This window comes from Streptomyces sp. NPDC030798, assembly GCF_055572275.1.
In genome coordinates this window covers 479118-532278 of sequence record NZ_JBVIDR010000004.1, presented here as the reverse complement: position 1 = coordinate 532278, position 53161 = coordinate 479118, and the positions used below count along the sequence as shown (strand labels likewise).

Genomic DNA, 53161 nt, shown 5'->3' with positions numbered 1-53161 from the left:
CCCGCCACAACCCCGACGGCAACCTCGAATACATCGGCCGCACCGACCACCAAATCAAAATCCGCGGCTTCCGCATCGAACCCGGCGAAATCGAAGCGACACTGACCAACCACCCCGACATCGCCCAAGCAGCCGTCGTCGTCCAGCGTGATCAGCCCGACAACACGCGCCTGATCGCCTACGTCGTCGCCGACACCGACGCGCCGAAGAGCGCGGAGGAGGAGGAGACCCAGATCGGCGAGTGGCAGGATCTGTACAACTCCCTCTACTCCGAGCCCGCTTCGGTGTTCGGTGAGGACTTTTCCGGATGGAACAGCAGTTACGACGGTGCGCCGATCCCGCTGCCGGAGATGCGTGAGTGGCGTGAGGCGACGGTCGAACGGATCCGGGGGCTGAGGCCCCGCCGCGTGCTCGAGATCGGTGTGGGCACCGGTCTGGTCCTCGCCGGGCTGGCGCGCGAGTGCGAGGAGTACTGGGGCACCGACTTCTCCCCCACCGTCATCGCGGAACTCCAGCGCCACGTCGACGCCGATCCCGAACTCGCCCGGCGGGTGACGCTGCGGGTGCAGGCCGCCCACGAGCACGGGGAGCTGTCGGAGGGGCACTTCGACACGGTCGTCCTCAACTCGGTGGTGCAGTACTTCCCGAACGCGCGCTACCTGGAGCAGGTGATCGAGCAGGCCTTCCGGCTGCTGGCTCCGGGCGGGGCCCTGTTCATCGGTGACGTCCGCAACCCGAGGCTGCTGCGCACCTTCACCAGCGCCGTCCAGACCGCACGAGCCGAGGACCCGCACGACACCGCCGCCATCCGCCGCGCCGTCGAGCAGAGCCTCGTCCTGGAAAAAGAACTCCTCGTCGACCCCGAGTACTTCACCGCCCTCACCCACCACCTCCCCGACCTCGCCGGCACCGACCTCCAACTCAAACGCGGCACCGCCCACAACGAACTCACCCGCTACCGCTACGACGCCACCCTCTACAAAACCGGCATCACCCCACACCCCCTCACCGACGCCCCCACCCGACCCTGGGCCGGGGACCGGGACGCGCTGGCCGAGGAGCTGCGGGTCGATCGGCCCGGCCGGCTGCGGGTGACCGGGGTGCCCAACGCGCGGATCGCGGGGGACCTCGCGGTGCAGCGGGCGCTCGACAGCGGGACGGCCGCGGTCGCCGGGCGCGCGTCCGGTGTCGACCTGGAGGACCTTCGCCGCCTGGGCGAGGAGCACGGTTACTGGACCGCCGTGAGCTGGAGCCCGCACGATCCGGCCGCCGTCGAGGTCACCTACCTGCGGCGCGATCTGCTGGGCGACGGCGTGCCGGTGGGCTCGTACCTGCCGTCGGGCGCCGCCGGTCCCGGTACGCCGCTGTCGGCGTGGACCACCAGCCCGGCCATCCGCCGGGACACCGGCGCCCTGGTCACCGCCCTGCGCGAGCACGTCCGGCGCCAGTTGCCCGAGTACATGCGTCCCGCGGCCATCGTTCCGCTGGACCGGCTCCCGCTCACCGCCAACGGCAAGCTCGACCGTGCGGCGCTGCCGGACTTCGCTCCGGAGCGCGCCGATGTCGGCCGGGCGCCGGCCACACCGCAGGAGCAGGTCGTGTGCGAGCTGTTCGCCGAGGTGCTGGGCCGGCCGGTGGTCGGTGTGGACGAGGACTTCTTCGAGCTGGGCGGGCACTCGCTGCTGGCCACGCGGCTGATGGCCCGGCTGCGGGCGTCCTTCGGTGTCGAGCTGGGGCTGCGGAGCCTGTTCGAGGCGCCGACCCCGGCCGGGATCAGTGCGCGGCTCGACGTGGACGACGCCGACGGCTCGTACGAGGTGGTGCTGCCGCTGCGGACCGGGGGTGAGCGGCCTCCGCTGTTCTGCATCCATCCGGGCGGCGGCCTGAGCTGGTCGTACAGCGCGCTGCTGAAGCATCTCGGTCCGCAGTATCCGCTGTACGGGATCCAGGCGCGCAGCCTGGCGCGGGCGGAGCCGCGGCCGGGCAGTGTCGAGGAGATGGCGGTGGACTACGCCGATCAGATCCAGTCGGTGCAGCCGCACGGGCCGTACCACTTGGCCGGCTGGTCGTTCGGCGGTCTGTGCGCGCACGCGCTGGCGGCGGAGTTCCAGCGGCGTGGCGAGCCGGTCGCGCTGGTCGCGGTGCTCGACGTGATCCCGGACTGGCAGGGTCTGACGCATGCCGATGTGCCCGCCCCCGACGACCGGGTGATGCTGCTGTACCACGTCGGTCTCGTCGACGACGGCAGTCACCGGTACGACGACGGGGAGCTGACCTTCGCCCAGGCGCGGGAGATCCTGCGCCGTCAGGGCAGCGTGCTGGCCAACCTGGAGGAGGACCGGCTCGCGACGATCACCGAGATCTCGGCGAACAACACCCATCTGACCATCGACTACCGGCCCGGCCCCATCGACGGGGACCTGCTGCTGATCGCCTGCTCCGAGCAGCAGGACCCGCCGGTCGAGGCCGCCGCCTGGCAGCCGTACGTACGGGGCACCGTCGAGTCGCATGTGGTGCCCGGTGACCACGGGTCCATGCTGACCCGGCCGGACACCCTGGCCGGGATCGGCCGGATCCTGTCGGCCAAGCTGCAGGAGCTCCACGGCGACCAGTGACGTGCGGAGACCGCCCACAAGGCACCCACCGTCCGCTTTCTTGCGGGACCTACACCCCGAGGACTGACAAACGATGCTGACCGACGTGCTCTCCGTCGACCTGGCCAAGGCTCTGGCGGCCGTGGACGGCTGGCTGAGCGACTACATCCGTCAACCGCACGGCGAGCTGGGACGCCCCGGCCCGGTGTGCCCGTTCGTCGAGCCGGCCCAGCGCGCCGACGCGCTGGAGATACGGGTCAGGCTGGTGGGCCCCACCCCGAGCCAGACCCTCATCGACGAGATCGTCCGCTGTGCCCTGGACGAGTTCAGCGAGGTCGACTGGAAGGCCGGCAATCCGAATCTGCGCTCGCTGCTGCTCGTCCTGCCGGACCTGCCGCCCGAGCACCTGCACTTCCTGGACGCGGCGCACGCCGCGCTGAAGCCGGAGAGCGTGCGCCGGGGGCTGATGATCGCGCAGTTCCACGAGAAGTGCCGGGAGAAGGCCGCCCGCAACCCGGCGTTCGAGGTGAGTTACTCCCCCGTGCCGATGATGGCGGTGCGGTCCATGGCGATCCACGACGTGCTGTTCCTGACGGAGCGGCGGGAGTGGTTCGAGGAGTACGCCAAGCGCTTCGGGTCGCGCTATCGCAGTTCCGGCCACGGCATCGACCCGCTGCTGACCGAGCTGTACGAGCGGGCGCGCGCCGTCCATGGGTCGGGGAGCTGAGCGGATGCCCGACGGGACCTGCCCTGGGGGCGGGCGATGAGCGGGGAGGCCGTGTACCGGGGGATGGATCAGGCCACGCTCGACCGGCAGTACTCGCCCAGTTCCCGCGTGCCGAGCCTCGACGCCTATGTCCGCGACTACGAGCGGCTGAGCGCGGCCGCCCGCCGGGACCACGCGGTGCGGACCGCTCTGGCCTACGGCCCGCACCCGGCCGAGCTGCTGGACTACTTCCCCGGTTCGGGCGCGGGGTCCGCTCCGCTGCTGGTGTTCGTGCACGGCGGGAACTGGCAGGCGCTGGGCCGGGCCGAATCGGCTTTCTCGGTACCGGCGTTGCTGGCGGCGGGGGCGGCGGTCGCGGTGCTGGAGTACGGGCTGGCGCCGCAGGTCGGGCTGGACGCGATGGCGGGCATGGTGCGCCGGGGCGTGGACTGGCTGCTGCGGCACGCGGACGGGCTGGGCTTCGACGCGCGGCGGCTGCACCTGTGCGGCACCTCGGCCGGTGCTCATCTTTCCGCGATGGCGCTGCTGCCCGACCCGTCGGACGGGCCCGACGTGTCCGGGCGGATCGCCGGGGCGGTGCTGCTGAGCGGCATGTACGACCTGGAGCCGGTCCGGCTGTCGTACGTCAACGAGGCGCTGCGGCTGGACGCGTCGGGCGCGCGCCGCAACAGCCCGCTGCACCTGCTGCCGGACCGGCTGCCCGGCACGGTCGTCGCGCGGGGCGGCAACGAGACCGAGGAGTACGTCCGCCAGCACGAGCGGATGGTGGCGGCGCTGCGCCCCCGGGCCGCGGTCACGGAGGTCGTCGCGGAGCGGCGCGACCACTTCGACCTCCCTTACGACCTGGGGGTGCCCGGCACCGGGCTGGGCGACGCGGTGCTGGCGCAGATGGGACTGGGAGGAACGACCGCATGACCACCGAACAGACCGCCCAGGACGCCGGGCGGGGCCTTGGGTGTCCGCTGTCCGCGGGCGTCCCGCCCGGGACCACGCCGTACGCGTCCTATGCGCGGATGGACGAGTTGCTGGCGCTGCAGCATCCGCTGAGCCGGGCCGACACCGAGCCGGGTTTCATCATCATGAGCCAGGTGAAGGAGCTGCTGTTCAAGCTGCTGCACACGGAACTCGGCACAGCCCGCGACCAGTTGGACGGCGACCGGCTCGGCGAGGCGCTGTGGACACTGCGCCGTGCCGCGCGGGTGCAGCAGGTGCTGCTGGTCAGCTGGGAGACGTTCTCGGTGCTGTCGCCCGTGGAGTTCGCCGAGTTCCGGGACGTCCTCGGAGCGGCCTCGGGGTTCCAGTCGGCCGGCTACCGGCGGCTGGAGTTCCTGCTCGGCAACAAGAATCCGGCGATGGCCGAGCCGCACCGGAACACGGCCGGCCACGACGCCGTGGTGCGCCAGTTGCACGAGCCGAGCCTGTACGACGCGGCGCTCGCGCTGCTGGTGCGGCGCGGACTGCTCACGGCGGCGGACGACTCCGGGGGCCGGGACGCCACGCGGCCGTACCGGAGCGGCCCGGAGGTCGAGGCGGCGTGGCGGGCGGTCTACCTGGACCCGGCCCGCCATCACGACCTGCATCTGCTCGCCGAGGCGTTGATGGACACCGCCGATCAGTTCGCCCGCTGGCGCTACACGCATCTGGTGACGGTGCAGCGGATGCTCGGCGCCAAGCCGGGCACGGGCGGCACCGAGGGCGTGGCCTGGCTGGCCCGGATCAGCGAGCACCGATTCTTCCCGGAGCTGTGGTCCGTGCGTTCGACGCTCTGACCTGCCGACGACTTGAGAGAAGGAGAGCCCATGGAGGGCGGGATCCCGCGCGCGGCGGCCGAGGAACTGGACGCGGCCGATCCGCTGGCCGCGTTCCGGGAGCGGTTCGTCGTCGACGATCCGGACCTGATCTATCTGGACGGCAACTCGCTGGGCCGGCTGCCCGCCGCCACCCCCGACCGGCTGCGCGAGGTGGTCGAGGAGGGCTGGGGCCGGGGACTGGTGCGGTCGTGGCAGGGCTGGATCGACTGGGGTGCCCGGCTCGGCGACCGCCTCGCGGAGCATGTGCTGGGTGCCCGGCCGGGCGAGGTGGTGATCTCGGACTCGACGTCGGTCAACCTGTACAAGCTGGCCGGGGCCGCCCTGGACGCGGCGCCGGGGCGTGGCACGGTCCTGGTGGACGCCGAGGACTTCCCGACCAACCGGTACGTCGTGCAGGGTCTGGCCGACGGGCGGGGGCTGCGGCTGCGCCGGCTCCCCTCCGCTCTGGACGGCGGGCTCGACCTCGGGGTGCTGCGCGACGCCCTGGACCGGGACGTCGCGCTGGTGGTGCTGTCGCTGGTGTCGTACCGCAGCGGTGCGCTGCTGGACATGGCGCGGGTGAACGAGCTGGCCCGGGCGGTGGGCGCCCGGGTGCTGTGGGACCTGTCGCACGCGGCCGGTGCCGTCCCCGTCGAGCTCGCGGCGACCGGCGCGGAGCTGGCCGTGGGCTGTACGTACAAGTACCTGAACGGGGGCCCGGGTTCGCCCGCGTTCCTCTATGTGCGCCGGGATCTGCAGGCCGGGCTGCGGCAGCCGGTGTGGGGCTGGTTCGGGCAGAGCGAGCAGTTCCTCATGGGGCCGGACTACGACCCGGTGCCGGGCATCGAGCGCTTCCTGGTGAGTACGCCTGCGTTGCTGTCGCTGGCGGCGATCGATCCGGCGCTCGACCTGGTCGAGGAGGCCGGCGTGGCGCGGATCCGGGCGAAGGGGCTGCTGCTGGGCCGGCTGGCCGACGAGCTGGCCGACGCCTGGCTGGCCCCGCTGGGTTTCAGGGCCGCCTCGCCCCGTCCCGTGGAGTTGCGCGGCTCCCATGTGTCGCTGTACCACCCCGACGCCTGGCGGATCTGCCAGACGCTGGCCGCGGACGCGAAGGTCGTCTGCGACTACCGGGTCCCGGACCGGCTGCGGATCGGTCCGTCCCCGCTCTACACCCGGTTCACCGAGGTCTGGGACGCGCTGGCCCGCATCCGCGACACGGTGGCCGGCGGCGCCCACGTCTCCCGGCCCGCCGGCCTGGCCCGGGTGACCTGACCGCCGGGCCGCCCTCGTGACCTTTCACCGCCCCACCCGACCCCCGCGATACGGAGTGCTCATGGCAGACGCGTCCCCGCTCACCACCGACGGACTGGTCCGGATCCTGTTCGGCTCCTCGGCCTTCCAGATGCTCAACGCGGGCCGCAACCTCGGCCTGTTCGCCCTGCTGCACCGGCGGCCCGGGCTGACCCCGCAGGAGGTCGGGCGGGAACTCGGCCTGGCCGAGCGTCCGGTGCAGATCCTGCTCCTGGGCACCACCGCCCTCGGGCTGACGTACCGCCAGGACGACGGCTGTCACAATGCCGAGGTGCTCGACGGGCTGTTCAGTGACGGAACGTGGGAGATCATCGAGGATCTGATCGAGTACGAGGAGCGGATCGTCCGCCCCGCCGAGGTCGACTTCACCGAGTCCTTGCGCCAGAACACCAACGTCGGCCTGCGACGGATCAAGGGGACGGGTCCTGACCTGTACCACCGGCTGTCCGCGGACCCGGAGCTCGAGCAGCTCTTCTACCGCTGCATGCGGTCCTGGTCCCGGCTGTCCAACCCGGTCCTGGTGGAGAAGGCCGACCTGACCGGGGTGCGCCGGGTGCTCGACGTGGGCGGTGGCGACGGGGTCAACGCCATCGCGCTCGCCCGGGCGAACCCCGGCGTGGAGTTCACGGTGCTGGACCTGCCGGGCACCGTCGAGATCGCCCGCCGCCGGATCGCCGAGAACGGCCTGGCCGACCGGATCTCGGTGCGGGCCGCCGACATCTTCGCCGACGCCTATCCGCCGGGGCACGACTGCGTGCTGTTCGCCAACCAGTTGGTGATCTGGTCGCCGGAGGAGAACGTGCGGCTGCTGCGCAGGGCCCACGCGGCGCTGCCGGACGGCGGGCGGGTGCTGGTGTTCAACGCCATGTCCGACGACAGCGGCGACGGCCCGCTGTACGCGGCGCTCGACAACGTGTACTTCGCGACGCTGCCCGCCGCGAGCAGCACCATCTACCGGTGGGGTCAGTACGAGGAGTGGTTCGCCGCGGCCGGCTTCGTGAAGTCCGAGCGGCTGCCGGGCGGACGGTGGACGCCGCACGGCGTGATCAGCGCGGTCAAGTGACGCCCCAGCGAGAAGCGGAGCCGGCCATGTCCCTCACGTCCCCCGACGCCCGTCCGACCGGCACCGGCGCCGCGTGCCCCGCCGGTCCGCACGACCCGCACGACCCGCACATGATGGACCCGGATCTGCTGGCGGACCCCTTCGCCGGCTACGGGCGGCTGCGCGAACAGGGACCGGTGGTGCGCGGCAGATTCGTCGACGGCACTCCGGTGTGGTTCGTGACCCGGTACGACGACGTCCGCGCGGTGCTGCGTGACCCTCGGTTCGTCAACACCCCCTCCCACGTGCCCGGTCAGGGCGGCGCGGATCCGCGCGAGGGCATGATGGAGCTCCTCCAGGTGCCCGAGCATCTGCGGGTCTATCTGCTCGGTTCGATTCTGGACAGCGACCCGCCGGACCATCCCAGGCTGCGCCGTCTGGTGACCCGGGCGTTCGCGGCGCGCCGGATCCTGGCGCTGCGGCCCGGCATCGAGCGGACCGCGGAGCGGCTGCTGGCCGGGCTGCCGGGACGGGAGGAGGACGGCGCCGTCGATCTGCTGGAGCACTTCGCCTATCCGCTGTCGATCAGGGTGATCTGCGAGCTCGTCGGCATCCCGGCGGCCGATCTCGACCAGTGGCGGGAGTGGGGTGGCGACCTGGTGTCGATGCGCCCGGAGCGGCTGCGGCACTCCTTCCCGGTGATGATCGAGTACTGCCACAAGCTGGTCGCACAGCGGCGCGCCGCGCCGCGGGACGATCTGCTGAGCGAGCTGATCCGGGCGCAGGACCACGACGGCGGGCGGCTCAGCGACACCGAGACGGTCACCATGGTGCTCACCCTGGTGCTGGCCGGCCACGAGACGAGCGCGCACCTGATCGGCAACGGCACCGCCGCCCTGCTCACCCACCCCGACCAGCTCGCGCTGCTGCGCGGGGACCCGGGGCTGCTGCCGCGCGCGGTGCACGAGCTGATGCGCTGGTGCGGGTCGGTGCAGGTGGCGCGGCTGCGGTACGCCACCGAGGACCTGCGGCTCGCGGGTGTGCCCGTCGCCCGCGGTGACGCGGTCCAACCGGTGCTGGTGTCGGCCAACTTCGACCCCCGGCACTACCCGGACCCGGACCGGCTGGACGTCACGCGCCATCAGGAGGGGCAGGCGGAGAACCACGTCGGTTTCGGCCATGGCATCCACTACTGCCTGGGCGCGACCCTGGCCCGCCAGGAGGCCGAGGTGGCGTTCGGCGGGCTGCTGGCGCGCTACCCGGACCTGGCCCTCGCGGGTGATCCGGAGCTGGACCGGGCCCGGCTTCCGGGCAGTTGGCGGCTGAACGCGCTGCGGCTGCGGCTGCGGCCGTGAGGGTCCCGGCACAGCACTGAGGGCCCCACGGTGTCCGCCGTGGGGCCCTCAGCCCTGGGGGGTGGCCGGCTGCCGGGCCGGTCAGCCGTCGGTGACGGCGATGGCCTGGACGGGACAGGACAGCGCGGCCTGGGTGGCCTGCCGCCGGGTCGCCGCCTCGGCCGCTCCGGGCATCAGCGTGGAGTAGCCGTCGTCGTCCTGGGTGAACACGTCGGGTGCGGTCAGGGCGCACTGCCCCGAGCCGATACAGGTGCGGTGGTCGATACGGATCTGCATGGAAGGGCCCTCTTCGGTGCTCGGCGGTCGGACCGTCAGGGGCCGAGTTCGCGGGCTGCGGCACGGTCGAGGGTGAGCAGTATCCACTCCTCGAAGTCCCGGTCGCCCTTCGACGCGGCCTCGCGCCAGCGCTCGACGCGGTCGCTGGGAACGCTGATCCGGGGCAGGCCGGCGCGCGCGGGCGGCGCGGTCCGGTTCCCCCTGCGGCTCTCCCGCAGGTGGAGTCTGAGCTCGTTCCTGGACCAGCCGTGCCGCTCGGCCCGGTCGAGCCAGGTGTCGGCCTCGGTGGGGGGCAGGGAGGCGACCTCGGCGTGATGGCCGAAGCTCAGGGTCTCACGCCGGCGCCAGAGCTCGAAGTGCCGGGCCACCCACGCGTAGTTGCGCAGGGTCTGGTAGTCGAGGCCGGCGGCCCGCACGCCGGTCTGGTAGCGGTCGGCGTAGCGCTCCTGGCCGTAGACGAGCCAGTCGCCCAGGCACCAGGCGGAGGAGTCGGCGATCTGGAAGATGTGCAGTCCGGCCTTCTCCCACCGGTCGTACGGGAGGGTGGCCGGGAGCTTGAGGCCGACGCGGGTGGTCATGATCCGGTCCTGGCCGGCCGTCCGGCGGGGGAGCGCCCCGTCCCCCGCCCTGCGGCCGACCGGTAATTGACGGTTTTGCTGGTCGTGCTTGGCGATTTGCTGCAACGGCTTTCTCCTGGGATTGAGGCACTGACGCATCTCGCACCAGTCGTCGCTGCTTGAGTCATCAAGCTGGCAAGCTGCTAAAAACCGTAGATCACGGCCACAGATGCCGTCAATGAACACTTCCGGCCGGGGTGTGAACGATTGCGGCGGAAACCTTTTCCATCGATACGACTCCCTGTCAGGTTGCTTTCGCCGGCCGGTCGGGTACCGGCTTCACCGCGGCCTCGACGCCGTCGAGGATCACCTCGAGCCCGACCCGGAACGCCTCCGCCGCCTCGCGCTCCATGTACGACTCCGCGCCGCCCGCGTCCTTCTCGGCATCGGCGACGGCGGTGGGGGTCGCCCGCGACTCCAGCTCCGCGAGCGCGGGGAAGCGCTCGGCGAAGTCGGGCGCCACCTCGGTGAGCAGAGCGGACCGCTCCGCCCACCACTCCTCGTCGGACACCCCGGTCTCCGGCGCCGCCTGCCGGTGTTCCGCGGCGACCCGGGCCATGCCCCGGACGAACTGGAACAGCACGGCGATCACGCGCCGCAGCCGCAGCGGGTCCAGGCCGACGCCGCCGAGGATCCGCACCACCGTCTCGAGCTGGGCGTATTCGCCCGGCCCGAGCACGGGCCGGGCCTGGGAGACCTGCAGCACCCAGGGGTGGCGCAGATAGAACGCCCAGACGTCGTCGGCCCAGGCCGTGATCGCCGGGCGCCACCCGGCGTCCGTGTCGTAGTCGGTGGGCAGTTCGGCCAGCACCCGGTCGTGCATGAGGTCGACCAGTTCGCTCTTGCTCGGCACGTAGGTGTAGAGCGCCATGGCGGTGCGCCGCAGCCGCGCCCCGACCGCCCGCATGGACAGGGCCGCCATGCCCTGCTCGTCGGCCACCTCGACCCCCGCGTCGACGATCGTGTCGACGTCGAGTCCGGGCTTGGGCCCGGGGCCGGTCCTGATGTCCGGGGAATCGGCCGACCGCCAGAGCAGAGCCATGGAGCGGCGGGCGTCGCCCTGTCCGGCAAAAACAACCACCTTGCATCTCCTTACTACATAAAGTAACCTCACCCGAGGCATCTCTTTACGGTGTAAAGATACCAGGTGGAAACCGGCCCACCCCCCCGGGATGCCGACGTTCTCGGAAGGTTTTCCATGGCAGAGCTCCCTGTCTCGTTCCTCCAGGTCATCGACGTCACGCAGGTCACCCCCCGGATGGCCCGCGTGACGTTCGAGGCCGACCGTCTCGACGACTCCGTCGGCCGCAGCCCCGACCAGCAGCTGAAGCTCTGCTTCCCCCGGCCCGGCCAGCAGGAGCCCGTCCTGCCCGAGCAGTCCGACGACGCGACGAGCTGGTACCAGGCGTTTTTGGCCATTCCGGAGGAGGAGCGGCCGTGGATGCGCAGCTTCACCCTCCGCCGGCGCCTCCCCGGAACCAGCACCGTCGAGATCGACTTCGTCCTGCACGGCGACACCGGCCCCGCCACCCGCTGGGCCGGCTCCGCCAAGCCCGGCGACCGGATCGGCATGGTCGGCCCGTCGGCGGTCTACGCCCGGCCCGTCTCCCTGACGGATTCGATCAACGGCGCCGACTGGCTGCTGCTGGTCGGCGACGAGACGGCGCTGCCCGCCATCGGCACCCTGCTGGAGGCCCTGCCGGAGGGGACCCGCGCGGTGGCCTACCTGGAGATCGCCGACGGCGCCGAACAGCAGACCTTCGAGACGGCCGGCGACGTCACCCTGCACTGGCTGTACCGCGACGGCGTCCCGGCCGGCCGCAGCGACGTGCTGGCCGACGCCGTCCGCGCGGCCGAGTTCCCCGAGGGGCGCCCCTTCGTCTGGCTGGCCGGCGAGTCGGGCACGGTGCGGGCGCTGCGCCGGCACCTGGTGGACGAACGCGGGCTGGACAAGAAGTCGATCGACTTCAGCGGCTACTGGCGGTTCAAGCTGACCCAGGACGACGCCCCGACCGCCGAGGACATGGCCGAGGCGCAGGAGCGGCTCGCCGAGTACCAGGCCGCCGCCGACGACCACTCCTGACGAACCGCGGCCGGAGTCCGCCACCCGTCCGGGCGCCACCGTGACCCGGCCGGACAGCGGCCGGCACGAGAGAGGGATCCCATGATCACAGTGCGAGGTCTCGCCCGCCGGTTCACCCTGCGGGGGCGCACCGTCGACGCCGTGAAGGGTGTCGACATCGACGTGGCGGCCGGGGAACTGGTCGGGTTCCTCGGCCCCAACGGGGCGGGGAAGACCACCACGTTACGCATGCTGACCACCCTGCTGCGCCCCACCGGCGGAACCGGCACCGTGGCCGGCTGCGATCTGCTGAACGACCCTCAGGGCGTCCGGCGCCGGATCGGCTACGTCGCCCAGGGCGGCTCCACCTGGCCGGAGTCCAGGGTGGCGGAGGAGATCGAACTGCAGGCCCGGCTGTACGGCCTGTCCCGGGCCGAGGCGCGGCGGCGCGGCGCGGCGCTGGCGGAGCGGCTCGACCTGGCCGGCCTGGACCAGCGTCCCGCCAAGACCCTCTCCGGCGGCCAGCGCCGCCGGCTGGACATCGCGCTCGGGCTGGTCCACGAGCCGGCGCTGGTCTTCCTGGACGAACCCACCACCGGCCTGGACCCGCAGAGCCGGGCCAATCTGTGGGAGCACGTGCGCCGGATGCGCGCCGAGCAGAACATGACCGTCTTCCTCACCACCCACTACCTCGACGAGGCCGACGCCCTGTGCGACCGGATCCTCGTCACCGACCACGGCACGATCGTCGCCGAGGGCACCCCGGACGAGCTCAAGGCCCGGGTCGCCGGTGACGCGGTCACCGTCGAGGTCGCCGCGGGCCGGGCCGCCGAGGCGGCCGGCCTGGCCGAACGGCTGTCCGGCGCGCACGAGGTGACCGTCACCGCCGACACCGTGCGCTTCCGGGTGCCGCGCGGCGACGCGGCCCTGCCGGAGCTGCTGCGCACTCTCGACGGGAACGGGATCGCCATGGCCTCCGTCAAGGTCAACCGGCCCACCCTGGACGACGTGTTCCTCGGCCTGACCGGGCGCTCCCTGCGCGACGGCGAGGCCGCGCCCGAGGCGAGGGAGGCCGTCCGTGCTGCGTGACACCCGGCTGATCTTCCTGCGGGACATGAGGCTGTCGCTGCGCAATCCGACCTGGCTGATCATCGGGATCATGCAGCCGCTGCTGTATCTGTTCCTCTTCGGCCCGCTCATGGTGACCGTGGTCGACCACACCCCCGGCTTCCCGCCCGGCGACGCCTGGGAGGTGCTCACCCCGGCCCTCATCGTGCAGACGGCGCTGTTCAGCGGCTCCTTCGCCGGCGTGGGGCTGCTCACCGAGTACCGGGTCGGCGTGGTCGACCGCTTCCGCGGCACCCCGGCCAGCCGGTCGGCGCTGCTGTTCGGCAAGGTCCTCGCGCAGGCCGTGCAGGCCACCGCGCAGTCCGCGCTGATCGTGCTGGTGACCCTGCTGGTCTTCGGCCTCGACGCCCCGGTGACCGGCATGCTGCTCAGCCTGGTGATCGCCGCGGTCCTGGCCATCACGCTGTCCTCGGGGTCGTACGCGCTGGCGATGGTCCTCAAGAGCGAGGCCGCGTTCCCCTCGCTGATGAACGCCGTGCTGCTGCCGCTCCTCCTGCTGTCCGGCGTGCTGCTGCCGGTCACCCGGGAGCTGGCCCCCGGCTGGCTCTACCAGCTGGCCCGGATCAACCCGCTGACCCATGTGGTCGACGCCGAACGCGCCGCGTTCCGGGGGGACATGAGCGCGACGGGGCTGCTGACCGGCTCCCTCGTACTGTTGCTCATGGCCGGGCTCGCCCTGCTGTGGGGCACCCGGACCTTCCAGAAGGAGAACGCCTGACGGCGCCGCAGCGCCGTCCCACCGGACCGGGCTCCCCCTCGTCCCCCGGAGGGGGAGCCCACCCGTCTGTGCCGGTGCCCCCGATGCGAGGAGAGGGATGACCACGCATCCCGGGGCTCCGGCTCAGCGTTCGCGGACCACCCGGCCGTCGACGACCTCAGGTCCACCTGCGCCTCGGTGATCTCGGGCGGGTCGAGGAGGCCGGCCCGCGGCCCCCGCAGCTCCGGCGATCCGCAATATCCGGCAGACCCGGGAGATCCACGGCCCCGGGCCGCCCCGGTGCCGCCTGCGGCTCCCTACAATTCGGCTCCGAACGAGCAGACGTCCCGCCGCGTCCAGACGAAGGAGCCGCCATGCCCGGCCATCGATCGATCACCGAAGCCGAGAAGCTCGCCGCGGCGAAGCTGGGCGGCTTCCCGGTCCGCCGGGACCAGATGGCGGCCGTGGCGAACATCTACCGGGCCGCCGCCGCGGTGCGCCAGCACCTGGAGAACTCCGTGCTGCGCGAGTCCGACCTGACCTGGACGGCTTTCGTCGTGCTCTGGGTGGTCTGGGTGTGGGGCGAGTCGGAGACCCGGCACGTGGCGGAGGAGGCGGGCATCTCCAAGGGCACCCTGACCGGCGTCGCGCGCACCCTGGAGAACCGGGGCCTGCTGCGCCGCGCGGGCCATCCGAGCGACGGGCGGCTGGTGCTGCTCAGCCTCACCGACGAGGGCGAGGAATTCATGCAGCGGGTGTTCCCGGCGTTCAACGACGAGGAGGCCTTCGTCACCGCCCGGCTCACCGACGCCGAGTGCCGCAGCCTCGCCGAGGCGCTGCGCAGCGTCGTGCTCCAGGTCGAGGAGCACGGCGAGGATCGGCGGCAGAACCTGCTGAACGGCGCCGAGCCCGCACCCCGCCGCAGCGGCCGCCGCGCCCGGAACTGACCCCCGCCCCCAAGCAGTGGCGTCGGGCGCGTGACGGACAGGGAAAGAAGGGCCGCCGGCCGGTCAGGGGACGCGAAAGGCGAGGCCGGGCTGCGCCTGCCGCGCGAGGCGTCCGTGTCCGGCCGGCGTCCGGCCGCCGACGGCGGCGCGCACGCCACCCTGTCCGGTGCGGGGGCGACCCGGCGTCCGCGGCCGCCGCGTCATGGCGCGCGCAGGGGGTTGGGCAGGGGCAGGTAGCGGGCGGCGGCGCCGTCCGCGCCGGTCCAGCGCAGGAGGAGGTTCGTCTTGCCGGGGAGGGTGGGCGAGGCGAGGAGCGCGGGGATCTCCGGGAGCGGGTGGCGGGCCAGTTCGCGACGGGCCGCGGGCCAGGGGTCGAGGCCGGGGTGGTGCTCGGCGAGGGCGCCGGCGATCTCGGTGAGGTGGTTGACGACCAGGCAGTACACCAGTCGCTCCCAGCCGGCGGCGCGGGTGACGTCCCCGAGCAGCTTGGCGCCCTCGGCGTCGCGGAACAGCGCCTGGACGGGCGTACCGGCCGGGTCCACGGCCACCAGGGTGTTCTGCAGATGGGCCTCGAGGACCAGCCCCTGGTCGTGGAAGGCGGTGAGGGCGGGCGGGACGACCTGCCGCAGGTACGCCTCCCACCACCCCTCCGGGTCGGCCGCGGCGGCCGCCGGGCTGCCCTCGAAGCCCTCGGCGAGCCCGGCGGCGAGCAGCGGGGTCGCGCCGGGCAGGAGGTGGCCGCGCAGCCCGTCCCGGACGAGGACGGCGAGTTCCTCGAAGGCGAAGGCGGCGGTGCGGTAGCCGCGGTCGCTCAGCCAGGCCGCGGGCGGGCCCAGCGCGGCGAAGGCACGGCCGGCGGCGGTGTCGGTGCGGCGCAGCCGGAGCAGGTCGTGGCGCCACAGCCGGCGGATGTCGTTGGTGATGCGGACGTCCAGGCTGAACTTCAGGAACAGGTCGCGCCGGGGTTCGTAGAGGGTGCGGACGGCCGCCGTGGGCCAGGCGTCGAAGGCGGTGGTGCCGAGCCGGAGGAGGCGGCCGTCGGCGAAGGCGGGGGCGAGCTCACGGGCGACGAGACCGAGCTGCCAGGGGTGGGCGGGCAGCAGCCGGTAGCCGGGCGGGGCGGTCGCGAGGGCGTCGAGCGCGCGGGTGTCGCCCTCCTCGGCGACCTGGTCCTCGCGGACACCGAGCAGCACCAGCGGGAAGTGCGCGTGGGCCTCCGGGGCATAGGGCAGCCAGGAGGCGACCGGGCCGCCGCCGCGGGCCTTCGGGGCCGGATGGTGGGGGTGGCCGGTGATCAGGGACTGCTCGGAGCGCAGATAGGGGTCCGCGGGCGGGGTCGCCCGGGCGCGGGCGGTGAGCAGCGCGGCGACCGCGTCCCGGCTGTCGGTCATCTCGGTGGGCAGGTCGCCGCCGGGCAGCCCGGTGTGCCGGCGCAGTTCCTCGGCGACCAGTTTGACCAGCTCCGGGTGGTCGAGGCGGTGCCAGACGCCGGCGGTGCGCAGCTCGGGTTCGGCAGGGCGCCGGCCGGGGCGCACGCGCAGCAGGCGGCCGGTGCCGGGCAGCCGGTAGACCCTGCGCTCGCCGGAATCGGGGAGTGGCTCGGCCACCTCGCGCAGCAGGCAGTTGAGGAGGGGGGCGGCCGCGTACGCGTCGGCGCGCTGTCCGACGGCGTCGGCGGGAGGCTTGAGGTCCACGCGATCCATTCGTCCTTCGTCAGTCCTTCGTCAACGGGACCGAACGCGATCAGTATGTCTGTCGTCAGGTGTGTCGTCGCCGTCCGATCCGGTCTGCCGATCCGGTTCGTCGTCGTCGAGGACCGTGTCGTGACGTGGCCGACCAGCCGTCCGGATCCGAGGAGCCGACCGTGTCCCACTCCCCCACCGCCGAGGCCGAGCTCGCCGAGGAGCTGGCCGCCGTACGGCCGGGACTGCTGCCCCGGTACCGGGCGGAGCTGCCGGGCGCCCGCGCGGCGGTGCTGACCCGGCTGTGGCGGGCGTTCGTCCATGAGCCGCTGCCGTGGGTGACCGGCAGGGTCCGGGGGTCGTACGGCGTCGCCCTGCGGCTGGCCGACGGCAGGACGCTGCACGGCCCGCACGCGGACCCGTACGCGACCGGCGCCCAGGTCACCGCCGTCCGTCTGGACCGCGAGCGCCACGACGATCCGGCGCGCCTGATGACCGACCTGGCGGTGCCGCACGCGGCGGGCTTCGCGGCCGAACTCGACCACAGCACGGCGTCGTTGGCGCTGTCCCGGGCCGGCGCGGATCACCCGAAGGAGTGGCCCGGGCGGGACTGGGAGTGGGAGCAGCGGGTGGTGGACGGGCACCCGTTCCACCCCGGCTGCCGTGCGCGCCCCGGTTTCTCGGTCGCCGACCAGCTCGCGTACGGTCCGGAGCACCGGCCGGTGGTGGAGCTGGGCACGGTCGCGGTACCGGCCGGGGAGTGCCTGGTGTCCGGTCGGTGGCCGGAGGAACTCAGCGCGCCGGGCCGGCTGCGGGTGCCGGTGCACCCCTGGCAGGCGGCCCACGTGCTCAAGCGGTCGTACGACCCGTGGCGGCGGGCGCACCCGCTGATGTCCCTGCGCACCCTGGCCCTGCCCGGCGGCCCGCATGTGAAGACGGCGCTGAGCGCCCGGCTGACCTCGTCGGTGCGGGACATCTCGGTGTACTCCATCGAGGCATCGGCGGCGCTCACGTCCCTCGCCGTGGACCTGGCCGCGCGCACGGACGGCCTGCTGCACGTGACCCGCACCCTGGGCGCGGTCACCGCCCACTCGCCCGACCTGGCCGCGCTGCTGCGGGAGTCGCCCGAGGTGTACGCGGGTCCGGGCGAGCGGGTGCTGCCGGTGGCCGCGCTGGCCGGCACCGGCCTGCCGGACTCGCCCGGCTGGCTCACCGCGTTCGCCAGGCTGGCCCTGACGGTCGGGCTGCGCCTGCTGGACCTGGGGGTGGCGCTGGAGGCCCATGGCCAGAACCTGCTGGTGATCCTGGCCGCCGACGGCACGCCGTGCCGCCTCGTCTACCGCGACCTGGCGGACGTCCGGATCAGCCCCGCGCGTCTGGCCCGGCACGGCATCACGGCGCGGGGCCTGACGGGACGTCTGGTCACGGACGACCCGACCGCCCTGCGACGCAAGCTGTTCGGCTCCCTGGTGGCGGGCGCACTCGCCGGTACGGCGGGCTCGGGGCCGGCGCTGGGCGCGGCGCTGTCGGCCGCGCTGGCGGACCTGCCCCGCACCGCCGACCTCGTGGCGCTGCGCGAAGGCCCGGTGCCCGCCAAGGCGTTGACGCTGATGCGGCTGTCCCCGGACATCCCCGGCGACCAGTGGACCGCGCTGCCCAACCCGCTCGTTTTGGAACCCGGCGCCGTAGATCAATAGGATCCGCCGATGATCAGAAGACAACGGCTGGCGGCGGGCGTCTGTGCCCTGCTCGCCGCCCTGGCAGCCGGGATCGCGTTCCCCGGCGGAGCTGTCGCCGACGAGACGGAGCAGGCGGCTCCCAAGGTCGAGCTCGTGCTGGACGTCAGCGGTTCCATGCGCACACGGGACATCGACGGCGGCTCCCGGATGGCCGCGGCGAAGCAGGCGTTCAACGAGGTGCTCGACGCCACCCCGGAGGAGGTGCGGCTCGGCATCCGCACCCTCGGCGCCAACTACCGCGGCAACGACCGCAAGGAGGGCTGCAAGGACACCGCGCAGCTGTACCCGGTCGGCCCGCTGAACCGGACGGAGGCGAAGACCGCGGTGGCGACGCTGGCCCCGACCGGCTGGACGCCGATCGGTCCCGCGCTGCTGAAGGCGGCGGACGACCTGAAGGGCGGCGACGGCACCCGCCGCATCGTCCTGATCAGCGACGGCGAGGACACCTGCCAGCCGCTCGACCCGTGCGAGGTGGCCCGCGAGATAGCCGCCCAGGGCATCGGGCTGACCATCGACACCCTCGGCCTGGTGCCCGACGCCAAGACCCGCGAGCAGCTCAGCTGTATCGCGGACGCGACCGGAGGCACCTACACCGACGTCCGGCACAAGGAGGAACTGTCGGACCGCGTCGGCCAGTTGGTGGACCGGGCCGCCGATCCGGTGGTGACGCCGGTGGCCACCGAGGGCGCGACGGAATGCGCGAAGGCGCCGTCCCTGAAGTCCGGGCTGTACACCGACCGTGCGGAGTTCGGCCGGCAGCGCTGGTACAAGGTGGACGTCGACCCCGGCCAGGAGCTGCGCGCCTCGGTGTCCGTGGCGGACGACCGGGCCGTGCACCCCGACTACGGAGTGCTGCTGCGGGCGGTGACCGTGCACGGCCGGGAGATCGTGCGCGGCGAGGCGGCGGGCACCGGCCGTACGGACGTGATCTCCACGGGCCTGCGCTACCCGCGGCCGGAGAGCGACGACGAGAACGCCCCCGCCGAGACGGTGTGTCTGCAGGTCACCAACTCCTTCTCGGCCGCGGCCGGCGTCAAGACGACACCTGGTCTGCCGCTGGAGCTGACGGTCGACGTCGTGGACGGCCCGGACCGGGCGAGCGACGTGGCCTCCTTCGGCCTCGGGCGCGGCTGGTGGCTGCTGGGCGCGCTGGTGCTGACCGGCTTCCTGGCCGGTCTGGTGTGGGGCTGGCTGTCGCGCTGGCGGGTCGCGGTCTGGAGGACGAACTGATGCGTGTCACACGAGTGTTGAGCACCGCCCTGCTGGCGCTCGGCCTGGCCGCCGGGCCGGCGGCCGCCGACTCCTCCCCCTCCCCGAGCGCCTCGTCCGACGGCGGGGCGCCCACTCAGGCGGGCACCTCCTTCCGTACGGCGACGGAGATCGAGCAGGGGCAGGAGGCCACCGCGTCCGGCTCCACCGGGGACTACCTGTACTGGTCGTTCCCGGCCGACGCCGGACAGCGCCCGACCGTCAGGGCGACGGTGAAGCTGCCGCAGACGCACGGCGCGCAGACCTGGCAGATCGACGTGTACGACGGTCTGCGGCGCCGCCAGTCCTGCCAGTACGGCGCGGCCACCCGCACCGCCGAGCAGGGGACGTCCACCGTCGAGCTGGCCTGTGTGCTGCGCACCGTGCGCGCCTGGTCGGAGCCGTGGGCCAACGATCCGCTGCCGGGCACGTACTACGTCCGGCTCACGGTGGTGGACCTCGCCTCCTCCGGCCTCGGCCTGCCGGTGAGCGCCGAGCTGCGCGTCGACTCCAAGGACATCGGCGGCGCGGCGGCCGTGGACGGCTCGCTGGCGAAGCCGCTCGTGCCCGGGATCGCGGCCAAGTCGGAGGCGGAGAAGGACGGTTCGGACACGAAGTCGGCGGTGCTGTCGAGCATCGAGCCGGACGACGGCTGGTCCTCCGGCTGGTGGTCCGACCGGTGGGTGTGGACCGCGATCGGTGGTGTGCTGGCGGCGCTGGCGGGGATCGGTGGATACGCGCTGACGCGCGGCTCGGGGCGGCCGTCCCGGGTACCGCCGAACGTCTGACGACATCACGCACCCAAAAGGCCCGCCCGCGGGGCGGGCCTTCTGCTGTCTCAGCCCTCCCGGAGGGCCTTGGCGAGGGTGCCCCCGCCGGTCACGGTGACCCGTCCGGCGCGGACGGCGTCCGGCAGGCCGGTCTCGCCCCGGGCGAGGGCCGCGCACGTCTCGGCGTCCATGACGAGCCGCGCGTCGGCCTCGCGGGGCGCGGGACCGTCGCCGTACACCGGTCCGTCCTCCGCGCCGACGTACAGGTGGAAGTCCCCTTCGTCCAGCTGGACTTCGACGAGCCCTTCGCCCTCCAGGCCCCGCAGCACGGGCAGCGCGAACCAGTGGGCGCGCACGGCGTCGGTGGGCCGCCGCTCCTCCAGGTCCCCCTCGCCCCACCGCCCGAGCGCCTGCAGTACGGGCAGCAACCCACGTCCGCGGGGAGTGAGTTCGTAGACGTAGGCGGCGCCGGGGGGCGGCAGCCGGCGGCGGGTGGCGAGGCCGTCGCGTTCCATGTCCTTCAGCCGTGAGGCGAGTACGTCCGTGCTCACGCCCGGCAGGTCCGCGTGCAGGTCCGTGTAGCGGCGCGGGCCGGCCAGCAACTCCCGGACGATCAGCAGGGTCCAGCGGTCCCCGACGGCATCGAGCGCGCGGGCGACGGAGCAGTACTGGTCGTAGCTTCGGCGAGGTGACATGCGACGCAGTCTAGACGGGTTGTTGGACTTTCCAAGCTCCCACTTGGTAAAACCAAGCAACACGAGTTTCCGGAGGGGCGCATGGAGTTCCGGCAGTCGAACAAGCTCAGCGAGGTCTGTTACGAGATCCGCGGCCCGGTGATCGAGCACGCCAACGCGCTGGAGGAGGCGGGCCACAGCGTGCTGCGCCTGAACACCGGCAACCCCGCGCTGTTCGGCTTCGAGGCGCCGGAGGAGATCCTCCAGGACATGATCCGGATGCTGCCGCGGGCGCACGGCTACACGGACTCGCGCGGCATCCTCTCCGCCCGGCGTGCGGTCGCCCAGCGCTACCAGACGCTGGGCCTGGAGGTCGGGGTCGACGACGTCTTCCTCGGCAACGGCGTCTCGGAGCTGGTCTCCATGGCCGTACAGGCGCTGGTCGAGGACGGCGACGAAATCCTCATCCCCGCCCCGGACTTCCCGCTCTGGACAGCCGTGACGACACTGGCGGGCGGCAAGGCGGTGCACTACCTGTGCGACGAACAGGCCGACTGGACCCCGGACCTGGCCGACCTGGCGTCGAAGATCACGGACCGCACCAAGGCGGTGGTGATCATCAACCCGAACAACCCCACGGGCGCCGTCTACCCGAAGGAGGTCCTGGAGGGCATCCTCGACCTCGCCCGCCGGCACGGCCTGATGGTCTTCGCCGACGAGATCTACGACCAGATCCTCTACGACGACGCCGTTCACCACTCGACCGCCGCGCTCGCCCCCGACCTGGTCGTGCTCACCTTCTGCGGCCTGTCCAAGACCTACCGCGTGGCGGGCTTCCGCTCGGGCTGGCTGGTGGTGACGGGGCCGAAGCAGCACGCGAAGGACTACCTGGAGGGCCTGACCATGCTGGCCTCCATGCGGCTGTGCGCCAACGCGCCCGCCCAGTACGCCATCCAGGCCGCGCTCGGCGGGCGCCAGTCCATCAGCGACCTGACCAGCCCCGGCGGCCGGCTGCACGAGCAGCGCAACGTGGCCTGGGAGCGGCTGAACGAGATCCCCGGCGTCTCCTGCGTGAAGCCCAAGGGCGCCCTGTACGCCTTCCCGCGCCTCGACCCCAAGGTGCACAAGATCCACGACGACGAGAAGTTCGTCCTGGACCTCCTTCTCCGCGAGAAGATCCAGGTCGTCCAGGGAACCGGCTTCAACTGGCCCAGCCCCGACCACTTCCGCATCCTCACCCTGCCCCACGCGGACGACCTGGAAGCGGCGATCGGCCGCATCGGCCGCTTCCTGAGCGGATACCGTCAGTAGCGGGCTCGCAGACCGGAGGAGTCCGGCGGGGCGCGCGGGGCCGACCCGGCCCGACCCGTTTCGCGGACTCCGCCCGGCGGCCGAGCCCATCGGGGATCATGAGGCATGCCTCCGGACGACTGGCACCTCACCGAAGACGTCGACTGCTTCCTCGACCGCGCCGGGGACTTCCTGCGCTCGCGCCCCGCCCTGCACACCACACCGCTGTCCGTGACCGAGAAACTGCGCACGCTCGGGGCGGACGCGTACGGCGGCCTGTTCCCCGTCCTCGGCCGGCTGGAGCGGGCGGGCGAGGTGCAGGCCACCTACTACCGCTTCCCGTCCCGCGGAGTGAACGTCACCCCGCTCACTCCCGAGCAGGCCGACGGCCTCGCCGCCCACCTGCTCGCCCTCGGGCGCCCTCTTCCCTCCCTCACCGCGGACCACAGCACCGCCACCGCCTTCGCCGAGGCCTGGCAGCGGCGCACCGGCGCGACGCCGACGCCCCGCGTCCGGCTCCACCTGTACCGGCTCGGCACGCTCACCCCGCCGCAGCCGGTACCGGAGGGGCGGGGCCGGGTCGTGGGCGAGCAGGACCACGAGCACCTCATGCGCTGGTGCCGTGAGTTCGCCGCGGACGTCGGCGAGGCCGTCACCATCGACGCCGCCACCTGGGCCGGCACCCGCTTCGCCGAGAAGCGCTACACGTTCTGGGAGACCCCGGACGGCACGCCCGTCTCCATGGCGGGGGTGAACCCGACGGTCGGCGGCCAGGCCCGGGTCGACCCCGTCTACACCCCGGCCCACCTCCGCGGCCGCGGCTACGCCGGCGCCGTGACGGTCGAGGTGACCCGGGCCGCGCTGGCCGCGGGCGCCCAGGAGGTCGTGCTGTACACGAACGCGGCCAACCCCACCAGCAACGCCCTCTACCAGCGTCTCGGATACCGCCGGATCACCGACTTCGTCGTGTACGACTTCGCGTACCCCGGGGCGGAAGCCGGTGCCGGTCAGGAACACGCCGGGTCCGGCTGAGCGCACAGCGCGCGGTTCGGCTTCCGGCTACCGGAGCGGGCCGCCTGCGTCGCGTACGCTGCCGGTCACTGACGTACCCGGCAGGAAGGGAACGGCGGACGTGGGTGATCTCCTTCTCGTCCGGCACGGGGAGACCGAGTGGTCGCGGTCCGGGCGGCACACCGGGTGGACGGACGTGCCGCTCACCGAGCACGGGCGGGAGGAGGCGCGGCGGCTGGTTCCACTGATCCGGTCGTACCGCATCGGCGCCGCCTTCGTCAGCCCTCTGCAGCGGGCCCGGGAGACCGCGGAGCTGATCGGGGTCCGCGAGGCCCGGATCGACGCCGACCTGCGCGAGTGGGACTACGGCGGGTACGAGGGCGTGACCACGGTGGAGATCCAGCGCACCCGGCCCGGCTGGTTCCTGTTCGACGACGGGGTGGCGCCGGGTCCCCCGGAGCATCCCGGGGAGAGCGTGGCGGAGGTCGGTGCGCGGGCCGACCGGATGCTCGGCAAGGTGGACGCGGCGCTCGCCCGCACGGAGGGCGTCGTGGTCCTGGTCGCCCACGGCCACTTCCTGCGCGTCCTCACCGCCCGCCGACTCGGCCTGCCCCCGTCGGCCGGCGCCCTCTTCCAACTGACCACCGGCACCCTCTGCCACCTCGGCACAGAACACGAACGCCCGGTGGTGGCGGGGTGGAACTTGCGGGCGGAGGGTTAGGGGCGGCGAGTCTCGGGGGCGGGACCGCCTCGGCAGTCCGGGCAGGGGCCTGCGGAGGAGGAAGCGGCCTCGTGTCGTGCTGGTCGTGGGGCGTTGTCAGAGGTGGGTCGTAGTCTTCGAACGGGCCGCCCGTCCGGTGGTTCCGGGGAAGGTACGACGTCGGAGGGAGCATGCCGTGACCCGACCGCCCAGTGCCGCGCAGCGGCGTGTCATCGACGGTGCCGATCCGGTCACCGGGCGGTTGCGCGGGACGGAGGCGCAGCTCGCCGCGCTGGTGAAGCGGGGGCTCGCCTTCCGGCACCCGCGGCCGCCGCACGCCCACTTCCTCACGCCGGCGGGGCATCGCATACGCGAGGCCGCGCCGGAGGCCGACCCGGAGGAGCCGGCGTCGGACGCCGGGGTGTTCACCGCCCGGGTCGGTGGGGAGGAGGGGGTGCCCGCCTCCGGCCCCGCGCGGCTGCGGGAGGTGCACAACGCCTGGCAGGGGCTGCTGGAGCTGCGCCGGATGACCAACCCGGGCGGTGCCACCGACCGCCCGTGCGGCTGGGAGCGCACGCATCTGGTCCGGGCCGCCGCGCTCGCCCTGGAGGCGGCCGGGCACCGGCCGCAGGGCCCGGAGGGGGACGGGTACCGGGTGCGTGCCACCCCGCAGCCGGAGGCGGTCGCCGTGTACGGACCGGACGGGCAGACCCTGCGGGCGTGCGCGGCCACGCTGGAGCGGGCGGGCTGGCAGGCCGGGGAGTACACGGAGCCGCGGACGCGCATCCGCTATCTGCTCGCTTCGCCGCGCCGCGCGTGAACGCCGTGTCAGGATCGGGGGATCAGTGCGTCGTACACGAGAAGGGGAAGTCGTGAGTGAACCGTTTTCCGTGCGCGTGACCGTCCGCGGATACGAGACCGATGTGCAGGGCCACCTCAACCAGGCGGTGTACCTGAACTACGCGGAGCACGCCCGCTGGTCGCTGCTCCAGGCCGCCGGGGTGAGCCAGGCGCGGCTCGTCGGCCGGGGCGTGGGGCCGGTGGCGCTGGAGACGACGATCCGCTACCACCGCGAGCTGCTCGCCGGTGACGAGGTCGACGTGACCTGCGAGTTCGAGTGGGGCGTCGGCAAGACGTTCCGGATCCGGCAGGAGATACGCAAGACCGACGGCACCCTCGCGGCCGAGGTCGTCGCGGTGGGCGGCATGCTGGACCTCGAGAAGCGCAGGCTGGTCACCGAGCCCCAGGAGGTGTTCCGGGAACTGTCGACGGACCTGGCCCTGTTCGGCCTGTAGCCGGCGCCCGGCCGCCCCGGTCCCGGCCCGAATTCGGGTGCGCGCGGCGGCGACTGCTGCCATGCTCCGGTCCCATGTCACGACGTGTCCGGCCCAGCCGCTGCATCTCCGTCGACGTCGAGGCCGACGGCCCCATCCCCGGGCCCTACTCGATGCTGAGCATCGGCGCCGCCGTGGCCGGCACCCAGGACGCCCACGGCTTCACCCCGGCGGACCCGGAGGAGCTGACGTTCTACCGCGAACTGCGTCCCATCTCCGAGGAGTTCGTGCCGGAGGCGCTGGCGGTCAGCGGTCTGGACCGTGACCGACTGAAGACCGACGGCGCCGAACCACCCGTGGCGCTCGCCGAGTTCAGCGCCTGGGTCCGCGAGGTGAGTGCGGGTGCCCAGCCGGTGATGTGCGGCTACCCGGCGTCGTACGACTGGACGTTCCTGTACTGGTACCTGATCCGCTTCACCGGGGAGAGCCCCTTCGGGCACTCGGGCTGCCTGGACATGAAGACGTTGTACGCCACCAAGGCCGGGCTGCCGTTGCGGGCGGTGGCCAAGGGCACGATGCCGAGGCATCTGCTGTCCCGGCGCCGGCATACGCACCACGCGCTGGACGACGCCGTCGAGCAGGCCGAGCTGCTGGCCAACCTCATGGTGTGGCCCGGTCCCGGTGGGTCGGAACCGGGAGTTGGTTGAAGCCGTAGTAGAGGGCGAGCAGGCCGTGGGCGGCCAGGGTCAGGGGGGCGGAGACGAAGGCCAGGCCGACGGTCAAGGGATAGCCGAGGGTGCCCAGGGCGAACCGGGCGCGGGTGGACCGGGCGGCCGTGACGTCCACGCGGGCGTCGAAGAGGTGGCCGGTGCGGGTGAGGTGCCACCACAGGCCCTGGAAGGCGAGCGCCATCGCGACCATCACCAGGCTGTACACGGCGGCGGCCGCGTGCGAGGCCCGGTCCCCCTCGCGCAGATACTCGGCGAGCAGCGCCGTCGGCCAGGGCACGGCGGCGACCACCATCAGCACCAGCAGGTTGAGGAACATCAGCGTCCGGTCGACCCGGGCGACGAAGCTGAACAGCTGATGGTGGTTGACCCACATGATGCCGATGACGAGAAAGCTCACGACGTACGCGGCGTACGACGGCCACTGCTCGCCCAGTGCCCGCCACAGGTCGCCCGTCCCGCCGACCGGGGGCACCTTGATGTCCAGGACGAGCAGGGTGATGGCGATGGCGAACACCCCGTCGCTGAAGGCCTCCACACGGCCGGACTCGTTCATGCGGCCAAGACTGCCGCATGCGGCGGGGCGGGGTGGGCGGTTGCCTCACCCGCCCCGCCCCGGGCGGGTCAGTGCACGGGGGCCAGTTCCTCGCCCGGTTCCATCGGGTGGGTGACGTCCGCGGCCTCGCCGCCCCGGCCGAGGTGGTTGAAGACCAGGTTCAGCAGGACCGCCGTGACGCAGCCGGTGGAGATGCCGGAGTCCAGGACGATCTTCGCGGTGTCGGGGAAGGCGTGGTAGAACCCCGGCGCCGTGATCGGGATGATGCCGACGGCTAGGGAGACGGCCACGATCAGCACGTTGTTGTCCTTCTCCAGGCCGGCCCGGACCAGCGTCTGCACGCCGCTCGCGGCGACCGAGCCGAACAGGACGACACCGGCGCCGCCGAGAACGGGCCGCGGTACGACGGCGATGAGCGAGGCTGCCATCGGGCACAGGCCCATCAGCACCAGGAAGCCGCCGCCGGCGGCGACGACGAACCGGCTGCGGATCCTGGTCATCGCGACCAGGCCGATGTTCTGCGCGAAGGCGCTGCACATGAAGCCGTTGAAGAGGGGGCTGAGGGCCGAGCCGAGGGTGTCGGCGCGCAGGCCGGCCGCGATGGTCCGCTCGTCCGAGGGGCGTTCGACGACCTCGCCGAGCGCCAGCATGTCGGCGGTCGACTCGGTCATCGACACCACCATCACCACGCACATCGACAGGATCGCGGCGAGGTGGAACTGCGGGGCGCCGAAGTGGAACGGGGCCGGGAAGCCCACCACGTCCGCCCGGGTGACCGCGCCGAAGTCGGTGACGCCGAACGGGATCGCGACGACCGTGCCCGCGACCAGGCCGAGCAGCACCGCGATCTGCTTGGTGAAGCCCCGGGTGAACCGGCGCAGGAGCAGCACGAGCAGCAGGGTGACGCCCGCGAGGCCGAGGTTGGTCGGCGAGCCGTAGTCGTGCGCGGCGGGGTTCGGGCCCTGGGCCCAGTTGAAGGCGACCGGGAGGAGGGAGACGCCGATCAGGGTGATGACCGTACCCGTGACGACGGGCGGGAAGAAGCGGATCGCCTTGCAGAAGACGGGGGCGAACAGGAAACCGAGGAGGCCCGCGACGATCACGGCGCCGAAGATGACCGGCAGCGCGTCCGACCTGTCCTTGGTGGAGGCGACGATCGCGGTCATCGGGGCGACCCCGGCGAAGGTGACGCCGTTGACGAAGGGCAGCCGGGCGCCGATCTTCCAGATGCCGAGGGTCTGCAGGAAGGTGGCGAGGCCGGCCGTGAACAGACAGGCGCCCGTGAGGAAGGTGAGGTCGGTGCCGGACAGGCCTACGGCCGCGCCGACGATCAGGGGCGGGGCGACGACGCCCGCGTACATGGCGGCCACGTGCTGCAGGCCGCTGGTCGCCATCTTCAGTGCGGGGAGTTTCTCGTCCACGGGGTGGACCGGCTGCTCGTCGGCATCGACGGGGTGGGCGGGCACGGCGGCTCCTCCGGTCGGTGGGACACGTCGGCTCTGACGTGGTTTCAGGGAGGTGGTGCGCGAGGGGCATGGGACGGTGACCGTCCGGGGCGCGCGCCTTGACGCGCGCCCCGGAGACGGCCGCCGCAAACCCTGTTCGGGTCCACGGCCACCGGCCGGGAGCCGTCCCTCCCGGCCGGAGTTCTCGGGCCGCTCAGCCCTGCGCGGCGATCCGCGCCAGACGCTGGGCCTGATCCCGCGTGGAGCGGGCGATCGCGTCCTCGTCGACGGTGAGCAGACGGCCGTCCTCGACGATCTGCCGGCCGTCCACGAAGGAGGCGGTGACGGGGGCGGCCGCGCCGAAGACCAGCGCGGTCACCGGGTCGGCGATGGAGGCGTGGGCGAGGGTGTCCAGCTTCCACAGCACCAGGTCGGCCAGCTTGCCCGCCTCCAGCGAGCCGGTCTCGGCCGCCCGGCCGAGCACCTGGGCGCCGCCGTAGGTGCCGAGCCGCAGCGCCTGCCGGGCGTTCAGCGCGGCCTCCCGGTGCGCGCCGAGCCGGTTGATCAGCAGGGCGTTGCGCAGCTCGGTGTGGAGTTCGCCGGACTCGTTGGAGGCGGTGCCGTCGACGCCGAGGCCCACGGGCACGCCGGCGGCGAGCATGTCCGGCACCCGCGCGATGCCCGCCGCCAGCCGGGCGTTGGACGAGGGACAGTGCGCGACACCGGTCTTCGTACGGGCGAAGGCGGCGATGTCGGAGTCGTTCATGTGGACGCAGTGCGCCATCCACACGTCCTCGCCCAGCCAGCCGGTGGACTCGAAGTAGTCGGTCGGGCCCATGCCGAACAGCTCGTGGCAGAACTTCTCCTCCTCCACGGTCTCCGAGCCGTGGGTGTGCAGCCGTACGCCGAGACGGCGGGCCAGCTCGGCGCCCTCGCGCAGGAGTTCGGTGGAGACGGAGAACGGGGAGCAGGGGGCGACGGCGACCTGGGTCATCGCGTCGAAGGAGGCGTCGTGGTGCTCCTTGACGGTGGCCTCGGTGGCGGCGAGGGCGCCCTCGAGGGTCTCGACGGCGAAGTCCGGGGGCAGGCCGCCGTCCTTCTCGCTGCGGTCCATGGAGCCGCGGGCCAGGGTGAAGCGGACGCCCGTCTCTCGGGCGGCGCGGATGATCGCGCCGGAGAGGTCGCCGGAGCCCTGCGGGTAGACGTAGTGGTGGTCCATGGCGGTGGTGACGCCGCCGCGGGCCATCATGGCGAGCGAGCCCTGGGCCGCCGCGTACACCATCGGCTCGTCGATGCGCGCCCAGGTCGGGTAGAGCGCGACGAGCCAGTTGAAGAGGTTGTGGTCGGTGGCCAGGCCCCGGGTGATCCACTGGTAGAAGTGGTGGTGGGTGTTGATCAGACCGGGGGTCACGAGGTGCCCGGTGGCGTCGATGCGGCGTACGACGTTGTCCAGGCCCTCGGGGGCCTTGCCCGCGCCGACCGCCTCGATCCGGTTGCCGGCGAGCACCACGTGTCCGGAGGCGTACTCGGTGCCGTCGGCGTCGACCGTCGCGATCGCACCGTTCTCGATGACGATGCGCTGGGCTGCTGCCATGATTCGTCCTTTTCGCTCAGTGGACTGAAATGATCGGGCACGGCAGGACCCTGGGAGTTGAGTGCCGTGACCGGGGGATCGGGTGTCCCGGATGCTTCCCCGGTCACGGGTGCCGAGAGAGGGTGGTCAGAGGTTGGTCAGGTCCACCGGGATGCGCGGCTCGCAGCCGTCCCGGAGGATGGTCGCCTCGATCAGGCCGTAGGGCCGGTCGGCGGCGAAGTACACCTCGTTGTCGTTCTTGAGCCCGAAGGGCTCCAGGTCGACCAGGAAGTGGTGCTTGTTCGGCAGCGAGAAGCGGACCTCGTCGATCTCGCTGCGGTTGTTGATGATGCGCGAGCCCATCTGGTACAGCGTCTGCTGCAGGGAGAGGGAGTAGGTCTCGGCGAAGGCCTGGAGCATGTGCTTCTTGACCTGCTCGTAGGACTTCTCCCAGTGCGGCGCCTTCTGCTCGTCGTCGGTCCAGTTGAACCGCCAGCGGGCGGAGACCGAGGTGGCCAGGATGCGGTCGTAGGCCTCCTTCAGGGTCGTGTACTTGTCCTTGAGGTAGCCCCAGAACTCGGAGTTGGTCGAGTTCATCACCGTCAGGTCCTTCAGGCCCGAGATCACCTCCCAGGAGGAACCGTCGTAGGTGATCTGGGTCAGGCGGGTCTCCTGGCCCTTGCGGACGAAGGAGTGCTTGACCTCGTCGGCGCCGATGAACCTGGAGTTGGCGTCGGAGGTCTCGATGCGCTCCCAGGCGTACTCCTCGATGCGGATCCGGGCGCGGTGGATCGGCTCCTGGGAGGTGACGAAGTGGCGGGCGAGGTGGATGCCGAACTGCTCGGCGGACTCGATGCCGTGCTCCTTGGCGAACGCGAACACCGTGTTCTTGGTGGTGTCGGTCGGCAGGACGTGTGCGTTGGAGCCGGAGTAGTGGACCTCGTCCATGTCGCCGCTCAGCGCGACGGAGACGTTGAGGTCCTTGATGTGGTGGGTGGCGCCGTCCCGCGTGATCTTGACGACTCGGTTCTCGGCCTTGCCGTACTGGTTCTGTCCCAGGATGGTGGGCATCTTTAGCTAGCTCCCTCGGTAAACGGAGTAGCCGAACGGGTTGAGCAGCAGCGGTACGTGGTAGTGCTCGCCCGGCACGACGGCGAACGTGATCGCCACCTCCGGGAAGAACACGCCGGGTCCGCTGTCCCGATTCGCGGGGGCGTCCTGCTGCGCATCGGCTTGCTTCTTGGCGGATCTCTCTTCGAAGTACGGCTCCACCGCGAAGTCGAGCCGTACGTGGGTGGTCCCCTCCGGCAGGGCCGGCAGGTCCTTGCACCGGCCGTCGGCGTCGGTCGCGGAGCCGCCGAGCGCCTGCCAGTCCGCTGTGCGCCCGCTGCGGGCGGAGAGCTGGACGGCGACGCCCTCGGCGGGGCGGCCGGCGGAGGTGTCCAGGATGTGCGTGGACACGGAGGCGGTGGTGCTGGTGCTCATGGGTCAGGCGTCCTCTTCGACGAGTCGGGCCAGGCGGATGCGGTTGATCCTGCCCAGCTCGGTGCGGACGATCTCCCGCTCCTGCTCCGGCGCGTTGCCGATCCGCTCCTTGAGCGCGTCGCGCATCTGCTCGCCGGTCCGGCCGGTGGCGCAGATCAGGAACACATGGCCGAACTTCTCCTGGTAGGCCAGGTTCAGTTCGAGCATCTCGGCCTTGAGCTCCTCGGAGGCGCCGGCCATGCCGCGCTGCTCGCGGGCGGAGGTCGGGTCGCCCGGCTTGGGGCGGCCGATGGGCGGATGGCCGGCCATGGCCTCGGCCAGGTCGGCCGCGGTCAGCTCCGCCATGGCGGCGTCACTGGCGGCGAAGAGGTCGTCGGCGGTGGCGTAGGGGCGGGCGGCGATCAGGCGCCGGGCCCACTCGGTGGAGGCGCACGCCTCGTGGAGGGCGGCACGGGCCGCCCGCTCCTCCAGGTCGTTGAACCGGGTCAGGCCCGGGGGCGTGGAAGTCGACGTCACGGGAGCCTCCGTGGCCGCCGGGGCGGCCGTCGTGCTGAACGGGCTGCCGCTAGCTAACGCCCCCGGAAACGCCACGTCAACACTTTGTTGAAAATTCCGCGTAACAAGCCGAGGCGGCGGTCAGCTGCCCTTCTCCCGGTTCAGGTAGTTGTAGACCGTGAAGCGGCTGACGCCGAGCGCACTCGCCACGGTCTCCACGCCGTGTCGCACGGCGAAGGCGCCCCGCGCCTCCAGAGTGCGTACGACCTCCTGCTTGGCCTTGCGGTCCAGGTCGGCCAGCGGCCGGCCCTGACGGCGCTCCATGGCGGCGAGGATGTGGTCGAGGGAGTCCGCGAGCTGGGGCAGGCGGACGGCGACGACGTCGACGCCCTGCCAGGCGAGGACGACGTCCTCGGGGCCGGCCTCGTCGGGCGGGAGCATCTCCCCGCCCATGGCGTCGACCAGCGGTTTCACCGCCGTGATGAAGGGCTCGTCCGCGGTCACCTACCACCCTCCCCGCTCACGTCGTCGATCACGTTGACCTGGAGCGAGATCCGGGTGGCGCCGGCCTCCAGGGACTTGCGCAGCAGCGCGTCCAGGGCGGTGAGGACGCTGTCCGCGCCCCCCTCGGCCGTGTTGCCGAACGGCCCGACGTCCACGGTGTCCAGCTCGGCCGCCTCGATGACCTCGCGGGCCACCACGGCGTGCGCGGGCGCCTTGTCGAGGTCGAACGGTTCGGTCGTGAACTCCACTCTCAATCGCACGCGCTCAACCTAACGCGCCGCACGGATTTTGGGGCCGGTCCACCGGCTCCGCCTGCGGACCCCCCTTGACAAGCCCCGACACCCGACGGCAGTCTTCCATTACGCAGAAACAAACTTCCGTAATACGGAATCTCGACCCACGGAAGGGAGCGCGGCCCGAATGCCAGGTTTTGCATGGAGCACAGCCGCAGACCAGCGCTTCAACGTCAACCTGTCGATCCTCTTCACGGAACTCCCGCTCCTGGAACGCCCCGCGGCCGCCGCCGCGGCCGGCTTCACCGCGGTCGAGCTGTGGTGGCCCTGGATCGACTCCCCCACCCCCGAGCAGTCCGAGCTCGACGCCCTGAGGAAGGCGATCGAGGACGCGGATGTACAGCTCACGGGTCTGAACTTCTACGCCGGACAACTGCCGGGCCCGGACCGCGGCGCCCTGTCGGTCCCGGGCGAGGAGTCGGAGAAGTTCCGCGCCAACATCGACGTGGCCATCGCCTTCGCCGGGTCGCTCGGCTGCACGACGTTCAACGCCCTGTACGGCAACCGCGTCGACGGCGTGGACCCGGCCGAGCAGGACGCGCTCGCCCTGGAGAACCTGGTCCTCGCGGCCGAGGCCGTCGGCCGGGTCGGCGGGACCGTCCTGATCGAGGCCCTCAACCGGCCCGAGTCGCCGAAGTGCCCGATCGTGAGCGCGCCCGAGGCGATCGAGGTCGTGGACAAGGTCAACGAGGCGACCGGCCTCGGGAACGCCAAGTTCCTGATGGATCTGTACCACCTGTCCATGAACGGCGAGGACCTGCCGTCGGTCATCGAGGCGTACGCCGCGAAGACGGGTCACGTCCAGATCGCCGACAACCCCGGCCGCGGCGCCCCCGGAACGGGTTCGCTCCCGCTCGAGGAGCTGCTCGGCCGGCTCAAGAAGGCCGGTTACGACGGCTGGGTGGGCCTGGAGTACAAGGCCGGCGACCGCCCGAGCGCCGAGGCCTTCGACTGGCTCCCGCGCGAAGCGCGGGCCGCGCGCTGACCCCCTGACGTTGCACAGCAGTTGAGAGAGGCACCCCCATCATGAGCAACACCCTCCCCAAGATCGCGTGGATCGGCCTCGGCATCATGGGCTCGCCCATGTCCGAGAACCTGATCAAGGCGGGTTACCCGGTCACCGGCTTCACGCTGGAGCAGGAGAAGCTGGACCGGCTGGCCGCCGCCGGCGGCACCGTCGCCTCCTCGATCGCCGAGGCCGTGCGCGACGCCGACGTGGTCATCACGATGGTCCCCGCCTCTCCGCAGGTCGAAGCCATCGCCTACGGCCCGGACGGCATCCTGGAGAACGCCAGGTCCGGCGCCCTGCTGATCGACATGTCCTCGATCACCCCGCAGACCTCCATCGACCTGGCCGCCGCCGCCAAGGACAAGGGCATCCGCGTGCTCGACGCCCCGGTGTCCGGCGGTGAGGCCGGCGCGATCGAGGCCGTACTGTCGATCATGGTCGGCGGTGACCAGGCCGACTTCGACGAGGCGCGGCCGGTGTTCGAGGCGCTCGGCAAGACCATCGTGCTGTGCGGCCCGCACGGCTCCGGCCAGACCGTGAAGGCGGCCAACCAGCTGATCGTGGCCGTGAACATCCAGGCGTGCGCCGAGGCCGTGGTCTTCCTGGAGAAGTCGGGCGTGGACCTGAAGGCCGCGCTGGACGTCCTGGGCGGCGGCCTGGCCGGTTCCACCGTGCTGGCGCGCAAGAAGGACAACTTCCTGAACCGCGACTTCAAGCCTGGCTTCCGCATCGACCTGCACCACAAGGACATGGGCATCGTCACGGACGCCGCCCGCACCGTCGGTGCCGCGCTGCCGGTCGGCGCCGTGGTCGCCCAGCTCGTCGCCTCCCTGCGCGCGCAGGGCGACGGCGGCCTGGACCACTCGGCGCTGCTGCGCGCCGTGGAGCGCCTGTCCGGCGCCCGGGTCTGACGCCCCCGAGACTTCCGGGCCGCGGCGCCGCCGACACCTGTCCTGTCGCGCCCAGGCGGCGCCGCGGCCCGGAACCGACTTCAACAAACTGTTGACGCCTCGATCGCCCCACTTCTAGGCTCCACGAAGCGGAAACAGCTTTCCGCTGACACCCGTACGGAAGGTCCACGATGCCGCAGCGCGTGCTCACCACCGAGTCCGGCGCCCCCGTCGCCGACAACCAGAACTCCGCCTCCGCCGGCGTCGGCGGCCCGCTCCTGATCCAGGACCAGCACCTGCTGGAGAAGCTGGCGCGCTTCAACCGCGAGCGGATCCCGGAGCGTGTGGTGCACGCCCGTGGCTCCGGCGCGTACGGCCACTTCGAGGTGACGGACGACGTCACCGGCTTCACCCGCGCCGGCTTCCTGAGCGCGATCGGCAAGCGCACCGAGGTGTTCGTGCGCTTCTCCACGGTCGCCGACTCCCTCGGCGGCGCGGACGCGGTGCGCGACCCGCGCGGCTTCGCGGTGAAGTTCTACACCGAGGAGGGCAACTACGACCTCGTCGGCAACAACACCCCGGTGTTCTTCATCAAGGACCCGCTGAAGTTCCCCGACTTCATCCACTCGCAGAAGCGGGATCCGTTCACGGGCCGTCAGGAGCCGGACAACGTCTGGGACTTCTGGGCCCACTCCCCCGAGGCCACGCACCAGGTGACCTGGCTGATGGGCGACCGCGGCATCCCGGCGTCGTACCGGCACATGAACGGCTACGGCTCGCACACCTACTCCTGGACGAACGCCGAGGGCGAGGCCTTCTTCGTCAAGTACCACTTCAAGACGAACCAGGGCATCCGCTGCCTGTCCGCCGAGCAGGCGCAGGAACTGGCCGGCCAGGACGCCGACTCCCACCAGACGGACCTGCTCCAGGCGATCGAGCGCGGGGTGCATCCGTCCTGGACCCTGTACGTCCAGCTGATGCCGGCGGCCGAGGCGGCGGACTACCGCTTCAACCCCTTCGACCTGACGAAGGTGTGGCCGCACAAGGACTACCCGCTGCGGCGGGTCGGCCGGCTGGTCCTGGACCGCAACCCGGACAACGTGTTCGCCGAGGTCGAGCAGGCCGCGTTCTCCCCGAACAACTTCGTGCCCGGCATCGGCCCCTCCCCGGACAAGATGCTTCAGGGCCGCCTGTTCGCCTACGCGGACGCCCAGCGCTACCGGCTCGGCGTCAACCACACCCTGCTGCCGGTCAACGCCCCGAAGGCGGTGCCGGGCGGTGCCCGGAACTACGGCCGCGACGGCTTCATGGCGCTCAACGCCCAGGGCCGGCAGGCCAAGAACTACGAGCCGAACTCCTACGACGGCCCCGTGGAGACCGGCCGCCCGCTGTCGGCGCCGCTCGCCGTCTCCGGCCACACCGGCGCCCACGAGGCCCCGCTCCACACGAAGGACGACGACTTCTTCCAGGCGGGCGAGCTGTACCGGCTGATGTCGGCGGAGGAGAAGTCCCGCCTCATCGCCAACATCGCCGGCGGCCTCGCGCGGGTCTCCCGCGACGACGTGATCGACAAGAACCTGGCCCACTTCCACGCCGCCGACCCGGACTACGGCCGGCGTGTGGAGGAGGCGGTCCGCGCCCTGCGCGAGGACTGAGCCACAGGCCGCGTCCGGGTCCCGGCGGGGAGGCCGGCCCCGGACGCTCACGACCCGCTGCCGAGCGATCCGGATGAGGGGTGATCGATCGGCACGGCGGGCAGGACGAGGACCGCGGCGGTGTGCGAGCCAGTGCGGTGGTGAAGGACCTGGGCCCCTTCTCGACCAGAGGGAAGGCGCCCCGGCTCCGTCGCCTCCGCCGCGGTCCCCGGCCACGACTCCGTCCGGCGGCGCGAATGTTCTGTCGCGCCCAGCCTCGCGCCGTCGGACGGGCACCACAGAGCGCGAAGGCGCCCCCCTGATCCAGGGGGGCGCCTTCGCGCTGCCGGGAGACGGCCCGGCGTGCGCGGGCGTCGCATCCGCAGGACGCTGATGCCATGGGCAATCCGACGCAGTACCCGCACATCGTGGTCCATGCCCCGGCACTGGACGGCTCCCGGCGCGTCACCGAGGGCGAGGTGACCCTGGGGCTCGCCTCCCACCTGGACGACGTCGTCGAGATCCTGCGGCTGGCCGACCTGGACCGCGTCGAGGTCGAGGAGAGCGACCTCATCGAATGGCAGGGCGGCGGCCCGGACGACTGGCCCGGGCTGTCGGAGCACGAGCTGTAGCCGCGCGGCGCACGGCACCGGCCGTATCCCGCCTGCGCAACCTCAAATCAAGCTCTGAACACTCCCGGAAAGGCTTCAACTGCCGTCTCCGGCGGGCACATCACCGGCATGCGGGGCCCGCCGGCACGGGGGCGGCGGGCCCCGCGCGGGGGGGTCTCATGGACCGCACGCCATCGGTTCCGCCGGATCCGTGCGCGATCGCCCTGCTGCGGGCGGGCGCCCGCGCCGCCGTGACCGTCGCCGTGGTCGGGCTGCATCTGCGCGGCACGGTCGACGCCGGCCGGCCGGGCACCCTGCACAGGACCGGGGCGCGGGACGCCGCCCCCTTCCGCCATCCGCTGGAGAAGGCCGTGCGCACCGCCCTGTACCGGCCCGCGGGGCTGCGCGGGTTGCCCGCCCGGGCGGTGGTGGGGCGGGCCCTCGCGCGCATGCGGGCCGAGCTCGTGGCGCAGGGGCTGCTGCGCTCGCTGCCGCCGGGACGCACCCGGGCCGCCCGCCGCCTGCCGGCGTCGCTGCGCGAGCGCCATCCACTGCCCGAGCACCGCGACGGCCCGGCGGACGATCAGGTGCTGCTCGCCGTCGCGCTGTACGGCGAGCGGGCGCTGACCGCCCTGCTGCCGCGCTTCACCCGGGATGCCGGGCTCACCGGCCGTGGCGCACTGGCGGACGAGGGCCTCTTCCCGTGGGGCCGGGGGACGGGCCTGCGCGGCATCGTCGGCGACGAGGGCATGAACGACCGGGCGGCGACGGACACCACTGCGGCGGGGATCACCATTCCGGCGGCGGCCACGGCGGCTCGTACGGTGGTCACGATCCCGGTGGGTGGGGAGGCTGCGGGGGCGGCGGGTTCGACTGAGGACGGGGAAGGCGCGAGAACGCCGGAGGGCGGCCCGTCCCCCCGGACGGACCGCCCTCCCACCTCGTGCGAGGCGTCAGACCTTCAGCGGCTTGATCGACGTCGGCGCGTGGCCCGGCTCCGTGGCCAGGTCCTCGAACTCGGAGATGTCGCTGATGTCCATGGTGCGGCTCATGGAGATGTTGGTGATCCGCTCCAGGATCGCCTCGACGACGACCGGCACCCGGTACTCGGCGGCCAGCTTCTTCGCCTGCTCGAAGGCCGCGCCCAGCTGGTCCGGCTCGGTGACCCGGATGGCCTTGCAGCCCAGGCCCTCGGCGACCTTGACGTGGTCGACGCCGTAGACGCCGATCTCGGGCGTGTTGATGTTCTCGAACTCCAGGTTGACCTGGAAGTTGATGTCCAGGCCGATCTGCGCCTGGCGGATCAGGCCCAGGTAGGCGTTGTTCACCAGGACGTGGACGTAGGGGACCCGGTGCTGCGCGGCGACGGCCAGCTCCTCGATCATGAACTGGAAGTCGTAGTCCCCGGAGAGCGCGACCACCGGGGTCTCCGGGTCGGCCTTGGCGACGCCGATCGCGGCCGGGATGGTCCAGCCGAGCGGGCCGGCCTGGCCGCAGTTGATCCAGTGGCGGGGCTTGTAGACGTGCAGCATCTGCGCGCCGGCGATCTGGGAGAGGCCGATCGTGGTGACGTACCGCGTCTCGGGGCCGAAGGCCTTGTTCATCTCCTCGTACACGCGCTGCGGTTTCATCGGCACGTTGTCGAAGTGCGTGCGGCGCAGCAGCGTGGCCTTGCGCTCCTGGGTGGAGGCGACCCATTCGGTGCGGTCGGGCAGCCGGCCCTCCGCCTTCAGGTCCTTGGCCACCTCGACGAACAGCTCCAGCGCCGCCCTCGCGTCGGAGACGACGCCGTAGTCCGGCGGAAAGATCTTGCCGATCTGGGTGGGCTCGATGTCGACGTGGACGAACGTGCGGTCGCCGCGGTACACGTCCAGCTTGTAGCCGGTGTGGCGGTTGGCCCAGCGGTTGCCGATGCCGAGGACGACGTCGGACTCCAGGAAGGTGGCGTTGCCGTAGCGGTGCGAGGTCTGCACGCCGACCATGCCGGCGTTCAGTTCGTGGTCGTCGGGCAGCGCGCCCCAGCCCATCAGCGTCGGGATGACGGGCGTCTGCGTCAGTTCGGCGAACTCGGTCAGCAGGTCGCAGGCGTCGGCGCCGATGACGCCGCCGCCGGCGACGAGGACCGGGCGCTCTGCGGCCAGCAGGAAGGAGAGCGCCTTCTCGATCTGGGCGCGGGTCGCGGTGGGCCGGTAGACCGGGAGCGGCTCGTACGTCTCCGGGTCGAACTCGATCTCCGTCTGCTGCACGTCGATCGGGAGGTCGATCAGAACGGGGCCGGGACGGCCGGAGCGCATCAGGTGGAAGGCCTGCTGGAAGACGCCGGGGACCTGCGCGGCCTCCAGGACGGTGACCGCCATCTTGGTGACCGGGCCCGCGATCGCGGCGATGTCGACGGCTTGGAAGTCCTCCTTGTGGATCACGGCGGTCGGTGCCTGGCCGGTGATGCACAGGATCGGGATGGAGTCGCCGATGGCCGAGTACAGGCCGGTGATCATGTCGGTGCCGGCGGGGCCCGAGGTGCCGATGCAGACGCCGATGTTGCCGGGCCGGGTGCGGGTGTAGCCCTCGGCCATGTGGGAGGCGCCCTCGACATGGCGGGCGAGGGTGTGCTGGATGCCGCCGCCCTCTTTGAGCGCCTTGTAGAACGGGTTGATCGCCGCGCCGGGCACACCGAAGGCGTCGGTGACGCCCTCGCGCTTGAGGATCTCAACTGCCGCGCGGGCAGCGGTCATTCGGGCCATCGAGTACTCCTGCTTCGGCTGTCGGATGCGTACTCCCGTCGCGCCCCGCGGTGAGCACAGCTTCAATTCCGCATTACGGAATTTGACTTCTACTATCTGGAAGCAATGTAGGGGGGCGGGCGGACCTCGTCAAGAGACGGCAAGAGCCGGACAGGCCGGTGCGGGGAGGGGGACGATGGAGGGGTTGGGGAGGATCGCGACCACCCGGGGGCGGGTCATGGACGAGAGCATGCCGGTGCGCTGTCCGGCCTGCCGGCGCGAGCACATCTACGCGGCGCAGGCGTACCCCTGCGTGTGCGGCACCCCGGCCGTCCTCCGGGCGGACCCGGCCGCGGAACCGGTCGCGCTCGGGCGGCGCGGCTGGGACGAGGAGTGGGTGACCTTGCGCTGCACGGTCTGCGGGCGCCGCACCGACTGGCCGCAGCCGGAACTGGGCTGTCCGTGCGGCACGTTCGTGCGCGTGCCCGTGCGGGGCGCGGCACCGCCGGCCGGCACCGCCCCCCTCACACCGGGCGGCCCGGCGGCGCAACCGGCGACGGATCCGACAGGCGCGACGGCGCCGGACCCGACAGCGGCGAAGGCCCCCGAACCGGCGCCCGCCCCGGAACCCGAGCCCACCGCCGCGCGCCGGCCCCGCTTCCACCCCCGCGCCATCCACACCGCCCGCGACGCGGTCACCACCGCCGCGCTCTATCTGCGCGGGCTCGGCTACCGCGACATCCGCCGTGCCGACCAGCGGCCGCCGTCCGGCATCGGGCTGGCCGCGCCCGGCCTGGTCGCGCTGGTGGACCCGGCCGTGCGGCCCGCCTCGCTGCGGGACGTGGAGTGCCTGTGGCTGACGGCCATGACGGAGTCGGCGGGCTGTGTCTGCTTCTCGTTGGCCGGATACGCCGAGGACGCCCGGGCCCGGGCCGACACGCTGGGCGTGCCGCTGTTCGTCCTGGACCTCACGGGCGTCCCACGACCGGTGAACGGCCCGGCCGAGCGGCTGAGCGAGGCGGGGCCGGGGCTCTGACGGCCGGCCTCAGCCGCCGTACGTCTGGCGCAGCTCCACCTTGCGCACCTTGCCCGACACCGTCATCGGGAAGGAGTCGAGGAGCTGCAGCCGGCTGGGGATCTTGTAGTGCGCGAGCCGGTCCTGGCAGAAGGCGCGCAGCTCCTCCAGGGTGAGCGGGTCGGCGGCGTCGCGCGGGATGACACAGGCGAGGACCTCCTCGCCGTAGGTCTCGTGCGGCACCCCGACGACCTGGACGTCCTGGATCTTGGGATGGGCGTAGAGGAACTCCTCGATCTCGCGCGGATAGATGTTCTCGCCGCCCCGGATGATCATGTCCTTGATCCGGCCGACGATCTCCACGTACCCGTCCTCGCGCATCACCGCGAGGTCCCCGGTGTGCATCCAGCGGCCGGCGTCGACGGCCTCGGCGGTCTTCTCCGGCTCGTTCCAGTAGCCGAGCATCACGCTGTAGCCGCGGGTGCACAACTCCCCCGCGCTGCCCCGGGGTTGGGTGACACCGGTGGCCGGGTCGACGACCTTGACCTCCAGGTGGGGCAGGACCCGGCCCACGGTGGCGGTGCGGTGCTCCAGGTCGTCCTCGATCCGGGTCTGCAGGGACACCGGGGAGGTCTCGGTCATGCCGTAGCAGATGGAGACCTCCTCCATGTGCATCTCGGCGACGACCCGCTTCATCACCTCCACCGGGCAGGGCGATCCCGCCATGATGCCGGTGCGCAGGGTGGAGAGGTCGTAACGGGCGAAGTCCGGCAGGTTCAGCTCCGCGATGAACATGGTCGGGACGCCGTAGAGGGACGTGCAGCGCTCCCGCTGCACCGCCTCCAGGGTCGCCCGGGGCTCGAAGGAGGGGGCGGGGATGACCATGCAGGCGCCGTGCGAGGTGGCCGCCAGGTTGCCCATGACCATGCCGAAGCAGTGGTAGAAGGGCACCGGGATACAGATCCGGTCCTGTTCGGTGTAGGCGGTCAACTCCCCCACGAAGTAGCCGTTGTTGAGGATGTTGTGGTGGGAGAGGGTGGCGCCCTTGGGGAAGCCGGTGGTGCCCGAGGTGTACTGGATGTTGATGGGGTCGTCGGTGGACAACTGCGCTTCCCGGGCACGCAGTTCCTCGCGGCGGTCGGCCGTGCCGCGTGCGGTGAAGGCCTCCCAGCCGGGGTCCCCGATGTAGACGGTCTCCTTCAAATCCCGGCAGGTGCCGCGCACGTCCTCCACCATGGCGCGGTAGTCGCTGCCCTTGTGGCTGAGGGAGGCGAACAGCAGGGAGATCCCGGCCTGGTTGAGGACGTACTCGACCTCGTGGGTGCGGTAGGCGGGGTTGATGTTCACCATGACGGCGCCGATGCGGGCGGTGGCGTACTGCACGAGCACCCACTCGGCGCAGTTGACCGCCCAGATGCCCACCCGGTCGCCCTTGGCGACGCCGCTCGCGAGCAGCGCGTACGCCAGCCGCTCGACGTCGGCGGCGAACTCCGCGTAGGTCCAGCGGCGCCCGGAGGGCACGTCGACCAGGGCCTCGCGGTCGGGCCACGCGGCCACGGCCCGGTCGAGGTTGGCGCCGATGGTGTCGCCGAGGAGGGCGGTGGAGCCCGTCCCGTGGGTGTACGACAGTTCCGCGGTCACCGGAAGTCCTCCTCGCGGTACTCGTCGTCCGAGCCGGTGGCCGTGGCCTCGCGCAGCTCGATCCGGCGGATCTTGCCGGAGACGGTCTTGGGCAGCGAGCCGAACTCCAGCCGGCGGATGCGCTTGTAGGGGGCCAGCACCTCACGGGAGTGCTCGAAGATCACCTTGGCGGTGTCGGGGCCGGGCTCGTAGCCCTCGGCGAGGACGACGTACGCCTTGGGCACGGCCAGCCGCAGCTCGTCGGGCGCGGGGACGACGGCCGCCTCGGCGACCGCCTCGTGCTCCAGCAGCGCGCTCTCCAGCTCGAAGGGGCTGATCTTGTAGTCGGAGGCCTTGAACACGTCGTCGCTGCGCCCGATGTAGGTGAGGTAGCCCTCGTCGTCGCGGGAGGCGATGTCACCCGTGCGGTAGTAGCCGCCGGCCATCGCCTCGGCCGTCCGGTCGGGGTCGCCGTGATAGCCGGCCATGAGGCCGACCGGCCGCTCGGAGAGGTCGAGGGCGATCTCGCCCTCGGCCGCGCCCGGCGCGCCCGAGACCGGGTCGAGCAGCTCCACCCGGTAGCCGGGGCTGGGACGGCCCATGGAGCCGGTCTTCAGCGGCTGGCCGGGGCTGTTGGAGACCTGTACGGCGGTCTCGGTCTGCCCGAAGCCGTCCCGGATGGTGATGCCCCAGGCGCGCCGGACCTGCTCGATGACCTCGGGGTTGAGGGGCTCGCCGGCGGCGACGACCTCGCGGGGCGGGGTGGTCAGCTGGGTCAGGTCGGCCTGGATGAGCATGCGCCACACGGTGGGCGGGGCGCAGAAGGTGGTGACGCCGTGGCGGTCCATCTCGGCCATCAGCCGGCCGGCGTCGAAGCGGGTGTAGTTGTGGATGAAGACGGTCGCCTCCGCGTTCCACGGGGCGAACAGGTTGGACCAGGCGTGCTTGGCCCAGCCGGGCGAGGAGATGTTCAGGTGCACGTCGCCGGGCTTCAGGCCGATCCAGTACATGGTGGCCAGATGGCCGACGGGATAGGACGTGTGGGTGTGCTCGACCAGCTTGGGGCGGGCGGTGGTGCCCGAGGTGAAGTACAGCATCAGCGGGTCGTCGGCCAGGGTGGGGCCGTCGGGGAGGAACTCGGCCGGGGCGGCGTAGGCGTCCTCGTACGGCTCCCAGCCCTCCTGGGGCAGGCCGCCGACGGCGATCCGGGTGTAGGCGCCCGGCACGTCGGCGAACTTGGCGGTGTCCTCGGCACGCACCAGCACGTGCTTGACCCGGCCGCGCTCGACCCGGTCGGTCAGGTCGGCGGGGCCGAGCAGCGGGGTGGCCGGGATGACGACCGCACGCAGCTTCATCGCGGCGAGCGCCGTCTCCCAGAGTTCGGCCTGGTTGCCGAGCATCACGAGGACGCGGTCCTCGGCGGCGACGCCCCGGGCGCGCAGCCAGTTCGCGACCCGGTCGGAGCGCTCGGCCAGCTCGGCGAAGGAGAGCCGGACCTCGCTGCCGTCCTCCTCGACGATGTGCAGCGCGGTCCGGTCGTTGCCCTCGGCGATCACGTCGAACCAGTCCAGCGCCCAGTTGAAGTGCTCGGGCCGCGGCCAGGCGAAGCCCGCGTACGCGGTGGCGTAGTCCTCGCGGTGTTCCAGCAGGAAGTCCCGGGCTCCGCGGAACAGCTCCGTCGCCGTCGTCATGGTGTCCTCCTCAGTACCGGACCATTGCCGGGCGGCTCTCTGGCATCGTCTAATCCGTGATGCAGGTCTCACTACCCCCGAACGGGGGTGTGGTCCACGCGGACGGGGGTGTGGGCAAGCACGAGAGCCGTGCCGAAGGAGCGACGAGGTGGCAGCAGAGGCCGTTGCGGCGGCGGAGATACGCGGTGCCCTGGCCCGGCTGCGGCGCACCACCGGGCTGCCGGTGGCGTTCGGCGGGGTGCTCGAGCCCGGCCGGCCGCAGATCCGCATCACCGAGCTGAGCGGCACCCGCACGGCGGCACTGCGCTCGCTCGCGGTGACCTCCGGCAACGGGCTGGGCGGCAAGACGGCGGCACTGGCCCGGCCGTGCGCGGTCACGGACTACTCCCGCTCCCGGCAGATCAGCCACGAGTACGACGTCCCGGTGGCCGCCGAGGGCCTCTGCTCGATCGTCGCGGTGCCGGTCGTCGTTCGGCGGCAGGTGCGCGGGGTGCTGTACGGGGCGCTGCGCACCGCCCAGCCGCTCGGGGACCGGACGCTGGGGGCGGCGATGGCGGCGGCGCGGGACGTGGAGCAGGCGCTGGTGGTCCGGGAGGAGGCGCGGGGGCTGCTGGCGGCCGCCCGGGTCCCGGAGCCGGACGCCGCGGGCCCCGATCCGGGCGGGGCCTGGGAGCAGGTGCGCGAGGCCCATGCCGCGCTGCGCGCGCTGGCGCCCCGGATCACCGACCCCGGGCTGCGCGCCGACCTGCTCGCCGCCTGCGGTCTGCTGGCCGCACCGCGTCCGGCGGACGCGGTGAGCCTGGCGCCGCGCGAGCTGGACGTGCTGTCCTGGGTGGCGGCGGGCGCGACCAACGCGGCCGTGGCCGAGCGGCTGGGGCTGCGCCCGGAGACGGTGAAGGGATATCTGCGTTCGGCGATGCGGAAGCTGGGCGCGCACACCCGAGGGGAGGCGGTGACCGCCGCACGCCGGGCGGGACTGCTGCCCTGAGGGTGCCGGGCGAGAGATCGGCGGGGGCCCTTCCGCGGCAGCCGTAAGGAAACCTGCCCGTTGAGTGGCGTAACTTTGTATTCGCCCATGACTGACCGTTTGTTATTACCCTCACCACGGCTTCCGTCCGAATTTCAGGGATCGTTGCCTAGAATTTGGCCCGAACACGACACAGGAGGGGAGCGGTGACCGTGCGACGGGACTTCCAGGAGCCTGCCCGATGCCGCCCCGACCTGCTCATCGGCCGCGAGGATCTGTTCGCCACCGCGCGCGACCAGCTCGCCTCGGGCGGCAGTGTGCTGCTGCACGGCCCGGCCGGAATAGGTAAATCGACCGTGCTGCGGGCATTGGCCGAGGAATACGGCGCCACCGCGCGCACCGTCCTGCGCTGCTCGGCCACCGAGTCCGAATCCCACCTCCCCTTCCTGGCCCTCGCCGACCTCCTCGGACTGGTCCTCGACGACATCTCCCCCCGGCTGCCCGCCGCGCAGCGCACCGCCCTGGAGTCGGCGCTCACCGGACGCGGCGAGTCCAGCCTGCAGCGCGACGGCCTGGCACTGCGCCTGGCGGTGCTCTCCGCGCTGCGCGCGCTCGCCGCCCGGGGCCCGGTCCTGGTCGTCGCCGACGACCTGCAGTGGCTGGATCCGGCCAGCGCCGAGCTGCTCGGCTTCGCCGCCCGCCGCCTGGAGGGCACCCCGGTGCAGCTGCTGTGCGCGGTGCGTACCGAGGGCCAGGAGAGCCAGGAGTACGACCGTCACTTGCGCGCCTGCCCGCCGGACACGGTCGCCGTCCGGCTCGGCCCGCTCAACCGCACCCAGGTGGCCCAGCTCCTCGACCACCGGGGCCACGGCGGCCTGCCCCGCTCCACCGTCCGCGAGATCCACCGCACCAGCGGCGGCAACCCGCTGTTCGCCCTGGAGCTCGGCCGGGCCCTCGCCGACAGCCCCACCCCGCCCCGCCCCGGCGAGCCGCTGCCGGTGCCGACCTCGTTGCGCGCCCTCGTGCTCAGCCGGCTCGACATGCTCTCGGTCGAGGCCCGCCGCACCCTGCTGGTCGCCAGCGCAGGCGCCCGCCCCACCCTCGCCCTGCTGCACGCGGCCGGCCGGGAGAACGCCGAGGCCGAGTGCGCCCAGGCCGCCGAGCTGGGGCTGCTGGCCACCGAGCCGGACGCGCCCGCCGTACGGTTCGCGCACCCGCTGATCTCCGCCGCGCTGTACGCCGAGACACCCGCCCAGGAACGGCGCGCCGCGCACGCGGCCCTGTCCACGGTGGCCTCCGACCCGATCGAGCGGGCCCGGCACCTGGCCCTCGCCACCACCGGCACCGACCCGGAGGTCGCCGCCAGTCTCGCCGAGGCGGCCTCCCTTGCCCGGGACCGGGGCGCGCCCTCGGTGGCGGCCCAGCTCGGTCTGCTGGCGGCCCGGCACACCCCGGCGGCCGGCGTGCCCGCCCCGGACGAGCGCCGGCTGCTGGCCGCCGAGGACGCGATCACCGCGGGCGAGGTCGACCTGGCCCGGGACATCGCCCGGGAGGTGCTGACCCGGGCGACGAGGCCGGCCGACCGGGTACGGGCCTGGATCATCGTCATCGACACCGCGGGCCACACCATGTCCGAGGTCGACGCCGTCTTCCCGCAGGCTCTCGCCGACGCCGGCGACGACCCGCGGCTGCTGGCCCTCGTGCACTACCAGCTCGCCTGGCGCGGGCTGATCGTGGAGGGCGACTTCACCGAGGCCCGCGAGGAGGCGGCGCACGCCGCCGAGCTGGCCGCGCGCGGCGGCGACCGGCGCACCGAGCTGCTCGCCCTCGCCTTCCAGGCGCAGACCGAGACGCTGATGGGCCACCCGGAGGCGCCCCGGACCATCAAGCGCGCCCTGAAGGAGCCGCAGGACCCGCAGGTGGCCTGGCACCACAACGGCGCGGGCAGCGCCCGGTTCCGCTGGCTGGTCATGGGGGACCAGCTCGGCGAGGCCCGGGCGACCGTCACCGCGCTGCTGCGCGAGGTGCGCCGGCGCGGGTCGGTGGAGAGCGAGGTGCACTTCCTGCGCGGCCTCGCCGAGACCGAACTGCGCGCCGGGCACTGCGGGCGCGCCCTGGACCTCGCCCGCGAGAGCCTGCGGCTCGCCCGGGACTCCGGGATCGGCGAGACCGCCTCGGCGATGCTCACCTCGTTGGCGGAGGCCTCCGGCGGGGACGTGGACCGGGCGCTGGCGCTGGCCCGGGAGGCGGTGCAGCACGCCGAGGAGGACGGCGACCAGATGTACCTCTCCCGGGCGCTCGGCGCCCTCGGGTACGCCCAGTTGGTGGCCGGGGACCCGGCGGGCACGGTCCGCTCGCTGCGCCGGGTGCGCCGCCTGGAGCTGGGCCTCGGCATCACGGACCCGGCGCGCGGCCGCTGGCACGGCGACCTCGCCGAGGCGCTGGTCCGCGTCGGGGAACCGGCCGAGGCGCAGGACGTCATCGACGCCAGCCGTGAGCACGCCCTGCGGCTCGGGCGGGAGAGTGTCCTCGCCGTGCTGGACCGGGCGGAGGCGCTGGTGCGTGCCGCGCACGGCGACCAGGACGCCGCCCTCGCCCAGTTGACGTCCGCTCAGGACCGGCTCGCCAAGCTCGGCTACGGCCTGGAGGAGGCCCGCGCCGCGTTCGCGCTGGCCCAGCTGCGCACCCGGCGCCCGGAGCCCGGCGTCAAGCGGACGACGGCGTACGACGAGGCCACCCGGCTCTTCCGCCGCTGCCGCGCGCTGCCCTGGCTGCGCCAGGTGGAGGAGGCCCTCACCGCCCCCGACCCCGAGCCGGCGCTCGCGGTGCCGGAGGCGCTGGACGCCCTGGCGTCGCTGGCCTCGATGGAGCGTCAGGTCGCGGCGCTGGTCATGGAGGGCGCCACCAACCGGGAGATCGCCTCCCGGCTGTTCGTCAGTGTGAAGACGGTCGAGGCCACGCTGACCCGGGTCTACCGCAAGCTCGGGATCCGATCGCGCGTCGACATCGTCCGATTGGCGGCAGGTCGCAGGGCGCGCTGAGCGCCGCTCCTGTTAACTGAGCCGGACCGAGGGTTTTCCCTCACCCCGCCCCCCTAGGGGGTTCCCTCATTGGGACCGTGGGTTCCGGGCCCTAGCGTAAAGGGCGTGCCGCTCGCCCGGGCATACGGGGGTCGGTCCCGCGACCCCCGTGCTCCACACCCGCGCGACCCCCCACCGGCAACCCCTACTGAGGAGACTCATGTTCGGGCTCAGACGTGCCAGAAAGACCGCCGCGACCCTGGTGGCCACCGCCGCCGCCGCGGCGACCGCGCTGGTCGCCTCCCCCACGGCGACCGCCGCTCCCCAGCCCGTCGTGGGCGGTACGACCACCACCACGACGGCGTACCCCTTCATGATGCAGATCACCGACGCGTCCGGCGGACAGTTCTGCGGCGGCACCCTGGTCGCCGCCAAGAAGGTCGTGACGGCCGCGCACTGCATGGTCGGCGAGTCCCCCAGCAGCGTCCGGGTGGTCGGCGGCCGGACCTACCTCAACGGCACCAACGGCACGGTCAGCAAGGTCAGCAAGATCTGGATCAACCCGGACTACACCGACGCCACCAACGGCGACGACGTGGCCGTGCTGACCCTCTCGACGTCGATGCCGTACACCCCGGCGAAGTACGTCTCCTCGTCCCAGACGGGCGTGTACGCGGCCGGCACCACGGCCCGCATCCTCGGCTGGGGCACCACCTCGGAGAACGGCAGCTCCTCCAATCAGCTGCGGACCGCGACCGTCCCGATCGTGTCCGACTCCAGTTGCAAGAGCTCCTACGGTTCGGACTTCGTCCAGTCCGACATGGTTTGCGCCGGATACACGTCCGGCGGCGTAGACACCTGCCAGGGCGACAGCGGCGGTCCCCTGCTCATCGGGGGCGTCCTGGCAGGGATCACTTCCTGGGGCGAGGGGTGCGCGGAGGCCGGCTACCCGGGTGTGTACACCCGGCTGGCCACCTTCTCGGACCTCGTGACCGCGCAGGTCACCTCGTGACCCGGAAGACCTCCCGAGCACCTCTCGGGTAGATGCCAGGGGGGCGTTGCGGGCCACCACGAGCGGCCCGCAGCGCCCCCCTCTCCACGCGTACGGCGGTGTGCCACCGGGGGGCTCACCGCCGTACGACGGTGCCGAACCGGATGTCGTACGGCCTCCCGGGGTGCATCGTCGCCAGCATCCGCTCCCCCTCCGCGGTGACCTCCCGCGCCTGGCTCCTCGTCAGCTCGCCGAAGACCTCGACCACGAGGGCGTCGCCGTCCAGGTGCCACAGTCCGGCCAGGAAGCCGTCGACCAGGAGGGTGCGGAAGGCCTGGTTCCGCTGCCAGCTCCGGCCCCAGTACGCGGGCGGTATCACGCGGCTGCGGTCGGCGTGGGAGAGCAGCAGGTTGTCGAACTCCGGCAGGAAGCGGGGCGGGGCCGGGGTGTCCGGGTCGGGGCGGGGAGCGTCGGGCAGGTCGAACAGCTCGACGCCGTGCGGGTCCCGGAAGGTGAGCAGCCGCGGGCGCAGCCGCTCGAAGACGTCCCGCAGCCGGGTGAGTCCGGCCCAGGTCTGCATGTCCTTGACGGAGGCGGGCCCGAACGCGGCGAGATAGCGCAGGACGGCCTCCTCCGGGTCGGGGGCGGGCTCGGCCGGCCGGCCCAGCCAGTGCTCGGCGGTGGTGAGGGCCACCTGTCCGCCACGGCCCCACAGGCCGCGCGGGGTCACCTGGACCAGGGGCAACCGGCAGCGGGCGGCGACGGCCAGCGCCCGCGGGTCGGCGTCCGGCCACACGGCGCCGAGCGCCTCGCGGAGCTGGGCCATGGTGCGCGGCTCGGCCTCCACCAGCTCACGCGTGCACCCGGCCAGCCGGTCGAGGTCCACCCCGGCGAGACCCGTGCGGAAGGCGGCCAACTCCCGGTCGCGGGCGGGCTGCACGAGCGGGCGCAGCGTCAGGCAGTCCTCCGCGGTGTGGGTGTGGAGGGTGGAGCGCAGGGTGACGATCCGGGCGGTCGCGCGCTCGGCCATGAGCGCCGACAACTCCTCGGGTGCGAAGCCGTCGAGGCGGGCGGCGAGGGCGTAGTACGGCGGCTGGACGTTCTGCGCCTGCAGGCCGAGCAGATGGCGTACGGCGTCCAGGGCGGACACCGGGGAGCGGCGCAGCAGGAGCTGCCGGGCGAGGGTGGCGCGGTTGAGGGCGCGGGTGGTGAGGACGGGGTCCGTCGCTGCGCTGCGCTTCGTCATACCCGGCACGCTAACGCCGCTCGCGGACACCTTCTGTCCGCAACTCTCCTCCTGCCCGTGTCCGCTTCGCGATCACGCCGACGCCGGCCCGACGGGGAGGCAGCCGATGCCCGAGCGACCCGCGCGACCGGGCGCAGGAACGGCGGACGCAAGTCCGTCCTGCGCCGGACCGTCCCCGAAGCCCCCACTCCCCCGCCGGAACCGGCGGCATCGTCCGGACCGGCGAGTGACCGGCCGGTCGGCGAGGCCGACGGGGTGAGGAGATCGCCGGCCGCCGCGAACCTAAGACCGGCCTGGCCGGCCGGCAGGCCAAGGCCCGCATCGCGATCCGCGCCGTCATCCCGCCGGCACCGGGCACCGTGATGGCGATGGAATACGGGAGTCGGCGCTGTCCGTGCCCGCCGGCACCGGCACGCGCTCTGTCGGCCAACTCGCGGATGCGTCGGTCTGCATGGACGGGGTCCACATCGGCATCCCGGTTGCCCCGCAGCGCACCGCTCCTTGCCCGAGGGCGCAGAGACGCGGCCCGGCGGGAATGGTCGACAGGGGGCCCGGTGTCGTAAAGGGGGACTACTACGTCAGGGGAGTTGGCATGAGCGACGCGTTGGTGCTGGGCGGTGGCGGTGTGGGCGGGATCGCCTGGATCACCGGGGTGTTGGCGGGGCTGGCCGACGCCGGGCGGGATGTCACGGGGGCCGGGCTGCTGGTCGGGACCTCCGCGGGGTCGGCCGTCGCGGCGCAGCTCGGCAGTGGGCTCGGCCTGGACGAGTTGTACGCCCGGCAGGTGGAGCCGGAGCTGCAGGCCGCCGAGATCACGGCCGAGTTCGACCTGGAGAAGTTCCAGGCGGAGTTCGGTGCCGCCGTCGGGGAGGCCGCCTCCCTGCCGGAGATGCGGCGCGCGATGGGGCGGATGGCGCTCGCGGCGCGGACCGTGCCGGTGGCCGAGCGGCGGGCGGTGATCGAGTCGCGGCTGCCCTCCCACGAGTGGCCCGGGCGTGCGCTGAGAATCGTGGCCGTGGAGGCCGACAGCGGTGAGGTGCGGGTCTTCGACAAGGACTCGGGGGTGCCGCTGGTCGACGCCGTCGCGGCGAGCTGTGCGGTGCCGGGGGTGTGGCCGCCGGTGACGATCGACGGGCGTGCGTACGTGGACGGCGGGGTGCGGTCGGCGACCAACGCCGACTACGCGCGCGGGAAGGAGCGGGTGCTGGTGATCGCGCCGATGGGCGAGACCGAGCCGTTCCCCAGTGAGCAGCCGCTGGAGCGGGTCGTCGAGGAGCTGCGTGCGGAGGGCGCCGAGGTCGAGGTCGTGGCACCCGACGAGGCCTCGCGTGCCGCGATCGGCGGCAACCCGCTGGACCCCGCCACCCGCCGCCCGGCCGCCGAGGCGGGCCGGGAGCAGGGGCGGGCGCTGGAGCTGCGCCGGGCCTGAGGCCGGTCTCCTCCCGGGTCAGGAGCCGTGGTCGCAGACCGACGGCAACCAGGTCAGGTTCTTCGGCCCGCTGAGGGTGTCCAGGTTCTTCAGCAGCTCCGTCAGGTGCCGCTTCCCCGGGTCGGCGAGGTAGTCGATGGTCGCCTGCGCGAAGGCGTCGCGGACCGGGGGCGGCATGGCGTCGGAGGCGTCGAAGCAGTGCACGGCGCCGTCGTCGAGGAGGGTGCCGGCCAGGGAGCGGTGCCAGTCGGCGGCGGACCCCGCGGCCGGCGGCCCCACCCGGGCGTCGACGGAGAAGCCGGACTCCTTCTCGCTCCAGGCGCGCTGGGCGCCGGCGGAGGCGAGGTGGCGGATCAGCTTCCTGGCCTGCGGGGTGCCGTGCAGCAGGGCGACCAGGTCGCCGGAGACCTCCCAGGTGTCGTGGGCGGTCGCGCCGGGGATCAGCCGGGCCGAGGGCTCGTACCGGCCGTCGACCTGCTTCCAGGGCGCCTGGTTGCGGATGAACGAGGCCTGGTGCTCCAGCGTGCACTGCCGCGGCTCGGCCGTGACCAGCTCGGACGCCTTCTGGTACTCGGTCCTCAGCGCCCGCAGCACGAGGTTGCGGGGCCCTCCGGACCCGACCATCTGCCCCCACGTGGTCCAGGCCCGCTCGACCTCCTCGGACTGCCAGGGCAGTTGGCCGCGCGCCCAGCGCTCGTAGGTCTTCGGGCCGTACTGCTGGAGCAGGATGTCCTCGATCCAGTCGGTGCCGGGCCAGCCGCTGGTGGCGCCGGAGCCCATGCCCAGGCACCACTGGTCGGGACGCTTCGCCGCCTGCCGGCGCTGCTGCTCACCGGTGCCCGCCGGGTACCAGACGATGCTCTTGAGGTCCGCCTTGAGCGGGAACCAGTACACGTGGCCGTTCAGCGGCGTGGCCCACGAAGGGCTGAAGGCGCCGCGCGGGACGAGCGTCTCCAGCGGCTGCAGCTGCTTCTGCCGGGCGTAGCCGGCGAGTTCGCCGGGGCCGGTGAGCACGACCACGTCGGGCGGGGTGCCGGCCTCGACGTCGGCGCTGAGCACCTGGCTCTCCGCCGAGCTGCCCTGGTAGTCGACGTGCACGTGGTACCGGCGCTCGAAGGGCCCGATCACCGCCTCCCGGAAGTACCGCGCGTCCCGGCCCGTCCAGTTGGCCAGCAGGGTGACGGTCGGATCCTGCGCGAGGGCGCGCACCCCCAGCACGACGGCCGCCGCCAGCAGGACGAGGCAGCTCGCCAGGACGGCGACCGTGCGCGGCACGCGGCGCCGCGCGGCGGGGACGGCCGGGCGGGGGCCGTCCGCGGGGGCGCTCACCGGGACCGGAACCGGTAGTCGTTGACGTGCGGCCGCAGGCCCGTCTCGGTCAGTGCCATGAGCAGGATGCCTCCTATCACGATCCACACCGCGGCCGCGGCACGGAAGCCGGTGTGCGCCAGGTACGCGGCGGTGCGCCGACCCGCCTCCGCGGCGGGCTGCCCGGGCACCACCGCGTCGAGCACGCCGCGGGTGTCCGCCATGCCCCGGTGCGTCCACAGCGTGAACAGCACGAGCGTCACGAACCCTCCGGCCAGCAGGACGGCCGCGGCGATGAGCCCGCGGTTGTAGCGGCGCCGGAAGCGGCGGCGCAGGAAGAGCTGGGTCTCCAGCAGGGCCGCGCCCAGGGCGAGGACGAGCACCGCGGCCGCGCTCCAGCCGAGCCACAGCGGCCATCCGAAGGACGTCTGCCGTGTCACCTCGGCCCGCACCTCGCGCTGCAGCAGCTTCAGCCGGGCCTCGATGCCGGACTCGCCGGTCGTCAGCATGCTGGTCGCGTAGCTCAGGTACGCCTCCCGCAACACACTGCCCCGCGGCTGCAGTTGGGCCTTTTGCACCATGCCGGTGTATCCGGTGATCAGCCCGGTGACCGTCTGCAGGGCCTGCCGGCCCGCCGGGCCGCCCACGTCACCGGCGGCGGCGAGGCTCTGCATGGCCACCGAGATCTGCTTCTGGAACTCGCTGGTCGAGGGCGTCGGCCCGGTCGCGTCCGCCTGCGCCTCACCGAGCGCGTACAGGGCGGTGTCGATGGCGGCGACGGCGGGGGCACTGGAGGTGCGCAGTGGGTCGGCGTCCCCGTGCACGCCCTCGTAGGAGACGAACAGGGTGACGGTGAGCAGCGCGGACAGGGCCAGCAGCAGCCGGCGGCGCACGGAGAGGTCGTGGGCGGTGGTGCTCTCGCCGAGCGGCGGACGGCGGCCGGCGCCGAGCAGCCGGCCGAGGAGGCCGGGCAGCCGGGCTCCCCGGTCCCGCGGGG

At 72.8% G+C, this 53161-nt stretch carries 48 protein-coding genes and 1 pseudogene (1 of these 49 running past the window's edge); 30 read left to right on the top strand and 19 right to left on the bottom strand.

Annotated features, from left to right (window positions below; all coding sequences use genetic code 11):
* The 7 genes from ACZ404_RS12940 to ACZ404_RS12910 form a co-directional block, all read left to right on the top strand.
* The coding region (locus ACZ404_RS12940) for a thioesterase domain-containing protein (RefSeq protein ID WP_468438983.1) at positions 1–2615 on the top strand (2615 nt) is incomplete at its 5' end.
* Between the two features lie 73 nt (positions 2616–2688).
* On the top strand, positions 2689–3321 hold the full coding sequence (locus ACZ404_RS12935; protein WP_468438982.1) for a DUF6875 domain-containing protein: 633 nt from the start codon (positions 2689–2691) through the stop codon (positions 3319–3321).
* A gap of 36 nt (positions 3322–3357) precedes the next feature.
* On the top strand, positions 3358–4236 hold the full coding sequence (locus ACZ404_RS12930) for an alpha/beta hydrolase (RefSeq protein ID WP_468438981.1): 879 nt from the start codon (positions 3358–3360) through the stop codon (positions 4234–4236).
* A complete protein-coding gene (locus tag ACZ404_RS12925; protein ID WP_468438980.1) occupies positions 4233–5090 on the top strand; it encodes a tryptophan 2,3-dioxygenase in 858 nt (285 codons plus the stop codon). Before ACZ404_RS12930 ends, ACZ404_RS12925 begins: the two co-directional genes overlap by 4 nt.
* 30 nt (positions 5091–5120) lie before the next feature.
* Positions 5121–6383, top strand: a complete 1263-nt coding sequence (locus tag ACZ404_RS12920) for a kynureninase (protein ID WP_468438979.1) — start codon at positions 5121–5123, stop codon at positions 6381–6383.
* Between the two features lie 61 nt (positions 6384–6444).
* Entirely contained in the window at positions 6445–7485 is a 1041-nt protein-coding gene (locus ACZ404_RS12915) for a methyltransferase (protein ID WP_468438978.1), read from the top strand.
* 26 nt (positions 7486–7511) lie between these two features.
* On the top strand, positions 7512–8819 hold the full coding sequence (locus tag ACZ404_RS12910) for a cytochrome P450 family protein (RefSeq protein ID WP_468438976.1): 1308 nt from the start codon (positions 7512–7514) through the stop codon (positions 8817–8819).
* Between the two features lie 81 nt (positions 8820–8900).
* Here ACZ404_RS12910 and ACZ404_RS12905 read toward each other — a convergent pair whose 3' ends face one another.
* The 3 genes from ACZ404_RS12905 to ACZ404_RS12895 all read right to left on the bottom strand — a co-directional run bounded on the left by ACZ404_RS12905 (position 8901) and on the right by ACZ404_RS12895 (position 10793).
* Positions 8901–9095 (bottom strand): ferredoxin, encoded by a 195-nt coding sequence (locus ACZ404_RS12905; RefSeq protein ID WP_468438974.1) that lies wholly within the window; start codon positions 9093–9095, stop codon positions 8901–8903.
* A gap of 35 nt (positions 9096–9130) precedes the next feature.
* Entirely contained in the window at positions 9131–9673 is a 543-nt protein-coding gene (locus ACZ404_RS12900) for an LmbU family transcriptional regulator (protein WP_468438972.1), read from the bottom strand.
* A 283-nt stretch (positions 9674–9956) separates the two neighbouring features.
* Positions 9957–10793, bottom strand: a complete 837-nt coding sequence (locus ACZ404_RS12895; RefSeq protein WP_468438971.1) for a TetR/AcrR family transcriptional regulator — start codon at positions 10791–10793, stop codon at positions 9957–9959.
* Between the two features lie 117 nt (positions 10794–10910).
* Between ACZ404_RS12895 and ACZ404_RS12890 the strand changes: the two genes are divergently transcribed.
* The 4 genes from ACZ404_RS12890 (at position 10911) to ACZ404_RS12875 (ending at position 14546) form a co-directional block, all read left to right on the top strand.
* Positions 10911–11795, top strand: coding sequence for a siderophore-interacting protein (locus tag ACZ404_RS12890; protein WP_468438969.1), 885 nt, complete (start codon positions 10911–10913; stop codon positions 11793–11795).
* Positions 11796–11876: 81 nt separating this feature from the next.
* On the top strand, positions 11877–12863 hold the full coding sequence (locus ACZ404_RS12885) for an ATP-binding cassette domain-containing protein (protein ID WP_468438967.1): 987 nt from the start codon (positions 11877–11879) through the stop codon (positions 12861–12863).
* Complete coding sequence (locus ACZ404_RS12880; RefSeq protein WP_468438965.1) at positions 12853–13620, top strand: ABC transporter permease; 768 nt, start codon at positions 12853–12855, stop codon at positions 13618–13620. Before ACZ404_RS12885 ends, ACZ404_RS12880 begins: the two co-directional genes overlap by 11 nt.
* Before the next feature lie 353 nt (positions 13621–13973).
* Complete coding sequence (locus tag ACZ404_RS12875; protein WP_468438963.1) at positions 13974–14546, top strand: MarR family winged helix-turn-helix transcriptional regulator; 573 nt, start codon at positions 13974–13976, stop codon at positions 14544–14546.
* A 200-nt stretch (positions 14547–14746) separates the two neighbouring features.
* Here the strand turns inward: ACZ404_RS12875 and ACZ404_RS12870 are convergent, their stop codons facing one another.
* Positions 14747–16249: an IucA/IucC family protein gene (locus ACZ404_RS12870; RefSeq protein WP_468438961.1), complete on the bottom strand. Its 1503-nt coding sequence runs from the start codon at positions 16247–16249 to the stop codon at positions 14747–14749.
* A 161-nt stretch (positions 16250–16410) separates the two neighbouring features.
* Between ACZ404_RS12870 and ACZ404_RS12865 the strand changes: the two genes are divergently transcribed.
* From ACZ404_RS12865 to ACZ404_RS12855, 3 genes are read left to right on the top strand one after another with little or no spacing between them, the layout of a single operon-like run.
* Positions 16411–17925: an IucA/IucC family protein gene (locus ACZ404_RS12865; RefSeq protein WP_468438959.1), complete on the top strand. Its 1515-nt coding sequence runs from the start codon at positions 16411–16413 to the stop codon at positions 17923–17925.
* A 9-nt stretch (positions 17926–17934) separates the two neighbouring features.
* Positions 17935–19197, top strand: a complete 1263-nt coding sequence (locus tag ACZ404_RS12860) for a VWA domain-containing protein (protein WP_468438957.1) — start codon at positions 17935–17937, stop codon at positions 19195–19197.
* Entirely contained in the window at positions 19197–20003 is an 807-nt protein-coding gene (locus tag ACZ404_RS12855) for a hypothetical protein (protein WP_468438955.1), read from the top strand. Before ACZ404_RS12860 ends, ACZ404_RS12855 begins: the two co-directional genes overlap by 1 nt.
* A 50-nt stretch (positions 20004–20053) precedes the next feature.
* On the opposite strand, the gene ACZ404_RS12850 is transcribed toward ACZ404_RS12855, so the two are convergent.
* Positions 20054–20680: a winged helix-turn-helix transcriptional regulator gene (locus ACZ404_RS12850; RefSeq protein ID WP_468438953.1), complete on the bottom strand. Its 627-nt coding sequence runs from the start codon at positions 20678–20680 to the stop codon at positions 20054–20056.
* A gap of 81 nt (positions 20681–20761) precedes the next feature.
* On the opposite strand from ACZ404_RS12850, the gene ACZ404_RS12845 reads away from it, so the two are divergent.
* The 6 genes from ACZ404_RS12845 (at position 20762) to ACZ404_RS12820 (ending at position 25641) form a co-directional block, all read left to right on the top strand.
* Positions 20762–21970: a pyridoxal phosphate-dependent aminotransferase gene (locus ACZ404_RS12845; protein ID WP_468438951.1), complete on the top strand. Its 1209-nt coding sequence runs from the start codon at positions 20762–20764 to the stop codon at positions 21968–21970.
* Between the two features lie 105 nt (positions 21971–22075).
* A complete protein-coding gene (locus ACZ404_RS12840; RefSeq protein WP_468438949.1) occupies positions 22076–22981 on the top strand; it encodes a GNAT family N-acetyltransferase in 906 nt (301 codons plus the stop codon).
* Between the two features lie 100 nt (positions 22982–23081).
* Positions 23082–23681, top strand: a complete 600-nt coding sequence (locus ACZ404_RS12835) for a histidine phosphatase family protein (protein WP_468438947.1) — start codon at positions 23082–23084, stop codon at positions 23679–23681.
* A 175-nt stretch (positions 23682–23856) separates the two neighbouring features.
* A complete protein-coding gene (locus tag ACZ404_RS12830; protein WP_468438945.1) occupies positions 23857–24480 on the top strand; it encodes a hypothetical protein in 624 nt (207 codons plus the stop codon).
* Between the two features lie 52 nt (positions 24481–24532).
* Positions 24533–24955, top strand: coding sequence for an acyl-CoA thioesterase (locus ACZ404_RS12825; protein WP_468438943.1), 423 nt, complete (start codon positions 24533–24535; stop codon positions 24953–24955).
* 74 nt (positions 24956–25029) lie between these two features.
* Positions 25030–25641: a 3'-5' exonuclease gene (locus ACZ404_RS12820; protein WP_468438941.1), complete on the top strand. Its 612-nt coding sequence runs from the start codon at positions 25030–25032 to the stop codon at positions 25639–25641.
* On the opposite strand, the gene ACZ404_RS12815 is transcribed toward ACZ404_RS12820, so the two are convergent.
* The 8 genes from ACZ404_RS12815 to ACZ404_RS12780 form a co-directional block, all read right to left on the bottom strand.
* Positions 25595–26218 (bottom strand): TMEM175 family protein, encoded by a 624-nt coding sequence (locus ACZ404_RS12815; protein ID WP_468438939.1) that lies wholly within the window; start codon positions 26216–26218, stop codon positions 25595–25597. The genes ACZ404_RS12820 and ACZ404_RS12815 overlap by 47 nt on opposite strands.
* 68 nt (positions 26219–26286) lie before the next feature.
* Complete coding sequence (locus ACZ404_RS12810; protein WP_468438937.1) at positions 26287–27684, bottom strand: nucleobase:cation symporter-2 family protein; 1398 nt, start codon at positions 27682–27684, stop codon at positions 26287–26289.
* Between the two features lie 193 nt (positions 27685–27877).
* Positions 27878–29257, bottom strand: coding sequence for an 8-oxoguanine deaminase (locus tag ACZ404_RS12805; RefSeq protein ID WP_468438935.1), 1380 nt, complete (start codon positions 29255–29257; stop codon positions 27878–27880).
* Positions 29258–29383: 126 nt separating this feature from the next.
* On the bottom strand, positions 29384–30307 hold the full coding sequence (gene pucL, locus ACZ404_RS12800) for a factor-independent urate hydroxylase (protein WP_468438933.1): 924 nt from the start codon (positions 30305–30307) through the stop codon (positions 29384–29386).
* Between the two features lie 6 nt (positions 30308–30313).
* Positions 30314–30721, bottom strand: coding sequence for a hydroxyisourate hydrolase (gene uraH / locus ACZ404_RS12795; RefSeq protein ID WP_468438931.1), 408 nt, complete (start codon positions 30719–30721; stop codon positions 30314–30316).
* 3 nt (positions 30722–30724) lie between these two features.
* Positions 30725–31237, bottom strand: a complete 513-nt coding sequence (gene uraD, locus ACZ404_RS12790) for a 2-oxo-4-hydroxy-4-carboxy-5-ureidoimidazoline decarboxylase (protein ID WP_468438929.1) — start codon at positions 31235–31237, stop codon at positions 30725–30727.
* 120 nt (positions 31238–31357) lie between these two features.
* A complete protein-coding gene (locus tag ACZ404_RS12785) occupies positions 31358–31669 on the bottom strand; it encodes a helix-turn-helix domain-containing protein (RefSeq protein WP_468439005.1) in 312 nt (103 codons plus the stop codon).
* A 47-nt stretch (positions 31670–31716) separates the two neighbouring features.
* Entirely contained in the window at positions 31717–31980 is a 264-nt protein-coding gene (locus tag ACZ404_RS12780) for a YkoF family thiamine-binding protein (protein WP_468438927.1), read from the bottom strand.
* A 160-nt stretch (positions 31981–32140) separates the two neighbouring features.
* On the opposite strand from ACZ404_RS12780, the gene ACZ404_RS12775 reads away from it, so the two are divergent.
* From ACZ404_RS12775 to ACZ404_RS12760, 4 genes are all read left to right on the top strand, one after another.
* Positions 32141–32998: a TIM barrel protein gene (locus ACZ404_RS12775; protein ID WP_468438925.1), complete on the top strand. Its 858-nt coding sequence runs from the start codon at positions 32141–32143 to the stop codon at positions 32996–32998.
* A 41-nt stretch (positions 32999–33039) separates the two neighbouring features.
* Entirely contained in the window at positions 33040–33933 is an 894-nt protein-coding gene (locus tag ACZ404_RS12770; protein WP_468438923.1) for a 2-hydroxy-3-oxopropionate reductase, read from the top strand.
* A 170-nt stretch (positions 33934–34103) separates the two neighbouring features.
* Complete coding sequence (locus ACZ404_RS12765; protein WP_468438921.1) at positions 34104–35567, top strand: catalase; 1464 nt, start codon at positions 34104–34106, stop codon at positions 35565–35567.
* 377 nt (positions 35568–35944) lie between these two features.
* The gene (locus ACZ404_RS12760; RefSeq protein ID WP_468438919.1) at positions 35945–36178 is read left to right on the top strand and encodes a hypothetical protein; all 234 of its coding nucleotides are present in this window, start codon (positions 35945–35947) and stop codon (positions 36176–36178) included.
* A gap of 932 nt (positions 36179–37110) precedes the next feature.
* Here the strand turns inward: ACZ404_RS12760 and gcl are convergent.
* The gene (gene gcl / locus ACZ404_RS12755) at positions 37111–38898 is read right to left on the bottom strand and encodes a glyoxylate carboligase (RefSeq protein ID WP_468438917.1); all 1788 of its coding nucleotides are present in this window, start codon (positions 38896–38898) and stop codon (positions 37111–37113) included.
* Between the two features lie 217 nt (positions 38899–39115).
* Between gcl and ACZ404_RS12750 the strand changes: the two genes are divergently transcribed.
* Positions 39116–39913, top strand: coding sequence for a hypothetical protein (locus ACZ404_RS12750; RefSeq protein WP_468438915.1), 798 nt, complete (start codon positions 39116–39118; stop codon positions 39911–39913).
* Between the two features lie 9 nt (positions 39914–39922).
* Here the strand turns inward: ACZ404_RS12750 and ACZ404_RS12745 are convergent, their stop codons facing one another.
* Both ACZ404_RS12745 and ACZ404_RS12740 read right to left on the bottom strand, forming a co-directional pair.
* Positions 39923–41533: an AMP-binding protein gene (locus ACZ404_RS12745; protein ID WP_468438913.1), complete on the bottom strand. Its 1611-nt coding sequence runs from the start codon at positions 41531–41533 to the stop codon at positions 39923–39925.
* Positions 41530–43203 carry an AMP-binding protein gene (locus tag ACZ404_RS12740; protein ID WP_468438911.1) on the bottom strand — a complete coding sequence of 558 codons (1674 nt, stop codon included), beginning with the start codon at positions 43201–43203 and terminating at the stop codon, positions 41530–41532. The genes ACZ404_RS12745 and ACZ404_RS12740 overlap by 4 nt, the downstream gene beginning before the upstream one ends.
* Positions 43204–43351: 148 nt before the next feature.
* Between ACZ404_RS12740 and ACZ404_RS12735 the strand changes: the two genes are divergently transcribed.
* The 3 genes from ACZ404_RS12735 to ACZ404_RS12725 all read left to right on the top strand — a co-directional run bounded on the left by ACZ404_RS12735 (position 43352) and on the right by ACZ404_RS12725 (position 48202).
* Positions 43352–44191, top strand: coding sequence for a helix-turn-helix transcriptional regulator (locus ACZ404_RS12735; RefSeq protein WP_468438909.1), 840 nt, complete (start codon positions 43352–43354; stop codon positions 44189–44191).
* Between the two features lie 185 nt (positions 44192–44376).
* Positions 44377–47211 carry an ATP-binding protein gene (locus tag ACZ404_RS12730; protein WP_468438907.1) on the top strand — a complete coding sequence of 945 codons (2835 nt, stop codon included), beginning with the start codon at positions 44377–44379 and terminating at the stop codon, positions 47209–47211.
* A 199-nt stretch (positions 47212–47410) separates the two neighbouring features.
* Positions 47411–48202: a S1 family peptidase gene (locus ACZ404_RS12725; protein ID WP_468438905.1), complete on the top strand. Its 792-nt coding sequence runs from the start codon at positions 47411–47413 to the stop codon at positions 48200–48202.
* A 115-nt stretch (positions 48203–48317) separates the two neighbouring features.
* Here the strand turns inward: ACZ404_RS12725 and ACZ404_RS12720 are convergent, their stop codons facing one another.
* The gene (locus tag ACZ404_RS12720; protein ID WP_468438903.1) at positions 48318–49427 is read right to left on the bottom strand and encodes a winged helix DNA-binding domain-containing protein; all 1110 of its coding nucleotides are present in this window, start codon (positions 49425–49427) and stop codon (positions 48318–48320) included.
* A gap of 263 nt (positions 49428–49690) precedes the next feature.
* Here ACZ404_RS12720 and ACZ404_RS12715 point away from each other — a divergent pair.
* Both ACZ404_RS12715 and ACZ404_RS12710 read left to right on the top strand, forming a co-directional pair.
* Positions 49691–49807: pseudogene (locus ACZ404_RS12715) on the top strand (DUF418 domain-containing protein); the annotation flags it as partial.
* Positions 49808–50019: 212 nt separating this feature from the next.
* Positions 50020–50856, top strand: coding sequence for a patatin-like phospholipase family protein (locus ACZ404_RS12710; protein WP_468438901.1), 837 nt, complete (start codon positions 50020–50022; stop codon positions 50854–50856).
* A gap of 18 nt (positions 50857–50874) precedes the next feature.
* On the opposite strand, the gene ACZ404_RS12705 is transcribed toward ACZ404_RS12710, so the two are convergent.
* Both ACZ404_RS12705 and ACZ404_RS12700 read right to left on the bottom strand, forming a co-directional pair.
* A complete protein-coding gene (locus tag ACZ404_RS12705; RefSeq protein ID WP_468438899.1) occupies positions 50875–52185 on the bottom strand; it encodes an extracellular solute-binding protein in 1311 nt (436 codons plus the stop codon).
* A protein-coding gene (locus ACZ404_RS12700; RefSeq protein WP_468438897.1) for a hypothetical protein crosses the window boundary here: on the bottom strand, positions 52182–53161 show its 3' portion. The gene runs 97 nt beyond the window's last position; only the last 980 of its 1077 coding nucleotides appear in the window; its start codon lies beyond the right edge, outside the window — the gene reads right to left on this strand; its stop codon occupies positions 52182–52184. The genes ACZ404_RS12705 and ACZ404_RS12700 overlap by 4 nt, the downstream gene beginning before the upstream one ends.

What these genes read in the sequence shown, in the direction of transcription:
- ACZ404_RS12935 (WP_468438982.1), top strand. Translation starts at nt 2,689, where the DNA reads ATGCTGACCGACGTGCTCTCCGTCGACCTGGCCAAGGCTCTGGCGGCC.
- ACZ404_RS12930 (WP_468438981.1), top strand. Translation starts at nt 3,358, where the DNA reads ATGAGCGGGGAGGCCGTGTACCGGGGGATGGATCAGGCCACGCTCGAC.
- ACZ404_RS12925 (WP_468438980.1), top strand. Translation starts at nt 4,233, where the DNA reads ATGACCACCGAACAGACCGCCCAGGACGCCGGGCGGGGCCTTGGGTGT.
- ACZ404_RS12920 (WP_468438979.1), top strand. Translation starts at nt 5,121, where the DNA reads ATGGAGGGCGGGATCCCGCGCGCGGCGGCCGAGGAACTGGACGCGGCC.
- ACZ404_RS12915 (WP_468438978.1), top strand. Translation starts at nt 6,445, where the DNA reads ATGGCAGACGCGTCCCCGCTCACCACCGACGGACTGGTCCGGATCCTG.
- ACZ404_RS12910 (WP_468438976.1), top strand. Translation starts at nt 7,512, where the DNA reads ATGTCCCTCACGTCCCCCGACGCCCGTCCGACCGGCACCGGCGCCGCG.
- ACZ404_RS12905 (WP_468438974.1), bottom strand. Translation starts at nt 9,095, where the DNA reads ATGCAGATCCGTATCGACCACCGCACCTGTATCGGCTCGGGGCAGTGC.
- ACZ404_RS12900 (WP_468438972.1), bottom strand. Translation starts at nt 9,673, where the DNA reads ATGACCACCCGCGTCGGCCTCAAGCTCCCGGCCACCCTCCCGTACGAC.
- ACZ404_RS12890 (WP_468438969.1), top strand. Translation starts at nt 10,911, where the DNA reads ATGGCAGAGCTCCCTGTCTCGTTCCTCCAGGTCATCGACGTCACGCAG.
- ACZ404_RS12885 (WP_468438967.1), top strand. Translation starts at nt 11,877, where the DNA reads ATGATCACAGTGCGAGGTCTCGCCCGCCGGTTCACCCTGCGGGGGCGC.
- ACZ404_RS12875 (WP_468438963.1), top strand. Translation starts at nt 13,974, where the DNA reads ATGCCCGGCCATCGATCGATCACCGAAGCCGAGAAGCTCGCCGCGGCG.
- ACZ404_RS12870 (WP_468438961.1), bottom strand. Translation starts at nt 16,249, where the DNA reads ATGGATCGCGTGGACCTCAAGCCTCCCGCCGACGCCGTCGGACAGCGC.
- ACZ404_RS12860 (WP_468438957.1), top strand. Translation starts at nt 17,935, where the DNA reads ATGATCAGAAGACAACGGCTGGCGGCGGGCGTCTGTGCCCTGCTCGCC.
- ACZ404_RS12855 (WP_468438955.1), top strand. Translation starts at nt 19,197, where the DNA reads ATGCGTGTCACACGAGTGTTGAGCACCGCCCTGCTGGCGCTCGGCCTG.
- ACZ404_RS12850 (WP_468438953.1), bottom strand. Translation starts at nt 20,680, where the DNA reads ATGTCACCTCGCCGAAGCTACGACCAGTACTGCTCCGTCGCCCGCGCG.
- ACZ404_RS12845 (WP_468438951.1), top strand. Translation starts at nt 20,762, where the DNA reads ATGGAGTTCCGGCAGTCGAACAAGCTCAGCGAGGTCTGTTACGAGATC.
- ACZ404_RS12840 (WP_468438949.1), top strand. Translation starts at nt 22,076, where the DNA reads ATGCCTCCGGACGACTGGCACCTCACCGAAGACGTCGACTGCTTCCTC.
- ACZ404_RS12820 (WP_468438941.1), top strand. Translation starts at nt 25,030, where the DNA reads ATGTCACGACGTGTCCGGCCCAGCCGCTGCATCTCCGTCGACGTCGAG.
- ACZ404_RS12815 (WP_468438939.1), bottom strand. Translation starts at nt 26,218, where the DNA reads ATGAACGAGTCCGGCCGTGTGGAGGCCTTCAGCGACGGGGTGTTCGCC.
- ACZ404_RS12805 (WP_468438935.1), bottom strand. Translation starts at nt 29,257, where the DNA reads ATGGCAGCAGCCCAGCGCATCGTCATCGAGAACGGTGCGATCGCGACG.
- pucL (WP_468438933.1), bottom strand. Translation starts at nt 30,307, where the DNA reads ATGCCCACCATCCTGGGACAGAACCAGTACGGCAAGGCCGAGAACCGA.
- uraH (WP_468438931.1), bottom strand. Translation starts at nt 30,721, where the DNA reads ATGAGCACCAGCACCACCGCCTCCGTGTCCACGCACATCCTGGACACC.
- ACZ404_RS12785 (WP_468439005.1), bottom strand. Translation starts at nt 31,669, where the DNA reads ATGGGCGGGGAGATGCTCCCGCCCGACGAGGCCGGCCCCGAGGACGTC.
- ACZ404_RS12775 (WP_468438925.1), top strand. Translation starts at nt 32,141, where the DNA reads ATGCCAGGTTTTGCATGGAGCACAGCCGCAGACCAGCGCTTCAACGTC.
- ACZ404_RS12770 (WP_468438923.1), top strand. Translation starts at nt 33,040, where the DNA reads ATGAGCAACACCCTCCCCAAGATCGCGTGGATCGGCCTCGGCATCATG.
- ACZ404_RS12765 (WP_468438921.1), top strand. Translation starts at nt 34,104, where the DNA reads ATGCCGCAGCGCGTGCTCACCACCGAGTCCGGCGCCCCCGTCGCCGAC.
- ACZ404_RS12760 (WP_468438919.1), top strand. Translation starts at nt 35,945, where the DNA reads ATGGGCAATCCGACGCAGTACCCGCACATCGTGGTCCATGCCCCGGCA.
- gcl (WP_468438917.1), bottom strand. Translation starts at nt 38,898, where the DNA reads ATGGCCCGAATGACCGCTGCCCGCGCGGCAGTTGAGATCCTCAAGCGC.
- ACZ404_RS12750 (WP_468438915.1), top strand. Translation starts at nt 39,116, where the DNA reads ATGGACGAGAGCATGCCGGTGCGCTGTCCGGCCTGCCGGCGCGAGCAC.
- ACZ404_RS12740 (WP_468438911.1), bottom strand. Translation starts at nt 43,203, where the DNA reads ATGACGACGGCGACGGAGCTGTTCCGCGGAGCCCGGGACTTCCTGCTG.
- ACZ404_RS12725 (WP_468438905.1), top strand. Translation starts at nt 47,411, where the DNA reads ATGTTCGGGCTCAGACGTGCCAGAAAGACCGCCGCGACCCTGGTGGCC.
- ACZ404_RS12720 (WP_468438903.1), bottom strand. Translation starts at nt 49,427, where the DNA reads ATGACGAAGCGCAGCGCAGCGACGGACCCCGTCCTCACCACCCGCGCC.
- ACZ404_RS12710 (WP_468438901.1), top strand. Translation starts at nt 50,020, where the DNA reads ATGAGCGACGCGTTGGTGCTGGGCGGTGGCGGTGTGGGCGGGATCGCC.